Genomic DNA, 56724 nt, shown 5'->3' with positions numbered 1-56724 from the left:
ACGGCGACCGTCCCGGGCGGCGGGGAGGCGACCAGCGCCCATGAGACGCCCAAGGCCCGAGGGACGTCCGAGGCCGGGGAAGTCCTCGACGCCGGGGAGGTGCGTGCCGTCGTGGTGCTGACGGCAGAGCCCGGAGCGACAGTGTCGGAGGCTTCCGAAACGGCGGTGTCGGCGGCTGTCGAAGCGGCGGCCTCCGCAGAGGCGCAGACGGTTGCTTCAGCCGGGCCGGCCCCTGTCGGGGCATCCGTGTCGGGGACTGCCGAACCTCACGCCTCTCGCACGTCACCCACGGCCGCCGAGCCCTCCACGGCCGGCGGCACGGGTGTCTCGGAGCGTCCGGGTGCCCATCTCCCGCGCACACCAGGTCCGCGTACCGCGGCGCGCACCCACCGGACCGCCCGGCCGGGCGCGCTGGACTCGCTCTCCGAACTCCCGCCCCCGATCTCCGTCCGCCCCGCCCCCAGTCCCCTTCGCCCCCTTCGCTACGAGTTCCGGCGTGCCGTCGGCATCGGCACCGGGTTCTTCACGGCCGCCGCCGTGCTCGTCGCCTCGGCCCTCACCGCCGTGGTCCTGGCCCGCGTCGGCCACACCTCCCAACCCCGACTGCTGGCGGCCTGGCCGCGGGAACTCCCGCTGCCGCCCGCGGCGCTGGGCGCCGGACTGCTCGGTGCGCTCGCCTTCGGGGACGAGTTCCGCCATCCCGCCCTCGCGGCGGATCGCGGCACCGTGCCCAGGCGGCTCGGACTGCTCGCCGCCAAGCTCCTCGTCTCCGCGGCCACCGCGCTGCTGCTGGCCTTCCTCACGGTGGGCTGCGACGCGGAAGCGCTCTATGTCGTATACGGACGAGAGCTCGCCCAGGTTCCCGCCGACTGGTTCTCGCTGACCTTCGCCTGGGCCGGGCTCGTGGTCGGCTGCGCCTGGGCCGGCGTACTGGCGGCGGGTGTCTTCCGGTCCACCTCCGCAGGACTTGCCGCGGTGGTCGCGGTGCCCGTCGTCGTCGTACCACTCGTACAGAAGGCCCTTCAGGGAGCGTCTGTACGGAGAGCGGCCGGCCTCTCGGTGCGGCTGCGCGAGGTGTTCCTGTGGCAGTGGCCCTTCGGGGGCGAGCGGTATCTGGCGGGAGCGGCCCGAGTGATCGCCCAACCCGTCGGTGGCGCAATGACGTTGTCGCTCACCGCGCTGCTCTGCGCCTATCTGCTCACGATCCTGCGCAGCAGGACCCGATGATCACCGATCGTGCGCTTCCCATCCCGGCCTGCGCACAACTCCCCGGAGTGCGCCCATTTCTTTCCGATAAGGCGTCAATTGCGACGGGGTGAGCGATCACCCTTTCGTGTGCTTTTCACCAAAGACCTCAAGGGAGTTGGAGACGACGCCGACAAAGGATCCGTGAGTACCCTTGCGCACACCATGATGACCGTCGCCCGCTCCACCGACTCCGGCCTTGTCGGCCCGGGCGAACTCGACCGCTATCCCTACACCGAGGCCTCCGCCGGTGAACGGGTCGGAACCACCGTATGGGAGGGAGCCGAGCCGGAGCTGGGCCGCGTGGGCCGGCGGGCCGCGGGCAGCCGCGGGCGCGGACTGCACGGCCAACTCGTTCAGCAGCTGGGTCAGATGATCGTCTCCGGTGACCTGGGTGCCGACCGGCCGCTGGTGCCCGAGGAGATCGGGCAGCGCTTCGAGGTCTCCCGGACGGTCGTCCGCGAGTCGCTCCGTGTCCTGGAGGCCAAGGGCCTGGTCAGCGCCCGTCCGAACGTGGGCACGCGCGTGCGCCCCGTCAGTGACTGGAACCTCCTCGACCCGGACATCGTCGAGTGGCGGGCCTTCGGGCCGCAGCGGGACGACCAGCGCCGCGAGCTGAGCGAGCTGCGCTGGACGATCGAGCCGCTCGCCGCCAGGCTCGCCGCCGGACACGGCCGTGAGGACGTCCAGCAGCGGCTGGGGGACATGGTCGAGATCATGGGCCACGCCATGGGGCAGGGTGACGCCCTCACCTTCTCCAGGGCCGACGCCGAGTTCCACTCGCTGCTCATCCAGGTCGCGGGCAACCGCATGCTGGAGCACCTCTCCGGGATCGTGTCCGCCGCCCTCCAGGTCTCCGGTGGTCCGGTCACGGGCTGCGACCGGCCGGCCGAGGCGTCCCTGGCCCACCACGGCAGGATCGTCGAAGCCCTCGCCGAGGGCGACGGCGCGGCGGCCGAGTCGGCCATGCGTCTGCTCCTCACCACCCACCCTGAGGTGGACCGTGTGGTGCCCGCGCCGCGCGAGCACTGACCGCGACCGTGCCCCACGGGCGATCCGGCCGGAGATGTCTCCCCCCTCCTGTGACATCACCCGGTCGGAGTACCGTGCTCCGCCGGACCCCGCAGGAGCCCCGGTTCCTGCGGGGTCCGGCGGTGCGACGGGACGGAGGACGTGCCGGAGTCGACCCCTGGTGGTAACCCCAGTGACACTTATTGTCCATGCCTGGCCGCTTTTGAGCGCTTAAGGGGTGTGACTCGGGCCACGCAGATTGGGCGTAACGCTCATGGAGACAACGCGATGACCTAAGAGGTGACTGCCGCGGAGGGAATACGGACGCCGTTTCCGGCGCTGTGAATCCTCCCGGCCCCCGCCCGCGCCGTCGGCCCATCCCCAGGCCGGTGGTCGGCTCCTGTCCGTCGTGGACGGGGCCGGAAGCCGTTTTCCAACGTTCCGAGAGGTTGTTCGTGTCGGCCAGCACATCCCGTACGCTCCCGCCGGAGATCGCCGAGTCCGTCTCTGTCATGGCGCTCATTGAGCGGGGAAAGGCTGAGGGGCAGATCGCCGGCGATGACGTGCGTCGGGCCTTCGAAGCTGACCAGATTCCGGCCACTCAGTGGAAGAACGTACTGCGCAGCCTCAACCAGATCCTCGAGGAAGAGGGTGTGACGCTGATGGTCAGTGCCGCGGAGCCCAAGCGCACCCGAAAAAGCGTCGCTGCGAAGAGTCCGGCCAAGCGCACCGCCACCAAGACGGTTGCGGCGAAGACGGTGACCACCAGGAAGGCCACCGCCACCACGGCCGCCCCTGCGTCCCCGGTCGACCCCACCGCCGATTCCGCCGAGGAAGCCGCGACCGCCAAGAAGGCGGCAGCGAAGAAGACCACCGCCGCCAAGAAGACCGCGGCGAAGAAGACGACCGCCGTGGCCAAGAAGACGGCGGCCAAGAAGACCAGCGCCAAGAAGGACGACGCCGACCTCGTCGAGGACGAGGCCCTCGAAGAGGTCAAGGGTGGCGCCGAGGAGCCCGAGGGCACCGAGAGCGCCGGCTTCGTGCTCTCCGACGAGGACGAGGACGACGCGCCCGCCCAGCAGGTCGCGGCCGCCGGTGCCACCGCGGACCCCGTCAAGGACTACCTCAAGCAGATCGGCAAGGTCCCGCTGCTCAACGCCGAGCAGGAGGTCGAGCTCGCCAAGCGCATCGAGGCGGGCCTGTTCGCCGAGGACAAGCTGGCCAACGCCGACAAGCTGGCGCCGAAGCTCAAGCGCGAGCTGGAGATCATCGCCGAGGACGGCCGCCGCGCCAAGAACCACCTCCTGGAGGCCAACCTCCGTCTGGTGGTCTCCCTGGCCAAGCGCTACACCGGCCGCGGCATGCTCTTCCTGGACCTCATCCAGGAGGGCAACCTCGGTCTGATCCGCGCGGTCGAGAAGTTCGACTACACCAAGGGCTACAAGTTCTCCACGTACGCCACCTGGTGGATCCGTCAGGCGATCACCCGCGCCATGGCCGACCAGGCCCGCACCATCCGTATCCCGGTGCACATGGTCGAGGTCATCAACAAGCTCGCGCGCGTCCAGCGCCAGATGCTCCAGGACCTGGGCCGTGAGCCCACCCCGGAGGAGCTGGCCAAGGAACTCGACATGACCCCCGAGAAGGTCATCGAGGTCCAGAAGTACGGCCGCGAGCCCATCTCCCTGCACACCCCGCTGGGCGAGGACGGCGACAGCGAGTTCGGCGACCTCATCGAGGACTCCGAGGCCGTCGTCCCCGCGGACGCGGTCAGCTTCACCCTCCTGCAGGAGCAGCTGCACTCTGTCCTCGACACCCTGTCCGAGCGCGAGGCGGGCGTCGTCTCCATGCGTTTCGGTCTCACCGACGGTCAGCCGAAGACCCTCGACGAGATCGGCAAGGTGTACGGCGTCACGCGTGAGCGCATCCGGCAGATCGAGTCCAAGACGATGTCCAAGCTGCGTCACCCGTCGCGTTCCCAGGTGCTGCGCGACTACCTCGACTAGACCGTAGTCGTACGAAGCCGAAGGCCCGGTTCTCCCGAGGAGGACCGGGCCTTCGGCGTCCGTGTGCGCATGCGCGCCGCGCCATGTTGGATCACTCTGGGTCTCCCACGACCACCCCAGAGTGAGGAACGTGCATGAGGCGTCTTTCTGTCAGGGCCCTGACCCGGCCGCTGGTGCTGGCGGCCGCGGCGACCGCGATACCGCTGGTGTCCGCCGCTTCCGCGTCCGCCGACAACATCGTCGTCGGCGGATTCCCCGTCGATGTGTCCACCAGCCCGTGGACGGTGGCACTGTCGAGCGTCGACCGGTTCGGAGGTACGCGAGCGGGCCAATTCTGCGGCGGAGTGGTGATCGGTCCGGCCAAGGTCCTCACCGCCGCCCACTGCCTGAGCGACGAGGCGCTGGGGACGGGATCGGGTCGTGCCGGCGACCTCAAGGTCATCGCGAACCGTACCGACCTGCTCTCGACCCAGGGCCAGGAGATAGCCGTACGTGACACCTGGGTGAATCCGGACTACGACAGTGTCAGTAACGCCGGTGACTTCGCCGTGCTGACCCTCGCGGAGCCGCTGCCCGCGAGCTCGGTCATCAAGATGGCCGCCGAGAACGATCCCGTATACGCACCCGGGACGGCGGCGACGGTCTACGGATGGGGTGATGTCACCGGGGCCGGCGACTATGTGCACAGTCTGCGGGCCGCGCAGATGCACGTGCTGGAGGATGCCCGGTGCGAGAAGGCCTATCCGCGCGGCAGGGCCGACGGAACCTATCTCGCGGCCAGCATGCTGTGCGCCGGGGAGACCGCCGGGGGCCGGGACGCCTGTCAGGGGGACAGCGGCGGCCCGTTGGTGGCCGGGGGGAAGCTGATCGGGCTCGTGTCGTGGGGGAGCGGCTGCGGACGGGCTGGAAGCCCCGGTGTCTACACACGGGTGTCCGAGGCCGTACGCGTGCTGGGGCGAGCCGGGACCGGCGCCGGCCGGGCGGGGCGTGCACACGACGCCGTGTGACGTCCTCAGGGCCTTGCCCGGGCAAGAGGCGCCGCGGCCGGGCGGCATGGGCCCGCGCGGGCAGCCACTGGCCGGTGGCCGGCGGGCTCTGGGACTTCGCTGGTGCACCGCAGCCGGGCTGCGGGCTCTGGGACCCAGCCGGCGCACCGGTGGCCGGGCGGCAGGTCCTGGGTCTTCGCCGGTGTACGGAGAGTCGTGATGACGAGACGGGCGGCCGTCCCTGGGCTCAGGGGCGGCCGCCCGTGCGCCGGCCTGTGCCGGAGCTGGCTCGTCGTCGGTCCGAAGCGTCAGCGCTCTTCGGCGGAGGCGGACTCGGGAACGGAGGTCAGCCGCTCCGTCTCGTCCTGTATCTCAGCGGCGATCTTCTTGAGTTCCGGCTCGAACTTGCGGCCGTGGTGGGCGCAGAAGAGCAGTTCTCCGCCGCTCAGCAGGACGACGCGCAGGTATGCCTGGGCGCCGCAGCGGTCGCAGCGATCAGCGGCCGTCAGTGGGCTCGCGGGGGTCAGAACAGTAGTCACGTCGCCTCTTCTCTAGCTCGACGAGCTGTCGTACCAGGGTCAACATCCAACCAGCCCCAAAACGTTCCCGCTCGAGGCTTTTCCTCGAAAGATTCTTCCGAGGTGGCAGGCTGCTGCCGGTTTGGCGGCGAATGTGCCGTATTGCGTGTCTCTTGGCTTACGGTTTCGCGCGTTCGGTCATGGTCAGGTCCTCCCGGCCGGGTTGCCGGTTTGTTCATGAGGACGTGCCCGGAGCCTAAATGGTTCATGCGTCGAAGGGAACGTGATATGTACTTCACTCCATCGAGGGATCGAACGTGTATGCGACCCTGGACTACTGTGAGTTCGGAAGCAGGGTGGCGTTACAACGGCTCTACCAGGCCTCGGTACCCTCTTGGCGGCAACCCAAGCCGCGCCCTTACCCACAGGGGCCTCATTTGAAATTCAGCGAGGAGCGAACCGCGTGACCGCCGAAACGTCCGTGCCGTCCACAGCGCTGCTGGCAGGAGCAGACCGGGACGGTTCCAATTACACCGCGCGGCACCTGCTCGTCCTGGAGGGTCTCGAGGCCGTACGCAAGCGCCCGGGCATGTACATCGGGTCCACCGACAGTCGTGGTCTGATGCACTGCCTGTGGGAGATCATCGACAACTCCGTGGACGAGGCCCTCGGCGGCTTCTGCGACCACATCGAGGTGATCCTGCACGACGACGGCTCGGTGGAGGTGCGGGACAACGGCCGCGGCATCCCGGTCGACGTCGAGCCCAAGACCGGCCTGTCCGGCGTCGAGGTCGTCATGACCAAGCTGCACGCGGGCGGCAAGTTCGGCGGCGGCTCGTACGCGGCCTCCGGTGGTCTGCACGGTGTCGGCGCCTCCGTGGTGAACGCCCTGTCGGCACGGCTCGACGTCGAGGTGGACCGCGACGGACACACCCACGCGATCAGCTTCCGGCGCGGTGTCCCCGGCGGGTTCGCCGCCGACGGTCCCGACGCCAAGTTCGAGCAGGGCGGTCTGCGCAAGACCAAGCGGATCGCCAAGACCCGCACCGGCACGCGCGTGCGGTACTGGGCGGACCGGCAGATCTTCCTCAAGGACGCCAAGCTCTCCCTGGAGAACCTCCACCAGCGCGCCCGCCAGACCGCGTTCCTGGTGCCCGGCCTGACCATCGTCGTCCGCGACGAGTACGGCCTCGGAGAAGGCGGCAGCAAGGGTGAGGAATCCTTCCGTTTCGACGGGGGCATCAGCGAGTTCTGCGAGTACCTGGCCACCGACAAGGCCGTCTGCGACGTCCTCCGCTTCACCGGACAGGGCATCTTCAAGGAGACCGTTCCGGTCCTCGACGACCACGGCCAGATGACGCCGACGGAGGTCACCCGGGAGCTCGGCGTCGACGTCGCGCTGCGCTGGGGGACCGGCTACGACACGACCCTCAGGTCGTTCGTCAACATCATCGCCACCCCCAAGGGCGGCACCCACGTCGCCGGCTTCGAGCAGGCCGTCGCCAAGACGATGAACGAGGTCCTGCGCGCCAAGAAGCTGCTGCGCGTCGCCGAGGACGACATCGTCAAGGACGACGCCCTGGAGGGTCTGACCGCCGTCGTCACCGTCCGTCTCGCCGAACCCCAGTTCGAGGGTCAGACCAAGGAGGTCCTCGGCACCTCCGCGGCCCGCCGCATCGTGAACACCGTGATCTCCAAGGAGCTCAAGGCGTTCCTGACCTCCACGAAGCGTGACGACGCGGCCCAGGCCCGGGTGGTCATGGAGAAGGCCGTCGCCGCCGCGCGGACGCGCATCGCGGCGCGGCAGCACAAGGACGCGCAGCGCCGCAAGACGGCCCTGGAGTCCTCCTCCCTGCCCGCCAAGCTGGCCGACTGCCGCAGCGACGACGTCGACCGCAGCGAGCTGTTCATCGTCGAGGGAGATTCCGCGCTCGGCACCGCAAAGCTCGCCCGGAACTCCGAGTTCCAGGCGCTGCTGCCGATCCGCGGCAAGATCCTCAACGTGCAGAAGTCGTCCGTGACGGACATGCTCAAGAACGCCGAGTGCGGTGCGATCATCCAGGTCATAGGAGCCGGATCCGGCCGGACCTTCGACATCGAGGCGGCTCGCTACGGCAAGATCATCATGATGACCGACGCCGATGTGGACGGCTCCCACATCCGCACCCTGTTGCTGACCCTGTTCCACCGCTACATGCGGCCCATGGTCGAGTCCGGCCGGGTGTTCGCCGCGGTACCCCCGCTGCACCGGATCGAGCTGACCCAGCCGAAGCGAGGCCAGGACAAGTACGTCTACACGTACTCGGACCGTGAGCTGCGCGACAAGCTCATGGAGTTCCAGAGCAAGAACATCCGGTACAAGGACTCCATCCAGCGCTACAAGGGTCTGGGCGAGATGGACGCCGACCAGCTGGCCGAGACGACCATGGACCCGCGCCACCGCACCCTGCGCCGCATCAACCTCTCCGACCTGGAATCCGCCGAGCAGGTCTTCGATCTGCTGATGGGCAACGACGTGGCACCCCGCAAGGAGTTCATCTCGAGCTCGGCGGCGACGCTGGACCGGTCGCGCATCGACGCGTAGCCGGGGCGCCGGCACCGGAGCCTGCCCGCTCCACCGGAGCGGGTTCCGGCGTGCGCGGGCTCCGGCATCCGCGGGCTCCGACCCACCGCCGGGGGTGGCGGCCCCGCGTTGTCGTCGGGGCCGTCTCCACCTCTGGGTGGAAAGGGCGAGCCTGCGGGATCCACCCGTGATCCACCCCGGCTCCGATCTGCTGTTCCGCGGATTTCCGTAGCGTCGAAGGCGTCGACGGCACTCGCTGTTGGTCTCCCCTTCCGCTCACGGAGGCTGTGATGTCCGGGCTGGTCAACGCGTCGGTGATCGTCGCCGCGGTCGTCGTGGTGGTCGTACGGCAGTTCCGCGCACGTGAGGTCGACGCCGACCGGCGCTGGTGGCTGCTGCCCGTGATCCTGGCCGTGGTGGCGCTGCGGGAGCCGGACGTACTCGACGTTCACCACCGAACGGCGTCGGTGCTGCTGCTGGGCGTCGAGCTCCTCATCGGGCTGGCCGTGGGGGTCGGCTGGGCCTGGACGACCCGGATATGGGTGGCGCCCGACGGTGCCGTGTGGAGCAAGGGCACCAAGGCCGGTGCGGCCGTCTGGATCGTCGGCATCGGTCTGCGGGCGGGCCTCCTCGGGCTCGGCCTGGCACTCGGTGTGCATCAGGGCGGTTCGGCCCTGATGCTCGGCCTCGCGGCCACCCTGCTGGTTCGCTCCGGCATCCTGGTCCTGCGCGCGCAGACCGTGGCCTCGACGGACGCCCGGGCCGCGACGTGCGGTGACGGTATGGCCCTGTCCCTGCGGAAGGAGCGGGTATGACGCGCAATGCCTGGACGCGCTGGCCCTCCCCGGAGGCACTCGGCCGCAACGGCCTCTCGCGGCCGAGGCGCCTGATGTCCTGGGGCATCCGCGTCCTGGTCCTCGGGATGCTGCTGTGGAGCGTCTTCGACAGCAAGCACGTGCACGGCTGGGGCTACGTGCTCGCCGTCGCAGGGATCGCCGTGACCGGAGCGCTCGCCTGGGGATTCTGGCGGACCACTCTCCAACACCGGCTCGTACCGTCGCTCGTCCTGGCCGTTTCCCTGCTCGGGATGGCGGTGCCGGCCCAGTTCGCGGGCTTCGACGGGCCGGCCCTCGTCCTGTGGTGCGGCTGCGCGATCTCCGCGCTGGAGCGGATGCCCCTGGGCGCCGCGCTGCCCGTCGCCTCCGTCGCCCTGGCCTCGTTCGCCGCCGTCAACAACGACGTCTGGCTGACGACCGCCGCCACCGTTACCGGCATGGCCCTCGCCGGCTATGTCCTGCGGCTGGACGCCGAGGCCCGGGGCAACGCCCAGCGGCTGCTCACCCAGGAGCGTGCGGCACGGGCCGCCGAGGCGGAATCCGCGGCGCTGGCGGAGCGGGCCCGCATCGCGAGGGAGATCCACGACGTGCTGGCCCACAGTCTCTCGGCGCAGCTCGTGCACCTGGAGGCGGCCAGGCTGCTGATCGAGCGGGGAGCCGACCGGGACCGGATCCTCGAACGGGTCGTGGCGGCCCGCGGAATGGCCCGCGACGGGCTCGCCGAGACCCGGCAGGCACTGTCCGCGCTGCGCGGGGAGATGACACCGCTGGAGGACTATCTGGCCGAACTCGTCCGAGCCGCCGACGGAGCGGAGGTCACCATTACGGGTGAGCGCAGACCGCTGCCCGCCGAGGCGTCACAGGCGGTGCGCAGGGTCGCCCAGGAAGCCCTTACGAACGCCCGCAAGCACGCACCGGGCGCCGAGGTCCGGGTCCGGCTCGACTACCGGGCGCACGAAGTGACCCTGGACGTAAGGGACTCGGGTGGTTCTCCGGGCGAACTCTCCGAGGCGGGAGGCGGGTACGGTCTGCTGGGCATGCGGGAGCGCGCCGAACTGCTCGGCGGTTCGCTCCGGGCCGGTCCCGGCGAGGAGGGGTTCGTGGTGACGCTGAAGGTGCCGACATGAGCGAGGGGGCGGCGCCGAAGCCCGCGCGGGTCGTGGTCGCCGACGATCAGACCGTCGTCCGGGAAGGCATCGTGATGCTGCTGGGGCTGCTGCCCGGGATCGAGGTCGTCGGCTCCGCGGGCGACGGGGACGAGGCGGTGCGGCTGGTGGCCGAACTCGCGCCGGACGTGGTCCTGATGGACCTGCGCATGCCCCGCTGCGACGGAGTGGAGGCGACGCGGCGGATCCGCTCGGAGTACCCCGGGACGCACGTGGTGGTGCTCACGACCTTCGCGGACGACGACTCGCTGTTTCCGGCCCTGCGGGCAGGGGCGCGCGGTTACCTCACCAAGGATGCCGGCGGCGAAGAGATCGTACGCGCCGTGCACAGCGTGCTGTCCGGTGACGCGGGACTGGCGCCGAGCATCCAACGGCGTCTGCTGGAGCGGCTGTCCGAGCCCGAACCGGCTCCGGCGTCGCCCGCCGACGCGCCCGACGGGCTCACCGCGCGGGAGACCGACGTACTGACGCTGATCGCCGAAGGGCTCAGCAACCAGGAGATCGCCCGCAGACTGCATGTCTCCACGGCGACCGTGAAGACCCACATCAACAACCTGTTCGCGAAGGCCGGGCTCAAGGACCGTGCGCAGGCGGTGCGTTACGCGTTTGCGAAGGGATTGGCGCGCCCACCAGCGGGTTGAGTCACCTGATGGGGTGAAGAGCAGAGGGAAGAAGAGTCGGGGATGTTCCCGTTCTGTCCATGCTTGGGTATGCAGTCAAGCAACGGGCACCCACGCGGAGGCGAGGGCGGTCCCGAGAGTCCCGACGAGAATCACGAACGGCTTGCCCCGGACCACGCCGGAGCGCCGGCGGTCCTGCCGTACGACGACCCCTGGTACGACGTGCTCGCCTCGGGCTGGGGTGAGGCGGACGCCGGGAAGCTGCCGGCGGGTTCCGTTCCGCGGGCCCGTCAGGAGCGGGAGGACGGGGCGTGGGCCATGGCGGACGTCTACCTGGAGGTACAGCGCAGTGCCGCCTTCCAGGAGGTGCGCAGCCGGTACCGGAGGTTCGTGGTGCCGGCCGTCGTCGCCTTCTTCACCTGGTACGTGGCGTACGTGGTGACCGCGACGGCCGCGCCGGGATTCATGGCGCGCCCGGTGGCGGGCGCGGTGAACGTGGCGATGCTCGCCGGGCTCGGCCAGTTCCTCACCACGTTCCTGCTCACCTGGGCCTACGCCCGGCACGCTCGGCTGCACAGGGACCGGGCCGCGCTCGAACTGCGCTGGGACACCCAGGAACTGACCCGCGGAGTCGGGGGCGGTAGGTCGTGACGGGTCATCACCAGACGCTGGCGCTGGTGCTGTTCAGCGTCTTCATCGCCGTGACGCTGGGGATCACCACGTGGGTGAGTCGCAACCGGCACGGTTCCGCCGAGGAGTTCTATGCGGGCGGCCGCCTCTTCTCGCCCATGGAGAACGGCTTCGCCATCGCGGGCGACTACATGTCGGCCGCGTCCTTCCTCGGAATCTCCGGCCTGATCGCGCTGTTCGGCTACGACGGCCTGCTGTATTCGGTGGGCTTCCTCGTGGCCTGGCTGCTCGTGCTGTTCCTCGTCGCGGAACTGGTCCGCAACTGCGGCCGGTTCACGCTGGCCGATGTGGTCGCGGCACGGATGAAGGAGCGTCCCGTGCGGATCGCGGCGGGAACCTCCTCGGTCACCGTGTCCGTTCTCTACCTGGTGGCGCAGATGGTGGGCGCGGGCAGCCTGGTCGCTCTGCTGCTCGGGCGCACGGGCGCGGCGGCGCAGACGTGGACCGTGATCGGTGTCGGTGCGCTCATGGTGATCTACGTGTCGCTGGGAGGCATGCGGGCCACCACGTGGATCCAGATCGTCAAGGCGGTGCTGCTGCTCGGGGGGACCGTCGTGCTGACCGTTCTCGTCCTGACGCGGTTCCACGGCGACTTCGACCGACTGCTGCTCACCGCGGCCGAGCGCAGCGGCCATGGGTCCGCGTTCCTGGCGCCGGGGCTGAAGTACGGCGAGGACTGGACGGCCCGTCTCGACTTCATCAGTCTGGGACTGGCGCTCGTGCTGGGCACCGCAGGTCTGCCGCACATCCTGTCCCGCTTCTACACCGTGCCCACCGCGCGGGCGGCCCGGCGTTCGGTCGTGTGGTCGATCGGGCTCATCGGCGGCTTCTATCTGATGACGATCGTCCTCGGCTTCGGGGCGGCCGCGATCGTGGGGCCGGAAGCGGTGCGGACTTCGAACGCGGCCGGCAACACGGCGGTCCCGCTGCTGGCACTCGACCTGGGCGGCGGCGCGGACTCCACCGGGGGCACGGTCCTGTTCGCGATCGTGGCCGCGGTCGCCTTCGCCACGATCCTCGCGGTGGTCGCCGGGATCACCCTCGCGTCCTCGGCCTCCGTCGCACACGACCTGTACGCGTCGCTGCGCCGTCGACGGGCGGAACCGTACAGCGAGGTGGCCGTGGCGCGGACCGCCGCGGTCGGTATCGGAGCGCTGGCGATCGGACTCGGGCTGCTGGCCCGTGATCTCAACGTCGCGTTCCTCGTGGGGCTCGCCTTCGCCGTCGCCGCGTCCGCGAACCTGCCGGTGCTGCTCTACTCACTGTTCTGGCGCGGCTTCACGACGCGTGGCGCCGTGTGGGCCGTGTACGGCGGGCTGGTTCCGGCGCTGGCGCTCGTCGTGCTGTCGCCGGTGGTGTCGGGCAGTCCGGAGTCGCTGTTCCCGGGTGTCGACTTCCAGTACTTCCCACTCCAGAACCCCGGGCTCGTCTCGATTCCGCTGGGCTTTGTCGCGGGCTGGCTCGGTACCGTCACCTCGGCCGAGCCACCGGACCAGGCCAAGCACGCGGAGATCGAGGTGCGGTCGCTGACGGGAGCGGGAGCCGTGTAGCGCTGTTCCGGCCGTCCAGCCGCTGTCACTGCCCCTGCCGAGGCAGGGCTACGGTGCCACCCAGGCGTATCGGTGCTCCGGGCGGCCGGTGTCGCCGTATCTGAGGGTGAGGCGCAGCCGTCCGGCCTGTTCCAGATGGCGGAGGTAGCGCTGGGCGGTGGAGCGGCTCAGACCGGTCTCGGCGGCGACCTCGTGGGCGGACAGCGGATGCTCCGCGCGGTGCAGCACGGTGCAGATCAGGTCGGTGGTCGGCTCCGAGTGTCCGCTGGGCAGCCCAGGCGCCGTCGTCCCCGGCGCGGTGCGCAGGGCGCCGAAGATCCGGTCGACCTGCTCCTGGCCCGCGATGCCGCGGCCGCCGACCCGGTCGACGGTGCGGCGCAGGGCCGCGTAGGAGTCGAGACGGGTGCGCAGCGCGGCGAAGGTGAACGGTTTCACCAGGTAGTGCAGCGCGCCCAGGCGCATCGCGGCCTGCACGGTCGCCACATCGCCGGCCGCCGTGATCATGATGACGTCGGTGCCGTGCCCCTGTTCCCTCATGCGGTGGACGAGTTGCAGTCCCGTCCGGTCGGGGAGGTAGTGGTCGAGCAGTACCAGGTCGATGCCGCCCTGTTCGACGGTTGCCAGCGCCTGGGCAGCGCTGTGCGCGCGGGCGGCCACCCGGAATCCGGGAACCTTCCCCACGTATCTGGCGTTGATCTCGGCGACACGGAAGTCGTCGTCCACGACCATGACGTCAATCATTGGCCCTCTCTTCCTCAAGGCCAGCGGGCGTTACGCCCATGTTTCGGCTCCGCTTTTGTAGCGCGATCAAAAAGAGCACAACAGGCTCCTGCGAGCAAAACATCGGCCAGCGCGCAGAAGACTGCTGCCGAGGTACCGGCCGGATCTACGGTCCTCGGCCATGAGCCCAGACACCAGCCCCGCCATCGAACTACGGGGCGCGAGCAAGATCTTCAAGACCCCGTCGGGGGGTCTGCACACCGCCGTCAGAGATCTCGACCTCACGGTCGGCCGCGGCGAGTTCGTGGCGGTCGTCGGCCCCACGGGCTGCGGCAAGTCCACCACGTTGACGCTGGTCAGCGGCCTGGAAGAGCCCACCGAGGGTGAGGTGCTGGTCTCGGGTGAGCCAGTGCGCGGAGTAGGCGGCAAGGTCGGTTTCGTCTTCCAGCAGGACGCCACCTTCCCCTGGCGTACGGTTCTGTCCAACGTGATGGCCGGCCCGCTCTTTCGCGGTGTGCCCAAGGCGGAAGCCCGGGAGAAGGCCCGTGAATGGCTGGCCCGGGTGGGCCTCGCCGCCTTCGAGGACCGCTACCCGCACCAGCTCTCCGGTGGTCAGCGCAAGCGTGTCGCCCTCGCCGCGACCTTCGTCAACGACCCCGAGATCCTGCTGATGGACGAGCCGTTCTCGGCGCTCGACGTGCAGACCAGGGCCCTGATGTCGGACGAGCTGCTGGAGCTCTGGGAAGGCACGGGCGCCTCTGTCGTCTTCGTCACCCACGACCTGGAGGAGTCCATCGCCCTGGCCGACAAGGTCGTCGTCATGACGGCCGGGCCCGCCACCGTCAAGCAGATCTTCGACATCGACCTGCCGCGGCCGCGCAAGGTCGAGGCGGTGCGGCTGGAGCCGCGGTTCATCGAGATCTACCGCGAGATCTGGGAGTCGCTCGGCGAAGAGGTCCGCATCACTCGCGAGAGGGGCGCCGCCAATGTCGCCTGAGGTCATGCCCGAGGTCGTCGTCGCCCCGGCCGGAAAAGAGACGGACCAGCCGGGACGCGCGCACTCGCGGGCCCGCGCCGCGCGCAGACGCCGGATCGTCGTCGTGGCGTCCCGTGTGCTGCTGCTGATCGCCGTCCTCGGCCTGTGGGAGGTTCTCTCCCGGGCCAATGTGATCGATCCGTTCAACTTCTCGATGCCCTCGAAGATCTGGGACCAGATCTACACCTGGGTGACCCACGGGACCGCGCTCGGCTCCCTGGGCGAGCAGATCTGGTACACGATCTACGAGGCACTGCTCGGCTGGGTCATCGGTGTGGCCGGCGGTGTCGTGTGCGGTATCGCCCTGGGCAGGATCACCTTCCTCGCCGATGTCCTTGGTCCATACATCAAGGTGCTCAACTCCATACCCAGGATCGTCCTCGCTCCGATCTTCGTGATCTGGTTCGGGCTCGGTCCCGCGTCCAAGGTCGCGTCCGCCGTCGTCCTGGTGTTCTTCCCGGTGTTCTTCAACGCCTTCCAGGGCGCCCGTGAAGTCGACCGCAACCTGGTGGCCAACGCCAGGATCCTCGGCGCCAGCGATCGCAGGGTCACCCTTCAGGTGGTCATCCCGTCCGCCACCTCGTGGATCTTCACCAGCCTCCACGTCAGCTTCGGCTTCGCCCTCATCGGCGCCATCGTCGGCGAGTACATCGGCGCGACCAAGGGCATCGGCCTGCTCGTCGCACAGTCCCAGGGCACCTTCAACGCGGCCGGTGTGTACGCCGCGATGGTCATCCTCGCCGCCGTCGCGCTCGTCGCCGAGGGACTGCTGACCTTCGCCGAGAACCGCATCTTCCGGTGGAAGCCGTCGGGCTCCGGCGACTGAGCCCTCTCCGGAACCTCTCCTTCCCGCACTCCTCCTTCCCGTCTGTCTCGCACCGCCATCTCACAAGGACGTGAACCGCCATGCGCAAGACCGCCAGATACACCACCCTGGCAGCCGCCGGACTGCTCGCCCTCTCCTCCCTCACCGCCTGTGCCAACGACGCCGCCGGTACCGCGTCCTCCGGCTCCGGCGCCAAGGGCGGCGGAAAGGGCGAGAAGGTCAAGATCATGGTCGGTGGCCTGGACAAGGTCATCTACATGCCGGCGGTGCTCACCCAGCGACTCGGCTTCTTCGACGCCGAGGGCCTCGACGTGGAGCTGCTCAGCGAGCCCGCGGGCGTCCAGGCCGAGACGGCCCTCGTCTCCGGCCAGGTCCAGGGGGCGGTCGGCTTCTACGACCACACGCTCGACCTCCAGGTGAAGGGCAAGGCCGTGGAGTCGGTCGTGCAGTTCTCCCATGCGCCCGGAGAGGTCGAGGTCGTTTCCACCAAGGCCGCCGGCGACATCACCTCGCCCAAGGACTTCAAGGGCAAGAAGCTCGGCGTCACCGGCCTCGGATCGTCGACCGACTTCCTCACCAAGTACCTCGCGGTGAAGAACGGCGTGAAGGTCAGCGAGTTCACACCGGTCGCGGTGGGCGCGGGGCCCACGTTCATCTCGGCCCTCCAGCAGGGTGCCATCGACGGCGGTATGACGACCGACCCGACCGTCGCCACGATCCTGGACAAGAAGGCGGGCCAGGTCCTCCTCGACATGCGGACGCCCGAGGGTTCGCAGGAGGCGCTGGGCGGCCCGTACCCGTCGTCCAGTCTGTACATGCAGACGGACTGGGTGAACGGGCACAAGGCCACCGTCCAGAAGCTGGCCAATGCGTTCGTCAAGACGCTCAAGTGGATGTCCACCCACAGCGCCGCCGAGATCGCCGACAAGATGCCCGCCGACTACTCCCAGGGCAACAAGACGCTCTACGCGGACGCCATCAAGAGCACGCTGCCGATGTTCACCGACGACGGGGTGATGCCCGAGGGCGGCCCCGAGACCGTCGAGAAGGTGCTCAAGGCGTTCAACCCCACCATCCAGAACGCCGACGTCGACCTGAACAAGACGTACACCACGGAGTTCGTCAAGAAGGCGACCGGCTGATTCACCCACGGGGGGCGGCGCTGTCCCAGCCCCGCCCCCCCACGGTCCCGTAGTGCCTCAGGCGTGAGCCGCCCCCACCTCACGGTGGTCCGGGCGGCTCACGGCGTCTCCGTCTCCGTCCACGCCGCGCTCGGCGTGGGCGTGTGCCGGGCGGGATCCAGCTCCGCCTCGGCCAGCGCCTCCGGCAGGACCACCGTGAACTCCGCGCCCCCGCCGTCCGCGTCGCCCACCGTCGCCGTGCCGCCCTGCCGCTCGGCGAGCCTGCGCACCAGGGGGAGTCCGATGCCGCGCTGACCGTGCGGGGGAGGCTCCTTCGTGGACCAGCCCTCGGCGAAGACCAGCTCCCGTTGCGCCGCCGGGATGCCGGGGCCGGTGTCCCTCACCCGCAGGACGACGGTACGGCCCTCGGTGCGCAGTTCGACCTCCACACGTGCGTGCGGTGTGCCCCGGACCGCGTCCAGCGCGTTGTCCACCAGGTTGCCGACGACCGTGACCAGCCCCCTGGGATCGACGAGCCGGTCCGGCAGCCAGGTGCGGTCCGAGACCCACAGGGCGACGGCGCGCTCGGCCGCCACGGTCGCCTTGCCCACCAGCAGGGCCGCCAGCAGCGGGTCCCGGATCTTCTCGGTGACCTGTTCCGCCGTCACGCGGTGGTCGCCGACCACCTCTCCGATGAACTCGACCGCGTCGTCGAACATCTCCAGTTCCAGCAGTCCGAGCAGGGTGTGCATCCGGTTGGCGTGCTCGTGGTCCTGGGCGCGCAGCGCGTCGATGAGGCCACGCGTGGAGTCCAGCTCCCGGCCGAGCTGTTCCAGCTCGGTGCGGTCGCGCAGGGTGGCCACGGCGCCCCCGTCGTCCGTCGGCATGCGGTTGGCGACCAGGACGCGCTGACCGCGGACGGTGAGCAGATCGGTGCCGGTCACCCGGCCGGCCAGTACGTCCGCCGTGCGTCCCTCGCCGAGCGCCTCGTCGGGAGACTCCCCGACGACCTCCTCACCGATGTCCAGCAGACGTTGCGCCTCGTCGTTGAGGAGGCGTATGCGGCCGGCGCGGTCCAGGGCGACGACCCCCTCCCGTATGCCGTGCAGCATCGCCTCGCGTTCCACCAGCAGCCCGGAGATGTCCGAGAAGGCCAGGTCGCGGGTCTGCCGCTGGACGCGCCGGGAGATCAGCCAGGCGGCCAGCGCGCCGACGGCGAGCGCACTGCCCGCGTAGGCCAGCAGGCCCGGGATCGCGTGGAGCAGCCGGGTCCGGACGCTGTTGTACTCGATGCCGACCGACACCGCCCCGATGATCTCGCCGTGGCTGTCGCGCAGGGGCACCTTGCCGCGCGCCGAGCGTCCCAGGGTGCCGCTGTCGATCTCCATCACCTCCTGCCCGTCCAGGGCCCGGCTGGGATCGGTCGAGACCGGGTGGCCCACCTGCGCGGGGTCCCGGTGCGACCAGCGCGTGCCGTCCATGTCCATCACCACGACGTACTCGGCCCCGCTGGCCTTCCTGATCCGCTCCGCCTCCCGCTGCACCGGCCCGTCGACCGTGGCCGGTGTGCTCTCCAGGTCCTCGGCGATCTGCGGCTGGGCGGCGGTGGTCTGCGCGATCGCCAGTGCGCGCCGCATCGCCTCGTCGTCGAGCTGGTGGCCGAGCGGTGCCAGGAACAGACCGGTCGCCAGGACCGCGACCCCCGCGGCGATCGCCACCTGCATCAGCAGGACCTGCGAGAACACTCGCCGGGGCAGTCCCAGGCGCAGGCGGCGTACGGGTGAAATGGGGCTCATGACCCAGACCGTACGCGGGGCGCGGGTCGTACGGCAGGGGAGGGCCGTGGACGGCCCCGGCCGACGGCCGCGAGAACATGCTCGCGGTGGTCGGCCCGGCAGCGCGGCCGTCGTCCGTCCGGGGAGGCGGCACTCCGCCGGTGCGGCCGTCGTCCGTCCAGGGGGCGGTCAGCCCGCCAGCGCGGCCGTCGTCAGCTCGCGCACCGCCACCACGTCCATCCGGGCCGGTGTGCCCAGGAGCGAGGCCCCGCAGCTCTCCGGGCGGGGCGGCAGACAGGCACCCTGGGCCACGACGACCCGCCAGTGACGGCCGTCGGCATGGGCGACGGTCACTTCCCAGCGAGGCGCCGCGCCGTCCGTCCGCACGACGCTCAGCACGCCCGCCGCGTCCTCGCCCACCGAGGCGCGTACGGCCAGCTCGGCCGCTTGGCCGGGCCGCTCCCAGGCGGAGCTCCCGCGGCACCCCCGGGTCACGATCTTCCCCTCCCGGACGCCCTGGAGGACCTCCACGACGGTCCGGGCATCGGCCCGTCCGTACGCGTATCCGTGCGGCAGGACCAGCACCGTCGGCGAAAAGCGATGACCACCCAGATGGGTGACCTCCCAGACGCCCTCCACTCCACGGGCGGCGAGCTCCGCCGCGAGCGGGCGGCCGAGCAGGGCGCAGCAGCGGTCGCGTTTGCCGTTGGTGCAGACGAGCGCGAGGGGGTCCCCGGTGTGGGGTCGGCCGCCCAGCGCGGCCGCGAAGGTCCGGTGGTCGCCTCGGCCGAGCGCGGCGAAGTCCAGGTCGAGCAGGCGTTCCGGGGTGGCCGTCGTGGCGCTGTGCAGCCACGCGTTCCCCGGCGTGGTGTGGGCCGCGTAGACCTTCCGGACGAGCGGTGTGCCGAAGTCGGCGTGCGGGCCGGGGCGGCGGATGAGCGCGATGCGTACGCCCGTGCCGTCGGCCGCCGCCTCCAGGGCACGGCCCAGTGCCGGATCCAGGTGGCTCGAAGTGAGCGCCTTGACACCCCATGGACCCGGCTGTTCCAGCAGGAGCCACGTCCGTGCCGTGGCCGCGGTTCCGGAAACGGGCTCGTCGAGGTCTCCCGAGACGGTCGCACACGTACTCACAGAGGTGAGCCTAACCTGACTTGACGTGTGGTGGCTTCCGGCCGGGTCCGGGGCGACCCCGCCCGTGCCGCCGTCCGCCCCCGTGACCAGGCACCGGTCCGGCCGTGACGACGGCCGGACCGGGACCCTGCCGCTACTCCGGGAGGGGCTGCGGCGGACGCGGCCCCACGTAGTGGCCGCTCGGCCGCATACGCAGCGGTCGCTCCCCGTACTCCTCCAGGGCATGGGCGATCCAGCCGGCCGTACGGGCGACGGCGAAGATCGTCTCGCCCGCCGAGGCCGGCATCCCGCAGGACGCGGTCAGCACGGCCAGGGCGAGGTCCACGTTGGCGTGCAGCGGGGTGTGGCGGGCGGTGGTGGCCACGATGTCGCGGGCGGCCGCGAGGGCGGGCGCGGCCCGGGGGATGTCCTCCAGAAGGGTGAACAGGGTACGCGCGCGCGGGTCCTCGCCGGGGTAGAGCCGGTGCCCCAGGCCGGGGACGCGGCGGCCGGCCCGCAGCTCCTCCGCGATCACGGGCGCCGCGTCCCCCTGGTCGAGCACCTCCAGCAGCAGACGGTGGGCGAGTCCGCTGGCGGCGCCGTGCAGGGGGCCTTCGAGGACGCCGAGGCCGGCGGAGACGGCGGCGTAGGGATGGGCCCGGGCCGACGCCGCGACGCGCACCGCGAGAGTGGAGGCGGCCAGGTCGTGGTCGACGAGGAGGCCGAGTGCCGTGTCCAGGGCCCGCAGCGACGCCTCGTCGGCGTCCCGGCCGGTCAGCCGCGGCCAGAGCCGGTGGGCCAGCGGGCCCGTATCGCGGTGGGTGGGGCGCATGGGCGGCAGCGCGGCGACGAGGGTGGGGACGAGGATGCGCGCGGTGCCGAGCACGGCGTCCTCGGTCAGGTCGAAGCGCAGCGGGTCGGCGGCCGCGGCGGCGATCGCGGCGACCCGCAACCGGTCGGTGGGCCCGGTGTGTTCGGGCAACGCGGCGACCGCGTGGCGGGCGACGGCGGCGGATGCCTCGGGGGCGGTGAACGTGACGCCGGGGCGCAGCCGCCCCGTCCACAGCCACTCGGCGATCTCCTCGTAGGAGTGCCGTGCGGCCAGCTCGGTGGCGTCGACGCCGCGGAAGTAGTACCGGTCCTTGTCGATGAGTGTGATGCGGGTGCGTACGGACAGCTCGGAGCCGCTGCCGGAAGTCCCGCCGCTCTCCCGCCGGTTGCGCCGGGCGAGCGCCTCGACCTCCTTGGCGTCGAAGGTACTGCCACGGCCGCCCGGTACACGCCGGCTGCCGAGCTGGCCGCGGCTCACGTACGCGTACACGGTCTCGGGCTTCACGCCGAGCAGCTCGGCGGCCTCCTTGGTGCTCAGCCGCCGCCCCGGGTGACCTGCGTCGGGCTCTTGATCGCGCATGAAGGTCACCGTAGCGGCCCCTGGGCATATTGATTCAATCAATATTGACAGACAAATAGTCAACCATGGACAGTTCAATCAATTCCAGGGAGGCAATCATGTCCGTCAATAGAGCCGCAGCCACTCGCGTCGAAGTGCCGCGGGGACTCGCGGGCGTCGTCGTCACCGACACCGAGATCGGTGACGTCCGGGGGGTCGAGGGCTTCTACCACTACCGCCAGTACTCGGCCGTCGAACTCGCGCGGACCCGCGGCTTCGAGGACGTCTGGCACCTCCTGGTCCACGGCGAACTGCCGGACGCCGAACAGGGCGCCGCCTTCGCCGCCAGGACCGCGGCACTGCGCCGGCTGCCGGACGGCGTGCGCGCGGCGCTGCCGGCCATCGCCGCGGCCGGCGGTGGCTCCGGCCCCCTGGCCGGTATGCGTACGGCGCTGTCCCTGCTCGGCGCGGCCCAGGGTTTTCGCCCCGTGTACGACATCGACGCCGCCCGGCGCCGAGAGGACACCGTCGTGGCAGCCGCGGCCGTACCGACCCTGCTCACCGCGCTGCACCGGCTGCGGTCGGGGCTCGCCCCGGTGGAACCCCGCGCGGACCTGTCGTACGCGGCCAACTACCTGTACATGCTGACCGGGGTCGAGCCCGACCCGCGCAAGGCGCGTGCGGTCGAGCAATATCTGATCTCGACCATTGATCATGGCTTCAATGCGTCAACCTTCACCGCGCGTGTCATCGCGTCGACGGGGGCGGACGTGGCGGCCTGTCTGGTCGGCGCCGTGGGCGCGCTGTCGGGGCCGCTGCACGGCGGTGCCCCGAGCCGTGCCCTGGACACCCTGGACGCGATCGGCACGCCCGAGCGGATCGACCCCTGGATCCGTGAGCGGGTTCTCGCGGGCGAGCGCATCATGGGCTTCGGTCATGCCGTCTACCGCACGGAGGACCCTCGCTCCCGGATGCTGCGGGAGATCGCGCAGGGGTTCGGTGGCCCGCGGGTGGATTTCGCCGTCGAGGTCGAGCGCCGGGTGGAGGCGATCCTCGCCGAACTCAAACCGGGACGCGAACTGCACACCAACGTCGAGTTCTACGCGGGTGTGGTCATGGAGCTCTGCGGTCTGCCGCGGTCGATGTTCACGCCTACCTTCGCGGCGGGGCGCGTGGTGGGCTGGAGCGCGAACGTCCTGGAGCAGGCGGAGGACTCGAAGATCATCCGCCCGGTGGCGCGGTATGTGGGGCCGGGAGCGCCGGTGAAGGTACCGGACGCGGCCTGAGAGGCGGGTGTGGCCTGGTGCCGTTCTGACGCCAGGCCTCATCGGTGACTGAACGAGCGCTGACGGGGTGCCGGGCTGCTCGCCGGATCGGTCCCGGCTCGCTCAACGGTTGCGTGCGGCCGGGTGGGGTGACGGGGCGGGTCGACGCGGACGCGGACGCGTGGTCGCGAAGGAGCGTCAGGCGTCGGGAATGTCCGCCTTGGCGCGGATCAAGGTCTCCCGGCTCACGATGACGATGCGTTCGTAGTCTGCGCGGGAGGCGTCGACGGGAAGTTCGCCGTCCAGCGCCTCGGTGGCCTCGGTGCCGATGACGGCGAAGTTGCCGTCACTGAGCTCGAACACGTCGGGGCAGTTGGCTCCTGAGTTACTGCCTCGGGCGCTCGGGGGCACACCGATGCGGCGCACGATCTTCAAGGGATACCGGTCCTTACGGATTCTGGGCATAGTGGTGGACCGAACCGTATCCCTGAGGAAGTGGCCTTCGAGGCGACATGGGTGAATGTCACTCAGTCGTGTTGCTGATGCAGGTGTGTTGACCTATCTGGCCCACAGAAACGGGTCATTCGGACGGAGGGCTTCCCACCACCCACCACTCGTCGGTGTCCGCCTCGTCGAGGTCTCTGACGAGACCGTCGACCATTTGTCCGATGCGGGCCTCGTCGGACGACTCCTTCAAGGTCGCGCGCTGGCCCCGTGAGGCCTCCCAGTACTCGCGGAAGATCGGGCTCTGGAAGAACTCCCGCAGATAGGTGTACAGCTCCTCGCGGTCCAGCACTTCCGCGCGGTAGAGGTGGAAGAGGTAGGTGTACCACGCGTTGGCGTAGAGGAACTGACGGCGCTTCTCGGCCGGGATGCCCTTGTCGTAGGTGTCGATCACCGCGGCGAGCGAGGGGTCGTCGATCGCCCTGGCCAGCAACTCCCAGTGCATACGCTGCTGATGTGCCAGAGCCTTGCGGCGGACCGCCAACTCCTCTAGTTCCAGACGCCTTTGTCGCAGATGCTCCTCCTCGACCCGCTTCTGCCGCGCGGCCAGCGTCAAGGCGGCGGTGGCGAGCGTCAGACCGGCTGCGACGGCGCCCAGCCTCCCCGCAGAGTGCTTCCGTATGGCCATGTAGATCCCCGATTCAAGCGACCGTCCGCCGGTCGTCGGAGTGTGGGTCGACTGGTGGGGACCGGCGAGCGATGGGCGGCGCGTGCCGCCTCCAGGGTGCCGAGCGGCTCTGACCGGCGGGGAGGCGGAGAGGAGGCGCACGGAAGGAAGCGAGGGTCGCACACTTCGACGCCATGCCCAACGTCTGCCCCGCCGATGCTGCTAACAATCGTTCACTCAGCGGGGATTCTTCCGGCTCGTATCCTGGGGCGGCAATACGTTCCACGTGGATGCGCCGGTCGTGAGCCGGTGTGCGCGTCGGTGTGAGAGAGGTCGTACGTTGAGCCAGCCGAGCCCGGCCCGGGGGTCGCAGCAGATTCCGGTGATCGTACTCGCCGGATTCCTCGGCTCGGGCAAGACGACCCTGCTCAACCATCTGCTCCACCGTAGCGGCGGCAGCCGGATCGGGGCGATCGTCAACGACTTCGGGGCCATCGAGATCGACGCGATGGCCGTGGCCGGGGCGCTCGGCGACTCCACCGTGTCCCTCGGCAACGGATGTCTGTGCTGCGCCGTCGACAGCAGTGAGCTGGACGTCTTCCTCGATCGGCTGGCACAGCCTGCCGCCGGGATCGACGTCATCGTCATCGAGGCCAGCGGGCTCGCCGAGCCCCGGGAACTCGTCCGGATGCTGCTCGCCAGCGAGCACCCCGGGATCGTCTACGGCGGACTCGTCGAGGTCGTGGACGCCGCCGAGCTCGACGACGCGCGCGCGAGGCACCCCGAGATCGACCGCCACCTCGCCCTCGCCGATCTCGTCGTCGTGAACAAGCTCGACCGGGCCGAGCGAGACGGCGAGCGCGTCCTGGAGCTCGTCCGTTCGCTCACCGACCGGGCCGCCGCCGTCGTGCCGGCCACCTACGGCCGTATCGATCCCGCATACCTGTTCGACTGCCGGCCCGGCGAGGAACGCATCGGGCAGCTCTCCTTCGACGACCTGCACGACCATGACACCGAGGGCGAGCACGCCGGGCATCTGCACACCGCGTACGACAGCCTGTCCTTCGCCTGCGAGCTGCCCCTCGACCCCCGCAGGCTCATGACCTTCCTCGACAGCAGGCCCGAGGGGCTCTACCGGATCAAGGGGTACGTCGACTTCGGGCCCTACGACACCGGGAACCGGTACCGCGTGCACTCCGTCGGGCGGTTTCTGCGTTTCTACCCGGAGGCCCGGGGGCCGGGTGAGGAGCGGCTCACCCAGCTCGTGCTCATCGGCTCCGGCATCGACGCGCCCGCCCTGCGCAAGGAGCTGGAGGCGTGCACGAGCGACGCCCCGCACGCCGACGAGCACGGCATGTGGGGCGTCCTGCGGTACGTCCAGGGCGACGACGACTGCGACGAGCCCGAGTCCTGGGACGGATCCGCCACCACGGGTCGGATCCGCCACCACGGGTCCTAGAACGGATCCGCCACCACGGGTCCTAGAACGGACCCGCCACCACGCCCACCGTCTTCGACAGCGACACGCCCGAGCCGTCGCGGCGCGGGTCGATCTCCGGGAGCTCGGCCGGGGTGCCGTTCTTCTGCGCCGCCCGTGCCGGGACGGGACCCGCCCAGGCCAGGGACAGGCAGTCCTCGCCCTTCAGGAACCGCTGGCAGCGGACACCGCCGGTGGCGCGGCCCTTGCGCGGGTACTGGTCGAACGGGGTCATCTTGCCGGTCGTCTGCACGGAGTCGTCCAGGGTGCCGCGCGAGCCGGCGACGGTGAAGACGACCGCGTCCACGGCCGGGTCCACCACGGTGAACGAGATCACCTTCGCGCCCTCGGTGAGCTTGATGCCCGCCATGCCGCCCGCCGGACGGCCCTGCGGGCGCACCTGCGACGCCTGGTAGCGCAGCAGCTGCGCGTCGTCCGTGATGAAGACCAGGTCCTCCTCGCCGGTGCGCAGTTCCACCGCGCCGACGATCCGGTCACCCTCCTTGAGGGCGATGACCTCCAGCTCGTCCTTGTTGGTGGGATAGTCCGGGACCACCCGCTTGACCACGCCCTGTTCGGTGCCGATGGCCAGGCCGGGGGACGACTCGTCCAGCGTGGTCAGACAGACCAGCGTCTCGTCGTCGTCGAGGGAGACGAACTCCGCGAGCGGGGCGCCGCCCGACAGGTTCGGCGCCGACGCGGTGTCCGGGAGCTGCGGCAGGTCGACGACGTTGATCCGCAGCAGACGGCCCGCCGAGGTGACGGCGCCGATCTCACCGCGCGCGGTGGCGGGCACCGTCGAGACGATCACGTCGTGCTTGGTGCGGTGGGCGTCGGGGTCCTCCGGGAAGGGCTCCGCGTTCGCCGTACGGGCCAGCAGGCCGGTCGACGACAGCAGCACCCGGCACGGGTCGTCCGCGACCTGGAGCGGCACGGTGGCGGCCGGGGCGCCCGCGGACTCCAGCAGCACCGTACGCCGCTCGGTGCCGAACTTCTTCGCCACCGCGGCCAGTTCGGCCGAGACCAGCTTGCGCAGCTCCGCGTCCGACTCCAGGATCCGGGTCAGCTCCGCGATCTCCGTGTTGAGCCGTTCCTGCTCCGACTCCAGCTCGATCCGGTCGAAGCGGGTCAGCCGGCGCAGCGGCGTGTCCAGGATGTACTGCGTCTGGATCTCCGACAGCCCGAAGCGCTCCATCAGGCGCTCCTTCGCCTGCGCGGAGTTGTCGCTGGAGCGGATCAGCCGGATGACCTCGTCGATGTCGACGAGCGCCGTCAGCAGGCCCTCCACCAGGTGCAGCCGGTCGCGCCGCTTGGTGCGCCGGAACTCCGAGCGGCGCCGGACGACCTCGAAACGGTGGTCGAGGTAGACCTCGAGAAGCTCCTTCAGGCCCAGCGTGAGCGGCTGGCCGTCGACCAGCGCGACGTTGTTGATGCCGAAGGACTCCTCCATCGGCGTCAGCTTGTAGAGCTGCTCCAGGACCGCCTCCGGCACGAAGCCGTTCTTGATCTCGATGACCAGGCGCAGGCCGTGCTCACGGTCGGTGAGGTCCTTGACGTCGGCGATGCCCTGGATCTTCTTCGCGCCGACCAGGTCCTTGATCTTGGCGATCACCTTCTCCGGGCCGACCGTGAAGGGCAGCTCGGTGACGATCAGACCCTTGCGGCGGGCCGTGACGGTCTCCACCGCGACCGTGGCGCGGATCTTGAAGGTGCCGCGGCCGTTCTCGTACGCGTCCCTGATGCCGCCGAGGCCGACGATCCGGCCGCCGGTGGGCAGGTCGGGACCCGGGACGAACCGCATCAGGGCGTCCAGGTCCGCGGCCGGATAGCGGATGAGGTGGCGGGCGGCCGCGATGACCTCGCCGAGGTTGTGCGGCGGCATGTTCGTGGCCATGCCGACCGCGATGCCCGACGAGCCGTTCACCAGGAGGTTCGGGAAGGCCGCCGGCAGCGTGGCCGGCTCCTGCTCCTGGCCGTCGTAGTTGGGGGCGAAGTCGACGGTGTCCTCGTCGATCGACTCCGTCATCAGGCTCGCGGCGGAGGCGGCCTTGCACTCGGTGTACCGCATGGCGGCCGGCGGGTCGTCGTTGCCCAGCGAACCGAAGTTGCCGTGGCCGTCGACGAGCGGCACGCGCATGGAGAACGGCTGGGCCATGCGCACCAGGGCGTCGTAGATCGACGCGTCGCCGTGCGGGTGCAGCTTGCCCATCACCTCGCCGACGACACGGGCGCACTTCACGTAGCCGCGCTCGGGACGCAGACCCATCTCGTTCATCTGGTACACGATGCGGCGGTGCACCGGCTTGAGGCCGTCGCGGGCGTCCGGCAGCGCGCGGGAGTAGATGACCGAGTACGCGTACTCGAGGAAGGAGCCCTGCATCTCGTCGACGACGTCGATGTCGAGGATCCGCTCCTCGTACGAGTCGTCGGGCGGCGGGGTCTTCGTGCTGCGGCGGGCCATCGCTGCCGGCTCCTTGCTGACGCGTGAACGGGTTCTGACGCGGACCATTGTGGACCGCGCTACTGACAGTGCGGGCGGGGCCCCGGCGTCGTCCGCCCGGCCCGGTGTGGAGCGGCGCCTGCCTCCACGACTGCCCGCAGGCTACGCGATCTCGCTCTCGGCGTACGTCCCGCGGGAACTTCGCCCATGGTCCGCCCGCTTGCATACAGTGGCAGGACAGGCACGAAACGCGCGGTCGGACGACCGCGTCCGCGATCGAAGGGACGTACATGCCCATGGGTCACACGGCCACAGCCGAGGCAGGCTCCGGGGGCCTGACAGCGACCGAGCACCGCTTGGCCAACGGCCTTCGCGTGGTGCTCTCCGAGGACCATCTGACCCCGGTCGCGGCGGTGTGCCTCTGGTACGACGTCGGCTCCCGCCACGAAGTCAAGGGCCGTACAGGCCTGGCTCACCTCTTCGAGCACCTGATGTTCCAGGGGTCCGGACAGGTCAAGGGCAACGGCCACTTCGAGCTGGTGCAGGGCGCGGGCGGTTCGCTGAACGGCACCACCAGCTTCGAACGCACCAACTACTTCGAGACCATGCCCACCCACCAGCTGGAGCTCGCCCTCTGGCTGGAGGCCGACCGCATGGGCTCCCTGCTCGCCGCCCTCGACGACGATTCCATGGAGAACCAGCGGGACGTCGTCAAGAACGAGCGCCGCCAGCGCTACGACAACGTGCCCTACGGCACCGCGTTCGAGAAGCTGACCGCCCTCGCCTACCCGGAGGGCCACCCCTACCACCACACGCCCATCGGCTCGATGGCCGACCTGGACGCGGCCACCCTGGAGGACGCGCGGGCGTTCTTCCGGACGTACTACGCGCCGAACAACGCCGTCCTCTCCGTGGTCGGCGACATCGACCCGGCGCAGACGCTCGCCTGGGTCGAGAAGTACTTCGGCTCCATCGCCTCCCACGACGCCAAGCCCGCCCCGCGCGACGGCTCGCTGCCCGAGGTCATCGGCGGTCAGCTGCGCGAGGTCGTCGAGGAGGAGGTCCCGGCGCGCGCCCTGATGGCCGCCTACCGGCTGCCGCACGACGGCACGCGCGCGTGCGACGCCGCCGACCTGGCGCTGACCGTCCTGGGCGGCGGGGAGTCCTCCCGCCTCTACAACCGGCTGGTACGGCGCGACCGTACGGCGGTCGCGGCCGGCTTCGGCCTGCTGCGGCTGGCGGGGGCGCCCTCCCTGGGCTGGCTGGACGTGAAGACCTCCGGTGACGTCGAGGTGCCGGTCATCGAGGCCGCCATCGACGAGGAGCTCGCCCGGTTCGCCGAGGAGGGCCCCACGGACGAGGAGATGGAGCGCGCCCAGGCCCAGTTGGAGCGCGAGTGGCTGGACCGGCTCGGCACGGTCGCGGGCCGCGCCGACGAACTGTGCCGCTACGCCGTCCTGTTCGGCGACCCGCAGCTCGCCCTCACCGCCGTCGGGCGGGTGCTGGAAGTGACGGCCGAGGAGGTCCAGGCGATCGCCAAGGCCCGCCTGCGCCCCGACAACCGCGCGGTGCTCGTGTACGAGCCGACCGCCCCCGAGGCGCTGGACGAGGCCGAGGCCGCGGAGCGCACCGAAGACCCGGAGTCCGCGGCGACCGTGGAAGCCACCGACGAGACCGAGGAGGCGGCCCAGTGACCGAGCTCGCCACGATGCAGTTCCACCCCCAGCCCCAACCGGGCGAGGCCAGGCCCTGGGCGTTCCCGGCGCCGGAGCGCGGCACCCTGGACAACGGCCTGACGCTGCTGCGCTGCCACCGCCCCGGCCAGCAGGTCGTCGCCGTCGAGGTGCTCCTCGACGCGCCGCTGGAGGCCGAGCCGGCCGGTCTCGACGGCGTGGCCACGATCATGGCGCGGGCCTTCTCGGAGGGCACCGACAAGCTCACCGCGGAGGAGTTCGCCGCCGAACTGGAGCGCTGCGGCGCCACGCTGGACGCGCACGCCGACCACCCCGGCGTACGGCTGAGCCTCGAAGTGCCGGTCTCGCGCCTGGCGAAGGCGCTCGGCCTGCTCGCCGACGCCCTGCGCGCGCCCGCGTTCGCGGACAGCGAGGTCGAGCGGCTGGTGCGCAACCGGCTCGACGAGATCCCGCACGAGCTGGCCAACCCCGCACGCCGGGGGGCCAAGGAGCTCTCCAAGGAGCTGTTCCCGGCGGCCTCGCGGATGTCGCGCCCGCGCCAGGGCACCGAGGAGACGGTCACGAAGATCGACTCCGCGGCCGTACGCGCCTTCTACGACCGGCATGTCCGCCCCGCCACGGCCACCGCCGTGATCGTCGGCGATCTCGCGGGCATCGACCTGGACGAGCTGCTCGGCGACACGCTGGGTGCCTGGAAGGGCTCCTCGGCCGAGCCCCGGCCGGTGCCGCCGGTGAGCTCCGACGACACCGGCCGCGTCGTCATCGTGGACCGTCCCGGCGCGGTCCAGACGCAGTTGCTGATCGGCCGCACCGGGGCCGACCGGCACGACCGGGTCTGGCCCGCGCAGGTGCTCGGCACGTACTGCCTCGGCGGCACCCTCACCTCCCGGCTGGACCGCGTCCTGCGGGAGGAGAAGGGCTACACCTACGGCGTGCGCGCGTTCGGCCAGGTGCTCCGGTCGGCGCCGGACGGCACGGGCGCCGCGATGCTCGCCATCAGCGGCTCCGTGGACACCCCGAACACCGGTCCCGCCCTGGCGGACCTGTGGACCGTGCTGCGCACGCTCGCGGCGGAGGGCCTGACCGACGCGGAGCGCGACGTCGCCGTGCAGAACCTCGTCGGGGTGGCGCCGCTGAAGTACGAGACCGCGGCGGCCGTGGCGGCCACGCTGGCCGACCAGGTCGAGCAGCACCTGCCCGACGACTACCAGGCGACGCTCTACCGGCAGCTCGCCGCGACCGGCACGGTGGAGGCCACCGCCGCGGCCGTGAGCGCCTTCCCGGTGGACCGTCTGGTGACGATCCTCGTGGGCGACGCGGCACAGATCAAGGAGCCTGTCGAGGCGCTCGGCATCGGTGAGGTCACCGTCGTGTCCGCCGAGTAGGGCACGCGCGCGAAGGGGCCCCGGTGACCTGTCGGTCGCCGGGGCCCCTTCGCGTACAGGCGATGTCCGAATTGAGGCGGAGACATCCTGTCTGCCGTGTGGCGTGCGCTACAAAACATGCGATCCGTTTGATGATCGAAAGACGGCGCCCGTACCGTCACTTGGACTGTTCGTCGGGCAGTGCGCCGCATCCGCGGCAGCGGACAGTCATCGCCGAGTCCCCCAGGCGCGAGCCAGGGGAGCCGGGGACCCATCGCAGTCCCTGGGGTGAATCGGACGTCCGCGCACACCGCGAGGCGTCCGTAGGAGACCTTCCTGCTCCGAACCCGTCAGCTAACCCGGTAGGCGAGAGGGAAGGAAAGGATCAGCCTCTACATGGCGTTCACGGGCGTTTCCGGCAAGCACCGTCGTCCCAGCCGGATGAAGCGCACCAGCGCTCACGCAGCCGGTATCGCGGCTCTCGCCACCACCGGCGTCGTCGGCACCCTCGCGGCCCCCGCGCTCGCCGCCGAGAACCCCGTCGAGCAGACGGGCCTCACCCCGGTCGTCACCCTCGGCGACGAGGCCGCCGAGCAGGTCGACGCCCAGGCGGCCGCCCAGCAGCAGGCAGCCGCCCAGCAGCTGGCCGAGGAGATCGCCCACGCGAAGGCCGCGGCGAGGGCCGCGGCCGCCCGCAAGGCCGAGGAACGCGCCGCCCGCGAGGCCGAGCGCAAGCGCCTCAACACGTTCGTGTCGCCGATCACCGGCTCCTACGTCTCCACGGGCTACCTCAGCAGCAGCTCGCTGTGGTCCTCCGGCAGCCACACCGGCGTCGACTTCCACGCCGCCACCGGCACCACCGTCCACGCGGTCGGCTACGGCACCGTCGTCGAGGCCGGCTGGGGCGGCGCCTACGGCAACCAGGTCGTCATCCAGATGAACGACGGCACGTACACCCAGTACGGCCACCTGTCCTCCATCGGTGTCTCGGTGGGTCAGCAGGTCGTCACCGGCCAGCAGATCGGCCTCTCCGGCGCGACCGGCAACGTCACCGGACCGCACCTGCACTTCGAGGCCCGTACGACCGCCGAGTACGGCTCGGACATCGACCCGGTCGCCTACCTCCGCAACCACGGTGTGAACGTCTGACGCCCGTCCGCGCTGCGGACGTCCGGCGACGACCGCGCGACCTACCGAAAGCCCCGGCTCCCCGAGCCGGGGCTTTCGGCGTTCCGGCACCGCTCTGTCCAAAAAATATCCCCGGATTCCGGCCGCCCGTCGGAAATTACGCCTGATTGCAATAGAGTCGCTGGACACATGTCAATCGGCGACGTTTCACGGGCATTAAGGCGGAGGTCGGTCATGCGTATTCCGGCGCACTCGGTGTGCACGGCGATCCGGGACGACATCGTCGCCGGTGTCTACGAGCGTGGCAGCCGGCTCACCGAGGAACTTCTCGCCCGGCGCTACGGCGTCTCGCGCGTCCCGGTCCGGGAGGCCCTGCGCACGCTGGAGGCGGAGGGCTTCGTGGTGACCCGCCGGCACGCGGGCGCGTGCGTGGCGGAACCCACCGAGCAGGAGGCCTCCGACCTGCTGGAGATGCGCATGCTCCTGGAGCCGCTGGGTGCCTCCCGGGCCGCCCAGCGGCGCACCGAGGCCCATCTCAAGGTGCTGCGCGGCCTGGTCCGGCTCGGCCAGGAGCGGGCCAGGCGGGGCAACAGCGAGGATCTGCGCTCCCTGGGCGGATGGTTCCACGAGACGCTCGCCCAGGCCTCCGGCAGCCAGGCGCTGACCGCCACGCTCACCCAGCTGCGGCACAAGATCGCCTGGATGTACGCGACGGAGGCGCCCGCCGACCCCGTGGAGTCCTGGGCCGAGCACGGCGCGATCGTGGACGCGGTGGCGCGCGGCGACGGCGAGCGTGCGCGGGCGGTCACGGCGCTGCACGCCGAGCGCGCGAGCGTCGTGCACCGACTGCGGTTCTCCGGCGCGGGGGAGCGCGCCGACCGTGTGAGGACTTCGCAACATCCCGTAAACGTGACGGGTCTGCGGAATTAACAGAAGCGCCGTATACAAAGAAGGGATATTCGGCGGAGATGTATTTCCGTTGCCCTTGCTCTCGTGTGCCGGGAATTTCCCGTCGCACGTTCTTCGCATGCGCGCAGAATGCCAAGACGCCGAATGAAAACGGCGGAGCCGCGTCGGCCGGAAAGGCCGACGCGGCTCCGCCGTTCACCGTGCGGTGTGCTGCGCCGCGCGCCCCGCGATGTGCCGCGGGCGAGGCTCAGACGGTCTCGGGAAGCTCTTCGAGACCCTCGGTGACCAGCTTGGCCAGACGGTCGAGGGCGGCGTCCGCACCCTCGGCGTCGGAGGCGAGGACGATCTCCTCGCCACCCTCGGCGCCGAGGCCGAGGACGGCCAGCATGGAGGCCGCGTTGACGGGGTTGCCGTCGGCCTTGGCGATCGTGACCGGGACGCCAGTGGCCGTGGTGGCCCGGACGAAGATGGAGGCGGGACGGGCGTGGAGGCCCTCGGCCCAGCCGACGTTGACGCGGCGCTCAGCCATGTGATGCTGCCCTTCAGTGTCTCAGGGTTGTCTAGACCAGTGTGACATGCCGGGACGGGTGCCGGGTGCGACCCGGTTCCCGTCCCGGGGGTGCCGGCCGCGGCCTCGACCCGACATCCGTCCCCCACAGACTGCCTCGCGCCGTTGTCGTACGCGAGCCGTACTCTGGGGCCCATGCAGACCTCGGCGGACCCGCAGGACCGGCACGAGTACCCCGCGCACTGGGAAGCGGACGTGGTGCTGCGCGACGGCGGCACCGCCCGCGTCCGGCCCATCACGGTCGACGACGCCGACCGCCTGGTCAGCTTCTACGAGCAGGTCTCGGACGAGTCGAAGTACTACCGCTTCTTCGCGCCGTACCCGCGCCTGTCCGCCAAGGACGTCCGCCGCTTCACGCACCACGACTTCGTGGACCGGGTGGGGCTCGCGGCCGTGATCGGGGACGAGTTCGTCGCCACCGTGCGCTACGACCGCATCGGCGCCGGCGGAGCGCCCGCCTCCGCGCCCGCCGACGAGGCCGAGGTCGCCTTCCTGGTCCAGGACGCGCACCAGGGCAGGGGGGTCGCCTCCGCGCTGCTGGAGCACATCGCGGCCGTCGCGCGCGAGCGGGGCATCCGCCGCTTCGCCGCCGAGGTGCTGCCCGCGAACACCAAGATGATCAAGGTGTTCACGGACGCCGGCTACACCCAGAAGCGCAGCTTCGAGGACGGTGTCGTACGCCTGGAGTTCGACCTCGAACCGACGGCGCGCTCGCTGGCCGTGCAGCGCGCGCGGGAGCAGCGCGCCGAGGCACGGTCGGTGCGCCGGCTGCTCGCCCCGGGCTCCGTCGCCGTCGTCGGCGTCGGCCGCGCCCCGGGAGGCGTCGGCCGCAGCGTCCTCGGCAACCTCCGGGAGGCCGGGTTCACCGGACGCCTGTACGCCGTGAACCGGGCGCTGCCCGAGGGGCAGGACGAGCTCGACGGCGTGCCCGCCCTCCGTTCGGTGCGCGACATCGAAGGACCCGTCGACGTCGCGGTCGTCGCCGTGCCGACCGAGCGCGTGCCCGACGTCGTCACCGAGTGCGGCGAGCACGGCGTCCAGGGTCTCGTCGTGGTCTCCTCCGGGTACGCGGAGAGCGGACCCGAAGGGCGCGAGCGCCAGCGCGAACTCGTACGCCACGCACGCGTGTACGGGATGCGCATCATCGGCCCGAACGCCTTCGGGATCATCAACACCTCCCCGGACGTACGGCTGAACGCCTCGCTGGCCCCGCAGATGCCCCGTCCCGGGCGGATCGGTCTGTTCGCGCAGTCCGGCGCCATCGGCATCGCCCTGCTGTCCCGGCTGCACCGGCGCGGCGGCGGTGTCACCGGTGTCACGGGCGTGTCCACCTTCGTGTCGTCCGGCAACCGGGCGGACGTCTCCGGCAACGACGTCCTCCAGTACTGGTACGACGACCCGGACACCGACGTCGCCCTGATGTACCTGGAGTCCATCGGCAACCCGCGCAAGTTCACCCGCCTGGCCCGGCGGACGGCCGCGGCGAAGCCGCTCGTCGTCGTGCAGGGCGCGGGCCACGTCCCGCAGGGGCACGCCGTACGGGCGACCCGGCTGCCGCACGCGACCGTGTCCGCGTTGCTGCGGCAGGCCGGGGTCATCCGCGTCGACACCATCACCGAGCTGGTCGACGCGGGGCTGCTGCTCGCCCGCCAGCCGCTTCCGGCCGGGCCGCGGGTGGCGATCCTCGGCAACTCCGAGTCGCTGGGCGTGCTGACGTACGACGCCTGCCTCGCCGAGGGGTTGCGGCCGCAGCCGCCGGTCGACCTGACCACGGGGGCCACGGCGGACGACTTCCGGGGGGCGCTGTCGCGGGCGCTGGCGGACGAGACGTGCGACGCGGTCGTGGTGACCGCGATACCGGCGGTCGGCGAGGAGTCGGTCGGGGACGCCACGCTGGCCGAGGCGCTGCGGTCGGCCGCGGCCGCCGTCCCCGCGAAGCCGGTGCTGGTCGTGCACGTGGAACTGGGCGGACTCGCCGAGGCACTGTCGGCGGCGGCGAGCACCGCGCCGCAGGCCCAGGCGTCCACCCGCCCCGCACCCCGGCCGCCCACCACGCAACCGGAGCGGCCGGCCCCCGCGTCCCGGCCCTCCCCGGCCGCGGCCGTCCCCGGGCCCCCCGGAACGCCCGCGCCGCCCGGAACTCCCGGAACGCCCGGGTCCCTCGGAACGCCCGGAACCTCCGGAGCGCCCGGCTCCCTCGGCGAGCCCGGCATCCCCGACCCGGGCTCCCGCCTCATCCCCGCCTACCCCGCCGCCGAGCGCGCGGTCCGCGCTCTCGCCGAGGCCGTGAAGTACGGGCAGTGGCGGCGCGAGGCCGCCGACCCGGGCAAGGTGCCGGAGTACGAGGACATCGACGAGAAGGGGGCCGCCCGGCTGATCGAGGGCCTGCTCGACCGCGGCCAGGGGCTCACCCTCGGCACCCGGGAGACGTGCGAGCTGCTCGGACGGTACGGGATCGCCGTGCGCGAGGCGGTGCCCGCACCCACCCCCGAGGCAGCCGTCGAGGCCGCCCGCACCCTCGGCTACCCCGTGGCCCTCAAGGCCACCGCACCGCACCTGCGACACCGCGCCGACCTCGGCGGCGTACGCCTCGACCTGGCGGACGAGGAGCAACTGCGCCGGGCGTACGCCGAGCTGACCGAGCTGTTCGGGAAGCCGGACGAGCTGCGGCCGGTGGTGCAGGCGATGGCACCGCGCGGGGTCGACACGGTCGTGCGCTCGGTCATCGATCCGAAGGCCGGGGCCGTGCTGTCGTTCGGGCTCGCCGGGGCCGCCTCCCAACTGCTCGACGACATGGCGCACCGGTTGGTTCCGGTCACCGACCGGGACGCGACCTCACTGGTCCGGTCGATCCGGACGGCGCCGCTGCTGTTCGGCTGGCGGGGTTCGACCCCGGTCGACACGCCTGCGCTGGAGGAACTGCTGCTACGGGTGTCCCGGCTGGTGGACGACCACCCCGAGGTCGTCGCGGTCACCCTGGAGCCGGTCGTCGTCGCCCCTCGCGGACTGAGCGTCCTCGGCGCCACCGTGCGCCTGGCGCCACCCCCCGTCCGGGACGACCTCGGCCCGCGCACGCTCCCCTCGTACTGAGCGCGGCGCCGAGCGGCTGTCCGGTCTCACCGGGCGCCGCGCCGAGAGGCTGTCCGGGCCGCACGGTTCCCTCGCGCGGAACCGTCGGGTACGCCGAGCGGTGCCTCGCAGTCAGTGCGCCCCCGTAGGATGGACGTCATGGCCAAGACCAGTACGACGACCCAGGGGCTGCGTGCGGCGATCGAGCGCAGCGGCTACTACCCGGCCCTCGTGGCCGAGGCGGTGGAGGCCGCCGTGGGCGGCGAGCCGATCCGGTCGTACCTGGTCCACCAGGAGACCACGTTCGACCAGAACGAGGTGCGCCGGCACGTGACCGTGCTGGTCCTCACCGGCAACCGCTTCATCGTGAGCCACACCGACGAGCAGGCCGCGGACACCACCTCCCCGACGCCGTACGCCACGACGTCCACGGAGTCCGTGAAGATCGGCCGGATCTCGTCCGTCGTGGTCAGCCGGGTGGTCGCCAACCCCGAGTCCTACACCCCCGGCACGCTGCCGCGCGAGATCGTGCTGACCATCGGCTGGGGCGCCGTCTCCCGCATCGACCTGGAGCCCGCCGCCTGCGGCGACCCCAACTGCGACGCCGACCACGGCTACACGGGCAGCTCGACGGCGGACGACCTCAGCCTGCGCGTCAGCGAGGCCGGGGACGGCCCGGAGACGGTCCGCCAGGCCCTCTCCTTCGCCCAGGCGATCTCCGAGGCGACAGCGGACGTCACCCCCTGATGTCCCCTCTCTCGCCGTCCGATCCCGTGGCCTGGGACCACCCCGAGCCGCTCGCCGTCGGCTCCGCCCCCGTCCCGGAGTACGGCTCCGGTTCGCTCGCCGACCTGCTGCCCACGCTCGCCGACGGCATGGGCGTCCCGGGCATGCCCACCGGCATCCCCGAGCTGACCGCCGCCGACCGCAACTGCGTGTTCCTGATCGACGGCCTGGGCTGGGAACAGCTCGGGGCGCACCCGGACGAGGCGCCCTTCATGGCCTCGCTGCTGGCGAGCTCCCGCGGCGGCACCGGCCGCCCGATCACCGCCGGCTACCCGGCCACCACCGCGACCTCCCTCGCCTCCGTCGGCACCGGCCTGCCGCCGGGCGCCCACGGCCTGCCCGGTTACACCGTCCGCAACCCGGACACCGGCGAGCTGATGAACCAGCTCCGCTGGAAGCCGTGGACCTCGCCCCGCGTCTGGCAGCCGTACCCCACCGTCTTCCAGCTGGCCCAGGCGGCCGGCGTGCACGCCGCCCAGGTCTCGTCGCCGACCTTCGCGAACACCCCGCTGACCAAGGTCGCCCTCAGCGGCGGAACGTTCCACGGGCGGCTGGCCGGCGAGGAGCGCGTGGATCTCGCGGCCGCCCAACTGGCCGCGGCCGACCGCGCCCTGGTCTACACGTACTACGCCGAACTCGACGGCGCGGGTCACCGCTACGGCGTCGCCTCCGACACCTGGCGCGGCCAGCTCATGTACGTCGACCGGCTCGTCCAGCGCCTGGCCGAGCAGCTGCCCCCGCGCAGCGCCCTGTACGTCACGGCCGACCACGGCATGATCGACGTACCGTTCGACGAGCAGCACCGCATCGACTTCGACGAGGACTGGGAGCTGCGCGCCGGCGTGGCCCTGCTGGGCGGCGAGGGCCGCGCCCGCCACGTCTACGCGGTGCCGGGCGCCGAGAACGACGTACTGACCTGCTGGCGCGAGGTGCTCGGCGAGCAGTTCTGGGTGGCCTCGCGGGACGAGGCGATCGCGGCCGGATGGTTCGGTCCGCACATCGACGAACGCGTGTACGCGCGTATCGGCGACGTGGTGGCGGCCGCCCACGACGACGTGTTGATCATCGCCTCGGAGCGGGAACCGAAGGAGTCGGCGATGGTCGGCAACCATGGTTCGATGACCCCGGCCGAGCAGCTGGTACCCCTGCTCGAAGTACGCACCTGAGCCCCACCCCGACACCCCGTCCCCTCCCGTCCGCCCTCCGCCTGTCTCCGCCGAAAGGTGCTCCGCTTCCCATGCCCGAGCTGGTGTTCTTCTCCGGAACGATGGACTGCGGGAAGTCGACGCTGGCCCTCCAGATCGAGCACAACCGCTCCACGCGGGGGCTGGTCGGCATGATCTTCACGCGGGACGACCGCGCGGGCGAGGGCAAGCTGTCCTCGCGCCTCGGTCTGGTCACGGACGCGGTCGAGGTCGAGGACGGCCAGGACCTGTACGCGTTCCTCGTCGACCACCTCTCCAAGGGCGGGCGCGCGGACTACGTGATCGCGGACGAGGCGCAGTTCCTGGCACCCGAACAGATCGACCAGCTCGCGCGGGTCGTCGACGACCTGGGAGTGGACGTCTACGCCTTCGGCATCACGACCGACTTCCGCTCCAAGCTCTTCCCCGGCTCCCAGCGGCTGGTGGAGCTGGCCGACCGGGTCGAGGTGCTCCAGGTCGAGGCCCTGTGCTGGTGCGGCGCCCGCGCCACGCACAACGCCCGCACGGTCGGCGGCGAGATGGTCGTCGAGGGCGCCCAGGTGGTCGTGGGCGACGTCAACCGCTCCGCGGACGAGATCGGCTACGAGGTGCTGTGCCGCCGCCATCACCGGCGTCGTATGACGTCGGCCACGGCCCACGCGGCGGCCCTGTCGCCCGACGTGCTGCCGGTGTCGACCTCCTGAGCCCCGGGCTCGCTCCGCCGGACCGTCAGCGCGGGCTCTGGACCAGGGCGAACCGGGCCCCCTCCGGGTCCGCCACCGAGGCCACGCGCCCGTGGGCGCCGTCCCGGGCCGGCTGGAGGACCCGTCCGCCGAGTGCGACGAGCCGGGCCAGCGACTCGTCGGTGTCGGCCACCTCGAAGTACGTCAGCCAGTGCGGGCCGCGTTCGCGCGGCAGCGCGTTGCCCACCCCCTGGATGCCCGCCACCGGGCGGCCCTCGGCGTACAGCGTCACCTGGTCGAAGTCGGCCGGGGCCAACGGCTGTTCCTCGTAGCCGAACACCGATGCGTAGAACTTGGCGACGGTCACCGAGTCGAAGGTCAGCAACTCGTTCCAGGCGGGCGTGCCCGGGACGCCGGGGGCTCCGACGGCTCCGAGGCCGCCGTCGGCCGGGTGTTCCGTCGTCTGCCAGACACCGAAGACGGCGCCCGACGGGTCCGAGCAGATCGCCAGCCGTCCGGCCTCGGCCGCGTCGAGCGGTCCGACGCCGAGCGTGCCGCCGCACAGCCGTACCGTCTCGGCGGTCTGGTCCACGTCGTCCGAGGCGAGATAGGGAGTCCAGGCGGTCGGCAGGTGCAGGTCCGGTGGCAGTTGGCCGATGCCCGCCACCTCGCGGCCGTCCAGCAGGGCCCTGACGTACGGGCCGAGCCGCCGGGGGCCGGGCTGGAACTCCCAGCCGAAGAGCTCTCCGTAGAAGTCCTGGGTCGCCGCCGGTTCGTGCACCATCAGGCTCACCCAGCAGGGCGTGCCGGGCGCGTACCGGGCGTGCGCCTCGCCGTTCGGGCCGGCCGATTCCCGTGTCTCGGTCATCGTCACTCTCTTCTCGGCCCCTCGTGGGGGCCGCGTCGCTTCCGCTCTCCGGACCCCGTGCCCGATGCTCGCACCGAGCGTGGCGCCCCGCTCACCGGGCGTACACGCCGTCACGCGTGCGTGGGCCCCATAGCCGGAGAATGCCCGCTGTAAGGTTTCTCGTCCCTTTCGGAACGATTACTCGTGGGGGTCGATCAGTTGTACAGCATGTGGCCGATCCCATACGCCTCGTGACCGCGCCTGCCCGGCCGAGCAGAGTAGCGGGACATCGGCGATGCGGCCACCCCGTGCGCGAGGATGGGGCCATGAACGCCATCATCTCCGCAGCAGAACTCGCGACCGTCCTGTCCGGGGAGCGTCCGCCGACGCTGCTCGACGTCCGCTGGCAGCTCAGCACGGCCAAGGCGGCCGGGGAGCCGGCCTTCGACGGTCGGGCCGAGTACGCGGCCGGTCATGTGCCCGGAGCCGTCTTCGTCGACCTGGACGCGGAGCTCGCCGCCGCGCCCGGCCCGGACGGCCGGCACCCGTTGCCCGACATCGCGGAGTTCGGTGCCGCGATGCGCCGGGCGGGCGTGTCGCGAGAGGTGCCGGTGATCGTGTACGACGGCGGACAGGGCTGGGCGGCGGCGCGCGCGTGGTGGCTGCTGCGCTGGACGGGTCATCCGGATGTGCGGGTCCTGGACGGCGGGTTGGCGGCCTGGGAGGGGGACCTGACGGTGGACGTGCCCACTCCCGCCGAGGGCGACTTCCAGCCGGTTCCGGAGGCTGCGGGATTCCTGGACGCGGACGGGGCCGCGGCGCTGGCGCGGTCGGGGGTGCTGTTCGACGCGCGCGCGGGGGAGCGGTACCGGGGCGAGGTGGAGCCGATCGACCGGGTCGGCGGGCACATCCCGGGCGCGGTGTCGGCGCCCACCATGCAGAACGTGGCGGCGGACGGGCGGTTCCTGCCCGCCGGGGAACTGAACGCGCGCTTCAGGGCGTTGGGCGCCGCCGAGGGCACCGAGGTGGGCGTGTACTGCGGTTCGGGGGTCTCCGGCGCCCATGAGGTGCTCGCGCTGGCGGTCGCCGGGATCCCGGCCGCGCTGTACGTCGGTTCATGGTCGCAGTGGTCCTCGGACCCGTCCCGGCCTGTCGCCGTGGGCCCCGACCCGCAGTAGCGCCCCGCACCCGCCGGCGTCGTACGGATGCCCGGCGGGTCGTACGCCGGCCCACCGGCGTCCCGCGCGCCGCAGGCCCGCAGGTGTCCCGCGCGGATGCCTGCGGGCGCCTGTGCGGGGGCCAGGGGTCGGTGCGGGCCGGTGCGGGGCAGTCGGCGGGCGCGCGTGGCCCGGAGACCGCACAGGCGCGCCGGTGGTCCCACCCGAACGCCTGCGGGCGTCCCGCGCGTCTGCCCGTGTCCAGCAGGACTCCCGCGCACACGCGTTCCGGGGGCCGAGCACAGGTGCCCTGCCCCACGCACACGTTCCGGGGGCAATGCATGTGCCGTGCCCCGCGTGCGAGTTGCGGCGGTTCCCGCGCATGTGCCGTGTGCCGGGCGCGAGTTCCGGGTCCGCGCGCGTCACCGGAGCCCGCGCCGGTGACGCGCGCGGGCTCTCGGTGTCGTACGGCCGGACTACTCCTGCTTCTTGCGGCGCGTCCCGAAGACGATCTCGTCCCAGCTGGGTACCGCGGCCCTGCGGCCGGGACGGACGCCGTCCGCCTCGGCCTGCCGGTCGGTGGCGCCGACCAGTCGGTCGCGGTGGCTCCCGACCGAGCGCGGCATGAGCACGTCCGCGTAGGCGGAGCCGGCGGAGGCCGCGGGAGCCGGGGGCTCCTCCGCCTCCGGTTCCTCGACGGGCTCCTCCACGGGCGGTTCCACCGGGCGTTCCGGGACCACGAGGTCGCCCCGGAAACTCGGCACCGCCTCCAGCAGGCTGGTCAGCGAGTCCCGTTCGCCCGTGCTCTCCTCGGGTGGCTCGGAGGCCTGCGCCGGCAGGCTCGGCCGCTCCCGGTCGAGAGCGCGGTCCAGCGGGCGGTCGCGCGGCAGCCGGGCGATACGCGGCACGAAGGGGAAGCTGGGCTCGGGCGCGGCGAGGTCGTCGGACTCGCCGATCAGCGAGCGCGCCTCGTCGTCGACGGCCTGGACGAGCCGCCGGGGCGGGTCGTACGTCCAGCTCGCCGAGTGCGGTTCACCGGCGACGAGGTAGACCAGCAGGACTTCCCAGGTGCCGTCGTCGCGGCGCCAGGAGTCCCACTGCACGGTGTCCTTGTCGGCGCCGCGCAGCAGCAGGCGCTCCTGGACGGCCTCGCCGAGCTGCGGTCCGGCGTTCTCGCCGGGCCGGCGGACCGGGGTCTTGCGGGCCCGCTCTGCCATGAAGGCGCGCTCGGCCAGCACGGGACCCTCGAAGCGGCGTACGCGGTCGACCGGGATGCCGGCCATCTGGGCGACCTCTTCCGCGGTCGCGCCGGCACGTATACGCGCCTGGATGTCACGGGGGCGGAGATGGCTCTCCACCTCGATCTCGATCTGGCCGAGGCGGGGACGGTCGCCGCGCACGGCGGCACGGAGTCGTTCGTCGATCGGAAGCGTGTACTCCGTGCTGTCCGCAGCCTTCAGCACCAGCCGTGTGCCGTCATTGGAGACGGCCACGACACGCAGTTCGGGCATGGGGACCTCCCGGGTGGTGCCTGCCGACGTCACGTGCGTCGCTGCTTCCGCTAGTCGAGTGTGGCCTGCCCGGGTGCAGCCTGCCACAACCTTGCCGAGTTGCCCGGCGTGTCGGACGCGAGTCCGCGTACGCCGTTATGGCACGGTTACCTATTCGCAACGCTAAGTGACCAACTCCGTCACCCTGTGCAACTAGCCCCCTCCCGGCGGTCCGGCAAGGCCCCGGACGCCCTGGCGGGAGACCGGACCCAGGGCTCGCAACAGTACTCCATTTGGGCCACGTGCGTGGATTGGCGCGCCGTTCAACTTCTTGCAGGGGGTGGGACTTGACCGTCCGTTGTGCGGTGATGCGGGCGTGAACGTGGCGTACTTCACCCAATCGCCGGAAACGGAACTAATCATTTCGTCTGTACGTCCCTTTCTCGTGCGAGTGGTCGACCAAACGGTGAGAGTCGGCCGGTCAAGGGAGAGGCAGGCAAGGTCCCGGAATGCGTGAAAGGCCCGTTGACGTGGACGAGTCCGGCAGCGGGAGGGAGGTGAAGGACGGGAAACGGATCGACCTGAGCGTGCCTCAGGTCGCCGGCAGTGCGGTGGCCGCGGTGGTGGCGGCCAAATTCGCCTCCTACTTCGGCGTCTACGGGACGATCCTCGGCGCCGGTGTGGTCAGTGTCGTCGCCACCTGCGGCGGCACGCTGTTCCAGCACTTCTTCCGGCGGACCGGCGAACAGCTGCGGGAGGCGGCCGTCCCGAGCAGGGCCGCCGTGCCCGGCGTCCCGGCGGCCCCGCCCGTGGGCGAGTTCACACGGGGGAGCGTCTATCGCGCCCGGGTCAGGGGGTGGCGCCGGCCGGTGGTCGCGGCCGCTCTCGTGTTCGGCGTCACGATGGCCGGCATCACCACGTACGAGCTGGTGTCCGGCAGCAGTTTCAGCGGCGGCGGCAGTACGACGGTCGGCGGCGCCCTCACCACTCACGACGGGCCGTCCTCCGGCGTGGACCCGTCGTCCGGTCCGGCATCGGACCCTTCGTCCGATCCGTCGGCGGGCCCGTCCGCCGGTCCGGGCTCCGGCTCCGAGTCCGGCGGAGGCGCATCCTCGTCCGGCTCCTCCGCCACGCCGGACGCGACCGGCGGCGCGACCGCGTCGGACGGCGTCCCGGACGGGAGTGCGGCAGGCGGTGGTACGGAGCAGGGCCCGGCACCGGACCCGAGCGCCGCCGCGGGCCACGGCTCCGGTGACGGCTCGCCGACCGCGGCCGGGACGCCCGGCGCGTCCGCTACCCCAGAACCCTCCGCAAGTAGTCGTTCTGGAACAGACGTTCAGGGTCGAGTCGGTCCCGCAGCGCGGTGAACTCGCCGAAGCGCGGATAGACCCCGGTCAGGTACTCGGCGTCCCGGGTGTGCACCTTGCCCCAGTGCGGCCGGCCCTCGTGGGCGGTGAAGATGCGCTCGGCGGCGGTGAAGTACGCCTGGTAGGGCGTACCCCGGAACATGTGCACGGCGACATAGGCGCTGTCCCGGCCCGAGGCGGTGGACAGGGTGATGTCGTCGGCCGGCGCGGTGCGCACCTCGACCGGGAAGCTCACCCGCAGCCCGGAGCGGTCGACCATCGACTTCAGCTCCCGCAGCGTCTCGGCCAGGGCCTCGCGCGGGACGGCGTACTCCATCTCCACGAAGCGCACCCGGCGCGGGGAGGTGAAGACCTTGTAGGGGATGTCCGTGTAGGTGCGCGCGGACAGGGCCTTGCTGGAGATCCGGGCGATCGCGGGAATCGCCGCGGGCGCGGCCCGGCCGACCAGCTGGGCCACCTGGAAGACGCCGTTGGAGAGGAGCTCGTCCTCGAACCAGCCGGCCAGCTGCCCCACCGGCTGCTCCGGGCCCGCGCTGCGGTTGTTGCGCTTGGTGTTGGTGCTGCCGGTGTGCGGGAACCAGTAGAACTCGAAGTGCTCGTTCTCGGCCCACAGCTCGTCGAGCTCGGCGATGACCCGGTCCAGCGGCATCGGCTCCTCGCGTGCCGTCAGCAGGAAGAGCGGCTCCACGGCGAAGGTGATCGCGGTGACGATGCCGAGCGCGCCGAGGCCGATCCGGGCGGCCGCGAAGACCTCCGGGTTCTCCTTCTCGGAGCAGACGAGCACCGATCCGTCGGCCGTGACCAGTTCCAGGCCCTTGATCTGGGCCGCGATGGAGCCCGACTCGCGGCCGGTGCCGTGCGTGCCGGTGCTGGTGGCCCCGGAGACGGTCTGCTCCATGATGTCGCCCATGTTGGTCAGCGACAGGCCCTCGCGGGCCAGGGCCACATTGAGTCTCTTGAGCGGGGTGCCCGCCTCGACCGTGACGGTCCCGGCCTCACGATCGATGCTGCGGATGCCGGTCAACAGTTGCGGGCGGACCAACAGGCCGTCGGTGGCGGCGATCGCCGTGAACGAGTGCCCGGTGCCCACCGCCTTCACCTTCAGGCCGTCCTCGGCGGCCCTGCGCACGGCCGCGGCCAGCTCCTCGACGGAGGCGGGCGTGACCTCCCGCGCGGGCCGGGCCGAGACGTTGCCGCCCCAGTTACGCCACGTGCCGCTCTTCTCGCTCGCTGTCGTGCTCAACGATCCCTCCCCGACCCGGAGCCGGCCTGCTGAGCCGGCGGTACCCCAGGAAACCGACCGTGACCGCGACGACCCCGGACACCGCCGGAACCCCGTACCCGGCGCGCGCGCCGACCGCGTCGACCACCCAGCCGGCCGCCGAGGAACCGAGCGCGACACCGATGGCGAGCCCGGTGCTCACCCAGGTCATGCCCTCGGTCAGTTGCGCACGTGGTACGTGCTCTTCGATGAGGGACATCGTCGTGATCATCGTCGGCGCGATGGACAGACCCGCAACGAACAGCGCCACGGCCAGGAACGGCAAGTTTCCGACCAGTAGGAGGGGGATCATACTCACGGCCATCATGAATATGCCCAGTACCCAGCGACGTTCCGGTGCTCCCCGGAAGCGCAACAACCCGAAGACGACGCCCGCCGTGCAGGAGCCCGCCGCGTAGAGCGCGAGGACGACGCTCGCGGCGGCCTTGTGACCCCGCTCCTCGGCGAAGGCCACGGTGACCACGTCGACCGCCCCGAAGATCGCTCCGGTGGCCACGAAGGTGGCCACCAGGACCTGGAGTCCGGGCGAGCGCAGCGCCGTACCGCCGCCGTGCCGCTCGCGCGGGTGCGGCTCGGGCTCGGTGGCGCGCTGGGCGGTCAGCCAGAACACGCCGACCGCCAGGAAGCCCGCGGCGAGCAGCGGTCCGGCCTCCGGGAACCAGGCCGTGGACAGTCCGATCGAGATGATCGGCCCGAAGATGAAGCACATCTCGTCCACCACGGACTCGAAGGAGTACGCGATGTGGAGCTGCGGGGTGCCCCGGTACAGGGCGGCCCAGCGCGCGCGGATCATCGCGCCGAGACTCGGCACGGTGCCGATGCCGGCGGCGCACACGAACAGCACCCAGTCCGGCCACGCGAAGTGCGCGGCGAGCAGCAGTCCCGCCGCGGCGGCGAGCGCGACCAGCGTGGCCGGTCGCAGCACCCGCCGCTGCCCGTGCCGGTCGACCAGCCGGGAGATCTGCGGGCCGAGCGCCGCCGCGGCCAGCGCGATGGTGGCCGACAGCGCGCCCGCGAGCCCGTAGCGCCCGGTGAGCTGGGAGATCATCGTGACCACGCCGATGCCCATCATCGACAGCGGCATCCGGCCGAGGAACCCCGCGGCGGAGAAACCCTTGGAACCGGGGGCGGCGAACAGGGCGCGGTAGGGGCTGGGCACGGGTGTCTCCGGGGATCCGGTAAGGCGCGAAGAGGGCCGCTACAGGTTACTGGTTAGGTAACCCTAATGCACCGGGCGTGCGGGCCCTGAGCCCGGCTGTCGGTGCCGGGTGGCAGGATTCGACTCATGCCAGAAGCGCTCGATCCCACCCCCTACGACGCCCTGCTCCTGCTCTCCTTCGGCGGCCCGGAAGGCCCGGACGACGTGGTCCCGTTCCTGGAGAACGTGACACGTGGGCGCGGCATTCCGAAGGAACGCCTCAAGGAGGTCGGGCAGCACTACTTCCTGTTCGGCGGGGTCAGTCCGATCAACGGCCAGAACCGCGCCCTGCTGGACGCCCTCCGCAAGGACTTCGCGGACCACGGCCTGGACCTGCCGGTCTACTGGGGCAACCGCAACTGGGCGCCCTATCTGACCGACACCCTGCGCGAGATGGCCGCCGACGGCCGTCGCCGCGTCCTCGTCCTGACGACCAGCGCCTACGCCTCGTACTCGGGCTGCCGCCAGTACCGCGAGAACCTCGCCGACTCGCTCGCCGCCCTGCGGGCCGAGGGCGTGGAGCCGCCGCGGATCGACAAGCTGCGGCACTACTTCAACCACCCGGGCTTCCTGGAACCCATGATCGAAGGGGTGATCGCCTCCCTCGCCGACCTCCCCGAGGACGTCCGCGACGGCGCGCACCTCGCCTTCTCGACCCACTCCATCCCGATCTCCGCAGCCGACACCTCCGGCCCGACCGGGGAGCACGGCGACGGCGGGGCCTACGTCCGACAGCACCTGGACGTGGCGCGGCTGATCGCCGATGCCGTCCGGGAGCGCACCGGCGTCGACCACCCCTGGCAGCTCGTCTACCAGTCCCGCTCCGGCGCACCGCACATCCCGTGGCTGGAGCCCGACATCTGCGACCACCTCGGGGAGCGGCACGCGGCCGGCGTCCCGGCGGTCGTCATGGCCCCCATCGGCTTCGTCTCCGACCACATGGAGGTCCTGTACGACCTCGACACGGAGGCCACCGCCAGGGCCGCGGAACTGGGCCTGCCGGTCCGCCGGTCGGCCACCGTCGGCGACGACCCGCGCTTCGCCGCCGCGGTCCGGGAACTGATCCTGGAGCGCGCCGGCACGGAGCGCGGACGGACGGTCGCACCGTGCGCCCTGGGTGCGCTCGGCGCGAGCCACGACCTGTGCCCGGTCGGCTGCTGCCCGGCCCGCGCCCCCCGCCCCGCCGCGGCGGGCGCCGACAGCCCCTACGCGTGAGGAACGCCGTGACCGACCCCCTGCACACCGAACTGCTCGGCATCGCCCACGAGGCGGCCCGCCGCGCGGGCGAACTGCTGCGCGACGGCCGCCCCGCCGACCTCGCGGTCGCCGCCACCAAGTCGAGCCCGATCGACGTCGTCACCGAGATGGACATCGCGGCGGAGAAGCTGATCACCGGCCTCATCGCCGACCGCCGCCCCGCCGACGGCATCCTCGGCGAGGAGGGGGCCGCCAGCGAGGGCACGAGCGGGGTCCGCTGGGTGATCGATCCCCTCGACGGCACGGTGAACTACCTCTACGGGCTGCCGACCTGGGCCGTGTCCGTCGCGGCCGAGCAGGACGGCGAGACGGTCGTCGGCGTGGTGGCGGTCCCGATGCGCGGGGAGACCTGTCACGCGGTCCGTGGCGGCGGAGCCTGGGCCACCGGCGCCTGGGACGGTACGCGCAGACTCGCCTGCCGTACCGCGCCGCCCCTGGACCAGGCCCTGGTCTCGACCGGCTTCAACTACGTAGGCGAGGTCCGTGCCCACCAGGCCGAGGTCGCCCGGAAGCTCGTTCCGCTGCTGCGCGACATCCGGCGCGGCGGCTCGGCCGCCGTCGACCTGTGCGACGTCGCCGCGGGCCGTCTGGACGGCTACTACGAACGCGGACTGCACGCCTGGGACTACGCGGCGGGCGACCTGATCGCCCGCGAGGCGGGCGCCCTGACCGGTGGACGCCCCTCCCAGGGCCCCTCGGGCGATCTCACGGTGGCGGCGAGCCCCGGCGTCTTCGAGCCCCTCCAACGGCTCCTGGAGGACTTCGGCGCCTGGCACGACTGAGCAAGTCCCGGGCGTCCTCGGGGCACCCCGGGGGCACAACTGTTCGCCCGGGAGCCCGTGCGACCTACGACAGCGGGGCCCCGGCACTGGATCGCCCGGGGCCCCGCCGTCGTACGTACGAATCGATCAGACGGCGGTCATGCCGACTTCCACGCCGTGCTCGGCGGCGAGGCGGTGCAGGTCGTCGAGTTCGCCCTGCTCCACCTCGACGAGGAACTCGTCGCCCTCGTCACGAGCCCGAGTCAGGTCGGACTCGGTCGCCTTTATGCGCTGCAGAAGTCCTGCGGTGAAAGCGTCCATGCTGCGCCCCCTCGTCCAGGGTCGTGGGTCGATGGCACGGGGGTGTGCCGTTAGGAAGGGGCGATCACGTTCTCCTGTGGATGCCCGGCGCAGCCCTGTGCCGGGCGGCCACGGTGCCGGACACCCACGACCACTCTGAGGAAAAGCGGACAGCGACGTACCGCATGGTGTTGCGGCACAAGCAGAGTGTGATCGCGGGGTGTAAACCGTCCTCCCCCCGCTCCCTTCCGTGGAAACCTCGACCGGACGAGAAAATCCGCCATTCCAGGGCCCATCGCCCGCACATCCGTGCCCGCTCTCCCGCCTTACCGCCGACTTACAGCCGAAAAGGGCAGGATGGACGCCACATCCACGAAGACTCCCGCCCGTGTGCGCCCGAGGGGCTACGCGGGTGGACACAGGAAGGACAAGCGACGTGCGCGTACTCGTCGTCGAGGACGAGCAGCTGCTCGCCGATGCGGTGGCCACCGGACTGCGCCGGGAGGCCATGGCCGTCGACGTCGTGTACGACGGTGCGGCCGCCCTGGAGCGCATCGGCGTCAACGACTACGACGTGGTCGTCCTCGACCGCGACCTCCCGCTCGTGCACGGCGACGACGTCTGCCGCAAGCTCGTCGAGCTCGGCCTGCCCACGCGCGTGCTCATGCTCACCGCGTCCGGGGACGTCAGCGACCGGGTCGAGGGCCTGGAGATCGGCGCCGACGACTACCTGCCCAAGCCCTTCGCGTTCAGCGAGCTCATCGCGCGGGTGCGGGCCCTCGGCCGGCGCACCAGCGTGCCGCTGCCGCCCGTCCTGGAGCGCGCGGGCATCAAGCTCGACCCCAACCGCCGCGAGGTCTTCCGCGACGGCAAGGAGGTCCAGCTCGCGCCCAAGGAGTTCGCCGTCCTGGAGGTGCTGATGCGCTCCGAGGGCGCGGTGGTCTCCGCCGAGCAGCTGCTGGAGAAGGCCTGGGACGAGAACACCGACCCGTTCACCAACGTGGTGCGCGTGACGGTCATGACCCTGCGCCGCAAGCTGGGCGAGCCGCCCGTCATCGTCACCGTCCCCGGCTCCGGCTACCGGATCTGATCCCGCCGTGGCCACGACTCCCGCGCCCGCCCAGGCGCCGCCGAAACCCACCTGGGACCCCAGAAGGCCGCAGCCCCCCTTCCCGTGGCTGCGTCCGACCATCCGGATACGCCTGACGCTCCTGTACGGCGGCATGTTCCTGATCGCCGGCATCATGTTGTTGTCGATCATCTACCTGCTCGCGGCACAGGCGCTGAGCGTCGGCAGCGAACTCCCCTTCAAGGTCATTTACGGGCAGGTCGGCAGCAACACCTGCGCTCTCCCGGCGAAGCCCACGCCGGACTCGCTCAACCGCGCGATGGCCGAATGCGTGAACCTGCAGCGCCAGCACGCCCTCGACGACCTGCTCAGCCGCTCCCTGCTGGCACTGCTGGGCCTCGCGGTCATCGCCTTCGCCTTCGGCTACGCCATGGCCGGCCGGGTGCTGTCCCCGCTCGGCCGGATCACTCGCACCGCGCAGGCCGTGGCGGGCTCGGACCTGTCCCGCCGGATCGAGCTGGACGGCCCGGACGACGAGCTGAAGGAACTGGCCGACACCTTCGACGACATGCTGGAACGCCTCCAGCGGGCCTTCACGGCCCAGCAGCGCTTCGTCGGCAACGCCTCGCACGAGCTGCGGACCCCGCTCGCGATCAACCGCACCCTCCTGGAGGTGCACCTGTCCGATCCGGCCGCGCCGGTGGAGCTCCAGCAGCTCGGCAAGACGCTGCTGGCCACCAACGAGCGCAGCGAGCAGCTCGTGGAGGGCCTGCTGCTGCTCGCCCGCAGCGACAACCAGATCGTCGAGCGCAAGCCGGTGGACCTCGCGGAGGTCGCCGAGCAGGCGGTCGACCAGGTGCACGCCGAGGCGGAGGCCAAGGACGTGGTGATCCGCGGCGAGCGCAAGCCCGCCGTCGTCCAGGGCAACGGCGTACTGCTGGAGCGGATCGCCCTGAACCTGGTGCAGAACGCCGTGCGCTACAACGTGGCCTCGGGCGGCTGGGTCGAGGTCACCACCGAGGTCCTGCACGGCCAGGCGGTCCTGGTCGTGTCGAACACGGGACCGGTCGTACCGGCGTACGAGATCGATAATCTGTTCGAGCCGTTCAGGCGGCTGCGCACGGAGCGTACGGGCAGCGACAAGGGTGTCGGCCTGGGCCTGTCCATCGCCCGGTCCGTCGCACGGGCGCACGGCGGGCATATCTCCGCCCAGCCGCGAGAGGGGGGCGGGCTCGTGATGCGCGTCACATTGCCCATCTGAGAGCATGGCGTCGACACGCACGGGACTGTTCGCTTTTAGCGGAATTTTCGGGACAGTCGACGGGCGGTCCCCTGTGTGATCGATCACAAGGGCGATATTCAGACTATCCACGCTCCGTGATCACGGCTGGTGCCACAAAGCCCGTAAAATCCGGGTTTTCCGGTGCCGTGCTCACGGGAAGTACACGGTGAGGCGCCTTTGGAGAGCGGCGCCATGACCGTGTACGGTCCCGATCGCCATCCAAGCCGATCACTCTCGGGGGATCCGGTTGGGTGTCGATTGAGTAACAGACCTTGATGTGAGGCAAAATCTCCGCCTCAGGTCGGGCACAAGTCCGGCCTCTCACGCGTTACGTGCGCTGGAGACACCGCAAACACCCAGAGGGGGAGAGCGACCATGGCAACCGATTACGACACCCCACGCAAGACCGACGACGACGTTGACTCGGACAGCCTTGAGGAACTGAAGGCCCGTCGGAACGACAAGTCGGCTTCGGCCGTCGACGTCGACGAGTTCGAGGCCGCCGAGGGCCTCGAACTGCCCGGGGCCGACCTCTCGAACGAGGAGTTGGCCGTCCGTGTGCTGCCCAAGCAGCAGGACGAGTTCACCTGCATGAGCTGCTTCCTGGTGCACCACCGCAGCCAGCTGGCCCGCGAGAAGAACGGCCAGCCGATCTGCCGCGACTGCGACTGAGGACGGGTCGGCCGTGACTGGCTCGACCCCACCTCGGAAGCGCCGTTTCCCCCTGTGGGGAGCGGAGCACGGGCCGTCCGACGGCCCTCACGGCGTGCGTGACGACGAGCGGGGCTCATCCGGTACGACGCAGGAGTCGTCCGGCTCGGCCTCGCTCGAACCGGCAGGCGACCGGGGTGACCTCCCGGCGCCGGTGGAGAGTCCCGCGCCCGTCGCCAGGCGGCGGGCCGCGGCGATCCGCGACAAGGCCGTGGGCCTCGCCGCGGACGGCGCCCGCAAGACCGGGAGCGGCGCCAGGGCGGGCCTGGCGTACCTCGTCGACCGGATCATCGAGATCGCCCCGCGGATTCCCGTGCGCGACCTCGCGACACTCCGCAGACAGTTCCCGGACCTCGGCCCCGAACAGCTCGCGGACAAACTCGTCGCGGGCGCCGCGAACGCCACCTCGACCGTGGGCGCGGGCATCGGGGCGGCCGCGATGCTGCCCGTACCGCCCGCGATGCCCACCGAGCTGGCCGCGGAGATCACCGGGGTCGCGGCGATCGAGCTGAAGCTGATCGCCGAGCTCCACGAGGTGTACGGCCTGCGCCCGCCGGGACAGCTCAAGGACCGCAGTACCGCGTATCTGCGCTCGTGGTCGGGCGAGCGCGGGATCGACGTGAGGAAGCCGTCGACGATCGACGCGGCGCTGAGCGGCCGGATGAAACGAGAGCTTCGGCAGCAGATCACCAAGCGACTGGTCCGCAACCTGCCGAACCTGATGCCGTTCATGGTCGGAGCCGCGGTCGGTGCGGTCATGAACCGCCGGGACACGAGGAAACTCGCCGCACGGATCCGGGCGGACCTGCGCCAGTCGCAGGTGTCCTGGGACGCGCTGCCCGAGCTGCCGCCGCTGGAGCCTCCGGCGGATCCGGTGGGGCTGGGCGACATCTCGAAGGAACTGGGGCGGTGAGACGCGCCGCCCACGGGTGACGCCGCCGCCCGCAGCCGCTCCAGGTCCCGGTTCCGGGCCCGCAGCCGCTCACGCCCCTTCCGGGCGGGTCTCCCGCACGGCCCGCTCGCGCCCCCTCCGGTCCGGCGACCGCTCACGCCCCTGCGGGGCCGGTCTCCCGCAGCCGCTTCGAGGCCGGTCTCCCGCAGCCCCCTTCGGGAGCCCTCCGGCCCGCGTCTCGCGAGCCGCTCAGGGCCCTTCGGGCCCCGCGTCCCGAGGCCGGTGCCAGGGGCTGCCGGTGAGGCTCTCGTGAGCCGCTCGAGGGGCTTCCGGCTCGCGTTCCGCGCGCGGCTTCGGAAGGCCCCTCCGAGTTCGCCCGCGCGAGCGTCTTCCGGGCCTTCCGGACGGGCCTTCCGGTCGCGGGAGCCCCTGCGGGGCCGGATCCGGCCCGGGTGTTACGCCGAGGCCGTCCGGGCGGCCCTCAGGGCCTCCGCCAGGCGTTCCGGCTCCCGGGTCGACAGGTACAGGTACGGCGTCGGGTCGTCCGGGTCCGTGACCTCCACGCGCAGCGCCGTGGGGATGTAGGAGCGCAGCAGCAGGAAGGCGCGCACGTCGGCCTTGTAGGTGCGCCAGGCGCGGGCCTCCTCGGCGTCCAGGACCTCCGCCTCGCCGAGCGCCGCCACGGGGATCCTCGCCTCGCCGGCGATCAGCGAGTCGCCGACCACACGGATGCGCGGCGAGCCGTACGAACTGGCCGTGACGGCCGCGGCCGCGGTGCCGCCGACCAGGCCGCCGAGCATCGGCAGGGTGCCGAACGGGAGCAGGACCAGGGCGCAGGCGACGCCCACGAGAAACGAGATCAGCCACCACGAGCGGGGGGCGGTCAGGCGTTCTTCGTACGGGGTGGCGGAGTGCTGCATGGAGCCAAGCTTGGCACGGTGTCCGGATCACGCCGACGCGCGGGTAAGGTCTGCGCCTGTGAGTGGTACTTCCCCAGCTCTTCAGCCTCCCGGCGACGCCGTGAAACCGGTGCGGCACCCCGACGCTCCCGCGCCCGGCGAGCTTCTCGGCGCCCACTACGAACAGTGTTTCGGATGCGGTGGCGAGCAGCCCCACGGGCTGCACCTCCAGGCGCGGGCCGGTACGGGTGTCACGGTCACCGCCGAGTTCACCGTGCAGCCCGCCCACCAGGGCGCTCCCGGGCTCGCGCACGGCGGTGTGCTCGCGACCGCGCTGGACGAGACCCTCGGCTCGCTGAGCTGGCTGCTGCGGACCGTCGCCGTGACCGGACGGCTGGAGACCGACTTCGTGCGGCCCGTGCCGGTGGGGACGACCCTGTACCTGGAGGGCGAGGTGACCGCGGTGGCAGGGCGGAAGATCTACTCGTCGGCCACCGGACGCATCGGCGGCCCGGAGGGCCCCGTCGCCGTCCGCGCGGACGCCCTGTTCGTCGAGGTCGCGGTCGAGCACTTCGTCCGGCACGGCCGCGAGGAGGAGATCCAGGCCGCCATGAGCGACCCGGACCAGATCCGCCGCGCCCGCGCCTTCGAGGTGAACCCGTGAGCCCCGCCGGCCGCGAGCCGCTGGACGTGCTGATCCGGCGCGTCGACCCCGAGGTGCCGCTTCCCTCGTACGCACAGCCCGGTGACGCCGGCGCCGACCTGCGTACCACCGAGGGCTGCGAGCTGGCGCCGGGTGAGCGGGCGGTCCTGCCCACGGGCGTGTCGATCGCCCTCCCGGAGGGGTACGCGGCCTTCGTGCACCCCCGGTCCGGGCTCGCCGCCCGCTGCGGCGTCGCCCTGGTGAATGCCCCGGGGACGGTTGATGCCGGGTACCGTGGGGAGATCAAGGTGATCGTGGTGAATCTCGACCCGCGCGAGTCGGTGCGGTTCGAGCGCTTCGACCGGATTGCCCAACTGGTAGTCCAGCAGGTCGAGAGGGTTCGCTTCCAGGAGGTCGCGGAGCTTCCCGACTCGGTACGGGCCGAGGGGGGCTTCGGGTCCACCGGCGGCCATGCCGCGGTGGACGGCGCGAGCGGCACAAGCGGTCAGGCCGCCGACGGCGGCGCAACGGGTGGGTATAGATACGCTTCGGTCGTATCCGACCGGGAAGGACAGTGACGTGTTCGGACGTCGCAAGAAGAGGGATGCCGCCGACGGCGCGGCCGGCGAGGCCGAGCAGGTCGTCGACAGTGTCGACACCGAGGCGGACGTAGAGGGCGTGCGCGAGCGCGTGCGGCTCGAACCCGAGCCGCGGCCGGACGGGCCCTGGGACGACACCGAGGTGCGCGAGCCGGGCGAGGGCCGCGTGGACCTCGGCGGTCTGTTCGTGCCGGGCGTCGACGGCATGGAGCTGCGGGTCGAGGTGGCCGGTGACGCGATCGTCGCCGCCACCGTCGTGCTGCACGACAGCGCCATCCAGCTCCAGGCCTTCGCCGCCCCCAAGCGTGAGGGCATCTGGGGCGAGGTGCGCGAGGAGATCGGCTCGGGCATCACCCAGCAGGGCGGCATCGTCGACGAGGTCGAGGGTCCGCTGGGCTGGGAGCTGCGGGCCCAGGTGCCCGTGCAGCTGCCCGACGGCACGGGCGGCTTCCAGGTCGTGCGGTTCGTGGGCGTGGACGGCCCCCGCTGGTTCCTGCGCGGGGTCATCTCGGGCCAGGGCGCGGTGCAGCCGCAGGCGGCCGGTCTGCTGGAGCAGATCTTCCGGGACACCGTCGTGGTCCGGGGCGAGGGCCCGATGGCCCCCCGTGACCCGATCGTCCTGAAGCTGCCGAACGACGCCCAGATGGTGCCCGAGGGCGTCCAGCAGGAGGAGGCCGGTTCGCGCTTCTCCGGTGGCATGGGCCAGCTCCAGCGCGGACCGGAGATCACCGAGGTTCGCTGAGCGCAGTCGTACACGAAGGGCCGTACCCCGGCGGGGTACGGCCCTTCGTCATGCCGGCCTTTCGTCATCGGTCGCTCGTCATGTGCGCGCCACCTTGACGGGTGGTTGGTCTGTACCTATGGTCTCGGCGCAGCGCCTGCGTTCATGCAGGCGCTCATCGTTCACATACAAGAACGGATGGCCCCCCACCATGCGCCGTACCGCACTCCTCGCCACCGTCACCGCCCTGGTCGCGGGCGCCTTAGTCTGGCCCGCCGCGCACCAGGCCGAGGCCGCCCCCGCCGCCTTCGTCCATCCCGGCGTCACCGTCTCCAAGGGGCAGCTGGACTTCGCCCGGGCCGAGGTCCAGGCCGGTGCCCAGCCCTGGAAGGGCGCCTTCGACCAGATGCTGGCGAGCAAGTACGCCGATCTGAACCGCACCCCCGCGCCGCGCGCGACCGTCGAGTGCGGCTCGTACTCCAACCCCAACTACGGCTGCACCGATGAGCGCGAGGACGCGATCGCCGCGTACACCGACGCCCTCGCCTGGTACATCACCCGGGACAGCCGGTACGCGCAGAAGTCCATCGCGCTGATGGACGCGTGGTCCGCGGTGCTCAAGGACCACACCAACAGCAACGCGCCCCTCCAGACCGGCTGGGCCGGCTCCTCCTGGGCCAAGGCCGCGGAGATCGTCAAGTACACGTACACCGGGACCTGGGCCAACTCCGGCCGCTTCGCGACCATGCTCCGCGACGTCTACCTCCCCGAGGTCGTCAACGGTTCCAACTCCAACGGCAACTGGGAACTGACCATGATGGAGGCCGCCGTCGGCATCTCCGTCTTCCTGGAGGACCGGACGTCGTACGACAAGGCCATGGCGAAGTTCCGGACCCGTACCGCCGCGTACGTCTACCTGGCCTCCGACGGCGCGGTGCCGAAGACCGTCCCGAGCCAGAACCTCGACACCACGGCGAAGATCGTCTCCTACTGGCAGGGCCAGTCCACCTTCGTCACCGGCCTCACCCAGGAGACCTGCCGCGACTTCACCCACACCGGGTACGGCATCTCGTCCATCTCGCACGTCGCCGAGACCAGCCGCGTCCAGGGCCAGGACCTGTACGGGACCGACGTCGGCGAGCGGCTGCGGCAGGCGCTCGGCTTCCAGTCCAAGTACCAGCTCGGCACCGCCGTGCCGAGCTGGCTGTGCGGCGGCACGCTGAACCTCGGGCTCGGTCCGGTCACCGAGGTCGGCTACAACGCCCTGCACAACCGGCTGGGCGTCGCGATGACCAACACCCAGGCACTCACCCTCCAGAACCGTCCGGCCGGCAGCAACAACCTGTTCGTCGCCTGGGAGACCCTCACCCACGGGGACAACGCCGGCTGAGCCGCGCACCCC

The 56724-nt window shown here is 71.4% G+C and carries 50 protein-coding genes and 1 riboswitch (1 of these 51 only partly in view); of the genes, 35 read left to right on the top strand and 15 right to left on the bottom strand.

All coding sequences use genetic code 11. From position 1 onward, the window contains the following. The 4 genes from ACZ60B_RS20045 to ACZ60B_RS20030 form a co-directional block, all read left to right on the top strand. A protein-coding gene (locus ACZ60B_RS20045; protein ID WP_469388696.1) for an ABC transporter ATP-binding protein crosses the window boundary here: on the top strand, window positions 1-1227 show its 3' end. 1458 nt of this gene lie to the left of the window's left edge; only the last 1227 of its 2685 coding nucleotides appear in the window; the start codon falls outside the window, past its left edge; it ends in the stop codon at window positions 1225-1227. 162 nt (window positions 1228-1389) lie between these two features. Then, the gene (locus ACZ60B_RS20040; protein ID WP_469388694.1) at window positions 1390-2277 is read left to right on the top strand and encodes a FadR/GntR family transcriptional regulator; all 888 of its coding nucleotides are present in this window, start codon (window positions 1390-1392) and stop codon (window positions 2275-2277) included. 434 nt (window positions 2278-2711) lie between these two features. Beyond that, on the top strand, window positions 2712-4262 hold the full coding sequence (locus ACZ60B_RS20035; protein WP_469388692.1) for an RNA polymerase sigma factor: 1551 nt from the start codon (window positions 2712-2714) through the stop codon (window positions 4260-4262). A 134-nt stretch (window positions 4263-4396) separates the two neighbouring features. Further along, window positions 4397-5269, top strand: coding sequence for a S1 family peptidase (locus ACZ60B_RS20030; RefSeq protein ID WP_469388690.1), 873 nt, complete (start codon window positions 4397-4399; stop codon window positions 5267-5269). Between the two features lie 287 nt (window positions 5270-5556). On the opposite strand, the gene ACZ60B_RS20025 is transcribed toward ACZ60B_RS20030, so the two are convergent. Next, a complete protein-coding gene (locus ACZ60B_RS20025; RefSeq protein ID WP_351607431.1) occupies window positions 5557-5787 on the bottom strand; it encodes a DUF7455 domain-containing protein in 231 nt (76 codons plus the stop codon). Window positions 5788-6229: 442 nt separating this feature from the next. Here ACZ60B_RS20025 and ACZ60B_RS20020 point away from each other — a divergent pair, with 442 nt between their 5' ends. The 6 genes from ACZ60B_RS20020 (at window position 6230) to ACZ60B_RS19995 (ending at window position 13191) form a co-directional block, all read left to right on the top strand. Next, entirely contained in the window at window positions 6230-8350 is a 2121-nt protein-coding gene (locus ACZ60B_RS20020) for a DNA gyrase/topoisomerase IV subunit B (RefSeq protein ID WP_469388689.1), read from the top strand. A 269-nt stretch (window positions 8351-8619) separates the two neighbouring features. Next, window positions 8620-9144: a DUF1453 domain-containing protein gene (locus ACZ60B_RS20015; RefSeq protein ID WP_469388688.1), complete on the top strand. Its 525-nt coding sequence runs from the start codon at window positions 8620-8622 to the stop codon at window positions 9142-9144. Beyond that, the gene (locus ACZ60B_RS20010; RefSeq protein ID WP_469388687.1) at window positions 9141-10292 is read left to right on the top strand and encodes a histidine kinase; all 1152 of its coding nucleotides are present in this window, start codon (window positions 9141-9143) and stop codon (window positions 10290-10292) included. The genes ACZ60B_RS20015 and ACZ60B_RS20010 overlap by 4 nt, the downstream gene beginning before the upstream one ends. Next, window positions 10289-10972, top strand: coding sequence for a response regulator transcription factor (locus tag ACZ60B_RS20005; RefSeq protein ID WP_469388686.1), 684 nt, complete (start codon window positions 10289-10291; stop codon window positions 10970-10972). The genes ACZ60B_RS20010 and ACZ60B_RS20005 overlap by 4 nt, the downstream gene beginning before the upstream one ends. A 69-nt stretch (window positions 10973-11041) precedes the next feature. Beyond that, on the top strand, window positions 11042-11602 hold the full coding sequence (locus tag ACZ60B_RS20000) for a DUF485 domain-containing protein (protein WP_469388685.1): 561 nt from the start codon (window positions 11042-11044) through the stop codon (window positions 11600-11602). Continuing rightward, the gene (locus ACZ60B_RS19995; protein WP_469388684.1) at window positions 11599-13191 is read left to right on the top strand and encodes a solute symporter family protein; all 1593 of its coding nucleotides are present in this window, start codon (window positions 11599-11601) and stop codon (window positions 13189-13191) included. Before ACZ60B_RS20000 ends, ACZ60B_RS19995 begins: the two co-directional genes overlap by 4 nt. A 48-nt stretch (window positions 13192-13239) precedes the next feature. Here ACZ60B_RS19995 and ACZ60B_RS19990 read toward each other — a convergent pair whose 3' ends face one another. Next, on the bottom strand, window positions 13240-13932 hold the full coding sequence (locus ACZ60B_RS19990; RefSeq protein WP_469388683.1) for a response regulator: 693 nt from the start codon (window positions 13930-13932) through the stop codon (window positions 13240-13242). A 160-nt stretch (window positions 13933-14092) separates the two neighbouring features. On the opposite strand from ACZ60B_RS19990, the gene ACZ60B_RS19985 reads away from it, so the two are divergent. The 3 genes from ACZ60B_RS19985 (at window position 14093) to ACZ60B_RS19975 (ending at window position 16915) form a co-directional block, all read left to right on the top strand. After that, window positions 14093-14908: an ABC transporter ATP-binding protein gene (locus ACZ60B_RS19985; protein ID WP_450665453.1), complete on the top strand. Its 816-nt coding sequence runs from the start codon at window positions 14093-14095 to the stop codon at window positions 14906-14908. After that, window positions 14898-15773 (top strand): ABC transporter permease, encoded by an 876-nt coding sequence (locus tag ACZ60B_RS19980; RefSeq protein WP_469388682.1) that lies wholly within the window; start codon window positions 14898-14900, stop codon window positions 15771-15773. The genes ACZ60B_RS19985 and ACZ60B_RS19980 overlap by 11 nt, the downstream gene beginning before the upstream one ends. A gap of 80 nt (window positions 15774-15853) precedes the next feature. Further along, a complete protein-coding gene (locus tag ACZ60B_RS19975; RefSeq protein ID WP_469388681.1) occupies window positions 15854-16915 on the top strand; it encodes an ABC transporter substrate-binding protein in 1062 nt (353 codons plus the stop codon). A 98-nt stretch (window positions 16916-17013) separates the two neighbouring features. Here the strand turns inward: ACZ60B_RS19975 and ACZ60B_RS19970 are convergent, their stop codons facing one another. The 3 genes from ACZ60B_RS19970 to ACZ60B_RS19960 form a co-directional block, all read right to left on the bottom strand. After that, on the bottom strand, window positions 17014-18690 hold the full coding sequence (locus ACZ60B_RS19970) for an ATP-binding protein (RefSeq protein ID WP_469388679.1): 1677 nt from the start codon (window positions 18688-18690) through the stop codon (window positions 17014-17016). A gap of 168 nt (window positions 18691-18858) precedes the next feature. Beyond that, window positions 18859-19800, bottom strand: coding sequence for a sucrase ferredoxin (locus tag ACZ60B_RS19965; protein WP_469388677.1), 942 nt, complete (start codon window positions 19798-19800; stop codon window positions 18859-18861). 133 nt (window positions 19801-19933) lie between these two features. Next, entirely contained in the window at window positions 19934-21190 is a 1257-nt protein-coding gene (locus ACZ60B_RS19960; protein WP_469388676.1) for a citrate synthase family protein, read from the bottom strand. 98 nt (window positions 21191-21288) lie between these two features. On the opposite strand from ACZ60B_RS19960, the gene ACZ60B_RS19955 reads away from it, so the two are divergent. After that, window positions 21289-22455 (top strand): citrate synthase/methylcitrate synthase, encoded by a 1167-nt coding sequence (locus ACZ60B_RS19955; protein ID WP_469388674.1) that lies wholly within the window; start codon window positions 21289-21291, stop codon window positions 22453-22455. A gap of 177 nt (window positions 22456-22632) precedes the next feature. Here ACZ60B_RS19955 and ACZ60B_RS19950 read toward each other — a convergent pair whose 3' ends face one another. Together ACZ60B_RS19950 and ACZ60B_RS19945 are read right to left on the bottom strand one after the other, a co-directional pair. Further along, window positions 22633-22869 carry a hypothetical protein gene (locus ACZ60B_RS19950; protein ID WP_469388673.1) on the bottom strand — a complete coding sequence of 79 codons (237 nt, stop codon included), beginning with the start codon at window positions 22867-22869 and terminating at the stop codon, window positions 22633-22635. Between the two features lie 145 nt (window positions 22870-23014). Then, window positions 23015-23566, bottom strand: a complete 552-nt coding sequence (locus ACZ60B_RS19945) for a DUF6082 family protein (RefSeq protein WP_469388663.1) — start codon at window positions 23564-23566, stop codon at window positions 23015-23017. Window positions 23567-23885: 319 nt separating this feature from the next. Here ACZ60B_RS19945 and ACZ60B_RS19940 point away from each other — a divergent pair, with 319 nt between their 5' ends. Beyond that, on the top strand, window positions 23886-25004 hold the full coding sequence (locus ACZ60B_RS19940; protein WP_469388638.1) for a CobW family GTP-binding protein: 1119 nt from the start codon (window positions 23886-23888) through the stop codon (window positions 25002-25004). Window positions 25005-25026: 22 nt separating this feature from the next. Here the strand turns inward: ACZ60B_RS19940 and ACZ60B_RS19935 are convergent, their stop codons facing one another. After that, a complete protein-coding gene (locus ACZ60B_RS19935) occupies window positions 25027-27483 on the bottom strand; it encodes a DNA gyrase/topoisomerase IV subunit A (protein ID WP_469388637.1) in 2457 nt (818 codons plus the stop codon). A 269-nt stretch (window positions 27484-27752) separates the two neighbouring features. Between ACZ60B_RS19935 and ACZ60B_RS19930 the strand changes: the two genes are divergently transcribed. The 4 genes from ACZ60B_RS19930 (at window position 27753) to ACZ60B_RS19915 (ending at window position 32578) form a co-directional block, all read left to right on the top strand. Further along, window positions 27753-29156, top strand: a complete 1404-nt coding sequence (locus tag ACZ60B_RS19930; RefSeq protein ID WP_469388635.1) for a M16 family metallopeptidase — start codon at window positions 27753-27755, stop codon at window positions 29154-29156. Beyond that, on the top strand, window positions 29153-30541 hold the full coding sequence (locus tag ACZ60B_RS19925; protein ID WP_469388633.1) for a M16 family metallopeptidase: 1389 nt from the start codon (window positions 29153-29155) through the stop codon (window positions 30539-30541). Before ACZ60B_RS19930 ends, ACZ60B_RS19925 begins: the two co-directional genes overlap by 4 nt. 201 nt (window positions 30542-30742) lie before the next feature. Next, a riboswitch (cyclic di-AMP (ydaO/yuaA leader) is annotated at window positions 30743-30904 on the top strand. Between the two features lie 12 nt (window positions 30905-30916). Continuing rightward, window positions 30917-31669 carry a M23 family metallopeptidase gene (locus ACZ60B_RS19920; RefSeq protein ID WP_469388631.1) on the top strand — a complete coding sequence of 251 codons (753 nt, stop codon included), beginning with the start codon at window positions 30917-30919 and terminating at the stop codon, window positions 31667-31669. A gap of 213 nt (window positions 31670-31882) precedes the next feature. Beyond that, entirely contained in the window at window positions 31883-32578 is a 696-nt protein-coding gene (locus ACZ60B_RS19915; protein ID WP_469388630.1) for a GntR family transcriptional regulator, read from the top strand. Window positions 32579-32804: 226 nt separating this feature from the next. Here ACZ60B_RS19915 and ACZ60B_RS19910 read toward each other — a convergent pair whose 3' ends face one another. Continuing rightward, on the bottom strand, window positions 32805-33086 hold the full coding sequence (locus ACZ60B_RS19910; protein WP_454397434.1) for an HPr family phosphocarrier protein: 282 nt from the start codon (window positions 33084-33086) through the stop codon (window positions 32805-32807). A 174-nt stretch (window positions 33087-33260) separates the two neighbouring features. On the opposite strand from ACZ60B_RS19910, the gene ACZ60B_RS19905 reads away from it, so the two are divergent. The 4 genes from ACZ60B_RS19905 to ACZ60B_RS19890 all read left to right on the top strand — a co-directional run bounded on the left by ACZ60B_RS19905 (window position 33261) and on the right by ACZ60B_RS19890 (window position 38868). Then, the gene (locus ACZ60B_RS19905) at window positions 33261-36215 is read left to right on the top strand and encodes a bifunctional acetate--CoA ligase family protein/GNAT family N-acetyltransferase (RefSeq protein ID WP_469388627.1); all 2955 of its coding nucleotides are present in this window, start codon (window positions 33261-33263) and stop codon (window positions 36213-36215) included. A gap of 129 nt (window positions 36216-36344) precedes the next feature. Next, complete coding sequence (locus tag ACZ60B_RS19900; RefSeq protein WP_351616559.1) at window positions 36345-36941, top strand: DUF5998 family protein; 597 nt, start codon at window positions 36345-36347, stop codon at window positions 36939-36941. Continuing rightward, complete coding sequence (locus tag ACZ60B_RS19895) at window positions 36941-38146, top strand: alkaline phosphatase family protein (protein WP_469388626.1); 1206 nt, start codon at window positions 36941-36943, stop codon at window positions 38144-38146. The genes ACZ60B_RS19900 and ACZ60B_RS19895 overlap by 1 nt, the downstream gene beginning before the upstream one ends. Window positions 38147-38217: 71 nt before the next feature. Next, window positions 38218-38868: a thymidine kinase gene (locus ACZ60B_RS19890; protein ID WP_450666661.1), complete on the top strand. Its 651-nt coding sequence runs from the start codon at window positions 38218-38220 to the stop codon at window positions 38866-38868. A gap of 25 nt (window positions 38869-38893) precedes the next feature. Here the strand turns inward: ACZ60B_RS19890 and ACZ60B_RS19885 are convergent, their stop codons facing one another. Continuing rightward, window positions 38894-39715 carry a VOC family protein gene (locus ACZ60B_RS19885; RefSeq protein ID WP_469388624.1) on the bottom strand — a complete coding sequence of 274 codons (822 nt, stop codon included), beginning with the start codon at window positions 39713-39715 and terminating at the stop codon, window positions 38894-38896. A 305-nt stretch (window positions 39716-40020) separates the two neighbouring features. On the opposite strand from ACZ60B_RS19885, the gene ACZ60B_RS19880 reads away from it, so the two are divergent. Beyond that, window positions 40021-40872, top strand: coding sequence for a sulfurtransferase (locus tag ACZ60B_RS19880; RefSeq protein ID WP_469388622.1), 852 nt, complete (start codon window positions 40021-40023; stop codon window positions 40870-40872). A 455-nt stretch (window positions 40873-41327) separates the two neighbouring features. Here ACZ60B_RS19880 and sepH read toward each other — a convergent pair whose 3' ends face one another. Beyond that, window positions 41328-42362 (bottom strand): septation protein SepH, encoded by a 1035-nt coding sequence (gene sepH / locus ACZ60B_RS19875; protein ID WP_152886979.1) that lies wholly within the window; start codon window positions 42360-42362, stop codon window positions 41328-41330. A gap of 488 nt (window positions 42363-42850) precedes the next feature. Here sepH and ACZ60B_RS19870 point away from each other — a divergent pair, with 488 nt between their 5' ends. Further along, entirely contained in the window at window positions 42851-43708 is an 858-nt protein-coding gene (locus tag ACZ60B_RS19870; RefSeq protein ID WP_469388620.1) for a hypothetical protein, read from the top strand. Here the strand turns inward: ACZ60B_RS19870 and ACZ60B_RS19865 are convergent. After that, the gene (locus tag ACZ60B_RS19865; RefSeq protein WP_469388618.1) at window positions 43635-44951 is read right to left on the bottom strand and encodes a D-arabinono-1,4-lactone oxidase; all 1317 of its coding nucleotides are present in this window, start codon (window positions 44949-44951) and stop codon (window positions 43635-43637) included. The genes ACZ60B_RS19870 and ACZ60B_RS19865 overlap by 74 nt on opposite strands. Then, window positions 44911-46149, bottom strand: coding sequence for an MFS transporter (locus ACZ60B_RS19860; RefSeq protein WP_469388617.1), 1239 nt, complete (start codon window positions 46147-46149; stop codon window positions 44911-44913). The genes ACZ60B_RS19865 and ACZ60B_RS19860 overlap by 41 nt, the downstream gene beginning before the upstream one ends. Window positions 46150-46275: 126 nt before the next feature. Between ACZ60B_RS19860 and ACZ60B_RS19855 the strand changes: the two genes are divergently transcribed. Both ACZ60B_RS19855 and ACZ60B_RS19850 read left to right on the top strand, forming a co-directional pair. Further along, window positions 46276-47403, top strand: a complete 1128-nt coding sequence (locus tag ACZ60B_RS19855) for a ferrochelatase (protein WP_469388615.1) — start codon at window positions 46276-46278, stop codon at window positions 47401-47403. Window positions 47404-47411: 8 nt separating this feature from the next. Beyond that, complete coding sequence (locus tag ACZ60B_RS19850; RefSeq protein WP_469388613.1) at window positions 47412-48227, top strand: inositol monophosphatase family protein; 816 nt, start codon at window positions 47412-47414, stop codon at window positions 48225-48227. A gap of 126 nt (window positions 48228-48353) precedes the next feature. On the opposite strand, the gene ACZ60B_RS19845 is transcribed toward ACZ60B_RS19850, so the two are convergent. Beyond that, entirely contained in the window at window positions 48354-48527 is a 174-nt protein-coding gene (locus ACZ60B_RS19845) for a hypothetical protein (protein ID WP_469388611.1), read from the bottom strand. Between the two features lie 415 nt (window positions 48528-48942). Between ACZ60B_RS19845 and ACZ60B_RS19840 the strand changes: the two genes are divergently transcribed. The 4 genes from ACZ60B_RS19840 (at window position 48943) to ACZ60B_RS19825 (ending at window position 52481) form a co-directional block, all read left to right on the top strand. After that, window positions 48943-49596: a response regulator transcription factor gene (locus ACZ60B_RS19840; protein ID WP_009340866.1), complete on the top strand. Its 654-nt coding sequence runs from the start codon at window positions 48943-48945 to the stop codon at window positions 49594-49596. 7 nt (window positions 49597-49603) lie between these two features. After that, on the top strand, window positions 49604-50836 hold the full coding sequence (locus ACZ60B_RS19835) for a sensor histidine kinase (RefSeq protein ID WP_469388609.1): 1233 nt from the start codon (window positions 49604-49606) through the stop codon (window positions 50834-50836). Between the two features lie 396 nt (window positions 50837-51232). Next, on the top strand, window positions 51233-51529 hold the full coding sequence (locus tag ACZ60B_RS19830; protein ID WP_003993510.1) for a DUF4193 domain-containing protein: 297 nt from the start codon (window positions 51233-51235) through the stop codon (window positions 51527-51529). Between the two features lie 13 nt (window positions 51530-51542). Next, complete coding sequence (locus tag ACZ60B_RS19825) at window positions 51543-52481, top strand: hypothetical protein (RefSeq protein ID WP_469388607.1); 939 nt, start codon at window positions 51543-51545, stop codon at window positions 52479-52481. A 434-nt stretch (window positions 52482-52915) separates the two neighbouring features. Here the strand turns inward: ACZ60B_RS19825 and ACZ60B_RS19820 are convergent, their stop codons facing one another. Beyond that, window positions 52916-53380: a DUF3093 domain-containing protein gene (locus tag ACZ60B_RS19820; RefSeq protein WP_469388606.1), complete on the bottom strand. Its 465-nt coding sequence runs from the start codon at window positions 53378-53380 to the stop codon at window positions 52916-52918. Window positions 53381-53438: 58 nt separating this feature from the next. On the opposite strand from ACZ60B_RS19820, the gene ACZ60B_RS19815 reads away from it, so the two are divergent. The 4 genes from ACZ60B_RS19815 to ACZ60B_RS19800 all read left to right on the top strand — a co-directional run bounded on the left by ACZ60B_RS19815 (window position 53439) and on the right by ACZ60B_RS19800 (window position 56712). Further along, window positions 53439-54023 carry a PaaI family thioesterase gene (locus ACZ60B_RS19815; RefSeq protein WP_469388604.1) on the top strand — a complete coding sequence of 195 codons (585 nt, stop codon included), beginning with the start codon at window positions 53439-53441 and terminating at the stop codon, window positions 54021-54023. Then, window positions 54020-54580, top strand: coding sequence for a dUTP diphosphatase (gene dut / locus ACZ60B_RS19810; RefSeq protein ID WP_469388602.1), 561 nt, complete (start codon window positions 54020-54022; stop codon window positions 54578-54580). Before ACZ60B_RS19815 ends, dut begins: the two co-directional genes overlap by 4 nt. A 1-nt stretch (window position 54581) precedes the next feature. Next, window positions 54582-55343: a DUF3710 domain-containing protein gene (locus tag ACZ60B_RS19805; RefSeq protein WP_450666646.1), complete on the top strand. Its 762-nt coding sequence runs from the start codon at window positions 54582-54584 to the stop codon at window positions 55341-55343. Between the two features lie 190 nt (window positions 55344-55533). After that, on the top strand, window positions 55534-56712 hold the full coding sequence (locus tag ACZ60B_RS19800) for an alginate lyase family protein (protein WP_469388600.1): 1179 nt from the start codon (window positions 55534-55536) through the stop codon (window positions 56710-56712). Window positions 56713-56724 lie beyond the last annotated feature (12 nt).

This window comes from Streptomyces sp. NPDC104096 (assembly GCF_055584385.1).
Note: the sequence above shows the minus strand (reverse complement) of the source record. Positions and strands in the feature narration are given on the sequence as shown.

Bases quoted from the DNA above. Each gene is read 5' to 3' on its own strand.
- ACZ60B_RS20030 (WP_469388690.1), top strand. From the start codon at position 4,397: ATGAGGCGTCTTTCTGTCAGGGCCCTGACCCGGCCGCTGGTGCTGGCG.
- ACZ60B_RS20015 (WP_469388688.1), top strand. From the start codon at position 8,620: ATGTCCGGGCTGGTCAACGCGTCGGTGATCGTCGCCGCGGTCGTCGTG.
- ACZ60B_RS20010 (WP_469388687.1), top strand. From the start codon at position 9,141: ATGACGCGCAATGCCTGGACGCGCTGGCCCTCCCCGGAGGCACTCGGC.
- ACZ60B_RS20005 (WP_469388686.1), top strand. From the start codon at position 10,289: ATGAGCGAGGGGGCGGCGCCGAAGCCCGCGCGGGTCGTGGTCGCCGAC.
- ACZ60B_RS20000 (WP_469388685.1), top strand. From the start codon at position 11,042: ATGCAGTCAAGCAACGGGCACCCACGCGGAGGCGAGGGCGGTCCCGAG.
- ACZ60B_RS19990 (WP_469388683.1), bottom strand. From the start codon at position 13,932: ATGATTGACGTCATGGTCGTGGACGACGACTTCCGTGTCGCCGAGATC.
- ACZ60B_RS19985 (WP_450665453.1), top strand. From the start codon at position 14,093: ATGAGCCCAGACACCAGCCCCGCCATCGAACTACGGGGCGCGAGCAAG.
- ACZ60B_RS19980 (WP_469388682.1), top strand. From the start codon at position 14,898: ATGTCGCCTGAGGTCATGCCCGAGGTCGTCGTCGCCCCGGCCGGAAAA.
- ACZ60B_RS19975 (WP_469388681.1), top strand. From the start codon at position 15,854: ATGCGCAAGACCGCCAGATACACCACCCTGGCAGCCGCCGGACTGCTC.
- ACZ60B_RS19970 (WP_469388679.1), bottom strand. From the start codon at position 18,690: ATGAGCCCCATTTCACCCGTACGCCGCCTGCGCCTGGGACTGCCCCGG.
- ACZ60B_RS19960 (WP_469388676.1), bottom strand. From the start codon at position 21,190: ATGCGCGATCAAGAGCCCGACGCAGGTCACCCGGGGCGGCGGCTGAGC.
- ACZ60B_RS19955 (WP_469388674.1), top strand. From the start codon at position 21,289: ATGTCCGTCAATAGAGCCGCAGCCACTCGCGTCGAAGTGCCGCGGGGA.
- ACZ60B_RS19945 (WP_469388663.1), bottom strand. From the start codon at position 23,566: ATGGCCATACGGAAGCACTCTGCGGGGAGGCTGGGCGCCGTCGCAGCC.
- ACZ60B_RS19935 (WP_469388637.1), bottom strand. From the start codon at position 27,483: ATGGCCCGCCGCAGCACGAAGACCCCGCCGCCCGACGACTCGTACGAG.
- ACZ60B_RS19930 (WP_469388635.1), top strand. From the start codon at position 27,753: ATGCCCATGGGTCACACGGCCACAGCCGAGGCAGGCTCCGGGGGCCTG.
- ACZ60B_RS19920 (WP_469388631.1), top strand. From the start codon at position 30,917: ATGGCGTTCACGGGCGTTTCCGGCAAGCACCGTCGTCCCAGCCGGATG.
- ACZ60B_RS19915 (WP_469388630.1), top strand. From the start codon at position 31,883: ATGCGTATTCCGGCGCACTCGGTGTGCACGGCGATCCGGGACGACATC.
- ACZ60B_RS19910 (WP_454397434.1), bottom strand. From the start codon at position 33,086: ATGGCTGAGCGCCGCGTCAACGTCGGCTGGGCCGAGGGCCTCCACGCC.
- ACZ60B_RS19905 (WP_469388627.1), top strand. From the start codon at position 33,261: ATGCAGACCTCGGCGGACCCGCAGGACCGGCACGAGTACCCCGCGCAC.
- ACZ60B_RS19900 (WP_351616559.1), top strand. From the start codon at position 36,345: ATGGACGTCATGGCCAAGACCAGTACGACGACCCAGGGGCTGCGTGCG.
- ACZ60B_RS19895 (WP_469388626.1), top strand. From the start codon at position 36,941: ATGTCCCCTCTCTCGCCGTCCGATCCCGTGGCCTGGGACCACCCCGAG.
- ACZ60B_RS19890 (WP_450666661.1), top strand. From the start codon at position 38,218: ATGCCCGAGCTGGTGTTCTTCTCCGGAACGATGGACTGCGGGAAGTCG.
- ACZ60B_RS19885 (WP_469388624.1), bottom strand. From the start codon at position 39,715: ATGACCGAGACACGGGAATCGGCCGGCCCGAACGGCGAGGCGCACGCC.
- ACZ60B_RS19880 (WP_469388622.1), top strand. From the start codon at position 40,021: ATGAACGCCATCATCTCCGCAGCAGAACTCGCGACCGTCCTGTCCGGG.
- sepH (WP_152886979.1), bottom strand. From the start codon at position 42,362: ATGCCCGAACTGCGTGTCGTGGCCGTCTCCAATGACGGCACACGGCTG.
- ACZ60B_RS19870 (WP_469388620.1), top strand. From the start codon at position 42,851: ATGCGTGAAAGGCCCGTTGACGTGGACGAGTCCGGCAGCGGGAGGGAG.
- ACZ60B_RS19855 (WP_469388615.1), top strand. From the start codon at position 46,276: ATGCCAGAAGCGCTCGATCCCACCCCCTACGACGCCCTGCTCCTGCTC.
- ACZ60B_RS19845 (WP_469388611.1), bottom strand. From the start codon at position 48,527: ATGGACGCTTTCACCGCAGGACTTCTGCAGCGCATAAAGGCGACCGAG.
- ACZ60B_RS19830 (WP_003993510.1), top strand. From the start codon at position 51,233: ATGGCAACCGATTACGACACCCCACGCAAGACCGACGACGACGTTGAC.
- ACZ60B_RS19820 (WP_469388606.1), bottom strand. From the start codon at position 53,380: ATGCAGCACTCCGCCACCCCGTACGAAGAACGCCTGACCGCCCCCCGC.
- ACZ60B_RS19800 (WP_469388600.1), top strand. From the start codon at position 55,534: ATGCGCCGTACCGCACTCCTCGCCACCGTCACCGCCCTGGTCGCGGGC.